The sequence below is a fragment of the Chryseobacterium taeanense genome, assembly GCF_900099685.1.
Taxonomy (GTDB): Bacteria; Bacteroidota; Bacteroidia; order Flavobacteriales; family Weeksellaceae; genus Chryseobacterium; species Chryseobacterium taeanense.
On the sequence record NZ_FNDW01000010.1, the window covers coordinates 57672 to 115342 of the forward strand.

Annotated in this window: 43 protein-coding genes and 2 tRNA genes (1 of these 45 only partly in view); 22 read left to right on the forward strand and 23 right to left on the reverse strand. The window is 36.4% G+C overall.

Annotated features, from left to right (window positions below; all coding sequences use genetic code 11):
- The 5 genes from BLR30_RS18070 to BLR30_RS13460 all read left to right on the forward strand — a co-directional run bounded on the left by BLR30_RS18070 (position 1) and on the right by BLR30_RS13460 (position 3237).
- Entirely contained in the window at positions 1 to 519 is a 519-nt protein-coding gene (locus BLR30_RS18070; RefSeq protein ID WP_089859831.1) for an STM3941 family protein, read from the forward strand.
- Positions 516 to 1082 (forward strand): YdeI/OmpD-associated family protein, encoded by a 567-nt coding sequence (locus BLR30_RS13440; protein ID WP_089859835.1) that lies wholly within the window; start codon positions 516 to 518, stop codon positions 1080 to 1082. The genes BLR30_RS18070 and BLR30_RS13440 overlap by 4 nt, the downstream gene beginning before the upstream one ends.
- 403 nt (positions 1083 to 1485) lie before the next feature.
- A complete protein-coding gene (locus tag BLR30_RS13450) occupies positions 1486 to 2235 on the forward strand; it encodes a DUF6000 family protein (RefSeq protein WP_089859840.1) in 750 nt (249 codons plus the stop codon).
- 42 nt (positions 2236 to 2277) lie between these two features.
- A complete protein-coding gene (locus BLR30_RS13455; RefSeq protein WP_089859843.1) occupies positions 2278 to 2676 on the forward strand; it encodes an immunity 22 family protein in 399 nt (132 codons plus the stop codon).
- 6 nt (positions 2677 to 2682) lie between these two features.
- Complete coding sequence (locus BLR30_RS13460; RefSeq protein ID WP_089859847.1) at positions 2683 to 3237, forward strand: hypothetical protein; 555 nt, start codon at positions 2683 to 2685, stop codon at positions 3235 to 3237.
- A gap of 104 nt (positions 3238 to 3341) precedes the next feature.
- Here BLR30_RS13460 and polA read toward each other — a convergent pair whose 3' ends face one another.
- Entirely contained in the window at positions 3342 to 6185 is a 2844-nt protein-coding gene (polA, locus tag BLR30_RS13465; protein ID WP_089860079.1) for a DNA polymerase I, read from the reverse strand.
- An 889-nt stretch (positions 6186 to 7074) separates the two neighbouring features.
- Here polA and BLR30_RS13470 point away from each other — a divergent pair.
- Positions 7075 to 9939, forward strand: coding sequence for a M16 family metallopeptidase (locus BLR30_RS13470; RefSeq protein ID WP_089860082.1), 2865 nt, complete (start codon positions 7075 to 7077; stop codon positions 9937 to 9939).
- Between the two features lie 81 nt (positions 9940 to 10020).
- Here BLR30_RS13470 and BLR30_RS13475 read toward each other — a convergent pair whose 3' ends face one another.
- From BLR30_RS13475 to ligA, 4 genes are all read right to left on the reverse strand, one after another.
- Positions 10021 to 12159, reverse strand: coding sequence for a S46 family peptidase (locus BLR30_RS13475; protein WP_089859850.1), 2139 nt, complete (start codon positions 12157 to 12159; stop codon positions 10021 to 10023).
- A 187-nt stretch (positions 12160 to 12346) separates the two neighbouring features.
- Positions 12347 to 12991, reverse strand: coding sequence for an MgtC/SapB family protein (locus BLR30_RS13480; protein ID WP_089859853.1), 645 nt, complete (start codon positions 12989 to 12991; stop codon positions 12347 to 12349).
- 121 nt (positions 12992 to 13112) lie between these two features.
- A complete protein-coding gene (locus tag BLR30_RS13485; protein ID WP_089859856.1) occupies positions 13113 to 15713 on the reverse strand; it encodes a T9SS type A sorting domain-containing protein in 2601 nt (866 codons plus the stop codon).
- A gap of 85 nt (positions 15714 to 15798) precedes the next feature.
- The gene (gene ligA, locus BLR30_RS13490) at positions 15799 to 17814 is read right to left on the reverse strand and encodes an NAD-dependent DNA ligase LigA (protein ID WP_089859858.1); all 2016 of its coding nucleotides are present in this window, start codon (positions 17812 to 17814) and stop codon (positions 15799 to 15801) included.
- A gap of 197 nt (positions 17815 to 18011) precedes the next feature.
- Here ligA and BLR30_RS13495 point away from each other — a divergent pair, with 197 nt between their 5' ends.
- From BLR30_RS13495 to prmA, 6 genes are all read left to right on the forward strand, one after another.
- Complete coding sequence (locus BLR30_RS13495) at positions 18012 to 18758, forward strand: glycerophosphodiester phosphodiesterase family protein (protein ID WP_089859861.1); 747 nt, start codon at positions 18012 to 18014, stop codon at positions 18756 to 18758.
- Between the two features lie 329 nt (positions 18759 to 19087).
- Positions 19088 to 22069, forward strand: coding sequence for a SusC/RagA family TonB-linked outer membrane protein (locus tag BLR30_RS13500; RefSeq protein WP_089859864.1), 2982 nt, complete (start codon positions 19088 to 19090; stop codon positions 22067 to 22069).
- A gap of 10 nt (positions 22070 to 22079) precedes the next feature.
- Positions 22080 to 23531 (forward strand): SusD/RagB family nutrient-binding outer membrane lipoprotein, encoded by a 1452-nt coding sequence (locus BLR30_RS13505; protein WP_089859867.1) that lies wholly within the window; start codon positions 22080 to 22082, stop codon positions 23529 to 23531.
- A 138-nt stretch (positions 23532 to 23669) separates the two neighbouring features.
- Positions 23670 to 25253: a calcineurin-like phosphoesterase C-terminal domain-containing protein gene (locus tag BLR30_RS13510; RefSeq protein WP_089859870.1), complete on the forward strand. Its 1584-nt coding sequence runs from the start codon at positions 23670 to 23672 to the stop codon at positions 25251 to 25253.
- A gap of 163 nt (positions 25254 to 25416) precedes the next feature.
- A complete protein-coding gene (locus BLR30_RS13515) occupies positions 25417 to 26130 on the forward strand; it encodes a 3-ketoacyl-ACP reductase (RefSeq protein ID WP_089859873.1) in 714 nt (237 codons plus the stop codon).
- Positions 26131 to 26494: 364 nt separating this feature from the next.
- A complete protein-coding gene (prmA, locus tag BLR30_RS13520) occupies positions 26495 to 27322 on the forward strand; it encodes a 50S ribosomal protein L11 methyltransferase (RefSeq protein ID WP_089859876.1) in 828 nt (275 codons plus the stop codon).
- Between the two features lie 98 nt (positions 27323 to 27420).
- Here prmA and BLR30_RS13525 read toward each other — a convergent pair whose 3' ends face one another.
- From BLR30_RS13525 to BLR30_RS13545, 6 genes are all read right to left on the reverse strand, one after another.
- Entirely contained in the window at positions 27421 to 27618 is a 198-nt protein-coding gene (locus tag BLR30_RS13525; protein WP_089859879.1) for a hypothetical protein, read from the reverse strand.
- Between the two features lie 85 nt (positions 27619 to 27703).
- Complete coding sequence (locus tag BLR30_RS13530; RefSeq protein ID WP_089859882.1) at positions 27704 to 27997, reverse strand: nucleotidyltransferase family protein; 294 nt, start codon at positions 27995 to 27997, stop codon at positions 27704 to 27706.
- Between the two features lie 23 nt (positions 27998 to 28020).
- Positions 28021 to 28143, reverse strand: a complete 123-nt coding sequence (locus tag BLR30_RS18010; RefSeq protein ID WP_262484112.1) for a hypothetical protein — start codon at positions 28141 to 28143, stop codon at positions 28021 to 28023.
- 62 nt (positions 28144 to 28205) lie between these two features.
- The gene (locus BLR30_RS13535; protein WP_089859885.1) at positions 28206 to 28547 is read right to left on the reverse strand and encodes a hypothetical protein; all 342 of its coding nucleotides are present in this window, start codon (positions 28545 to 28547) and stop codon (positions 28206 to 28208) included.
- Positions 28548 to 28602: 55 nt separating this feature from the next.
- A tRNA-Arg gene (locus BLR30_RS13540) sits at positions 28603 to 28676 on the reverse strand.
- Between the two features lie 21 nt (positions 28677 to 28697).
- Positions 28698 to 28772 (reverse strand) — tRNA-Pro (locus BLR30_RS13545).
- A 268-nt stretch (positions 28773 to 29040) separates the two neighbouring features.
- Here BLR30_RS13545 and BLR30_RS13550 point away from each other — a divergent pair.
- Complete coding sequence (locus BLR30_RS13550; protein WP_089859888.1) at positions 29041 to 29598, forward strand: hypothetical protein; 558 nt, start codon at positions 29041 to 29043, stop codon at positions 29596 to 29598.
- Positions 29599 to 30369: 771 nt separating this feature from the next.
- Here BLR30_RS13550 and BLR30_RS13555 read toward each other — a convergent pair.
- The 6 genes from BLR30_RS13555 to BLR30_RS13580 form a co-directional block, all read right to left on the reverse strand.
- Positions 30370 to 31242: an RNA-binding protein gene (locus BLR30_RS13555; protein WP_089859891.1), complete on the reverse strand. Its 873-nt coding sequence runs from the start codon at positions 31240 to 31242 to the stop codon at positions 30370 to 30372.
- A complete protein-coding gene (locus tag BLR30_RS13560) occupies positions 31229 to 32770 on the reverse strand; it encodes an AAA family ATPase (RefSeq protein WP_089859894.1) in 1542 nt (513 codons plus the stop codon). Before BLR30_RS13560 ends, BLR30_RS13555 begins: the two co-directional genes overlap by 14 nt.
- Entirely contained in the window at positions 32767 to 34470 is a 1704-nt protein-coding gene (locus BLR30_RS13565) for a restriction endonuclease subunit S (RefSeq protein WP_228400771.1), read from the reverse strand. Before BLR30_RS13565 ends, BLR30_RS13560 begins: the two co-directional genes overlap by 4 nt.
- Positions 34470 to 35606: an HsdM family class I SAM-dependent methyltransferase gene (locus tag BLR30_RS13570; protein WP_228400772.1), complete on the reverse strand. Its 1137-nt coding sequence runs from the start codon at positions 35604 to 35606 to the stop codon at positions 34470 to 34472. Before BLR30_RS13570 ends, BLR30_RS13565 begins: the two co-directional genes overlap by 1 nt.
- Positions 35607 to 36047: 441 nt before the next feature.
- Positions 36048 to 36242, reverse strand: coding sequence for a cold-shock protein (locus tag BLR30_RS13575; RefSeq protein WP_089859900.1), 195 nt, complete (start codon positions 36240 to 36242; stop codon positions 36048 to 36050).
- An 89-nt stretch (positions 36243 to 36331) separates the two neighbouring features.
- Entirely contained in the window at positions 36332 to 37459 is a 1128-nt protein-coding gene (locus BLR30_RS13580) for a DEAD/DEAH box helicase (protein ID WP_089859903.1), read from the reverse strand.
- Between the two features lie 544 nt (positions 37460 to 38003).
- Here BLR30_RS13580 and BLR30_RS13585 point away from each other — a divergent pair.
- From BLR30_RS13585 to BLR30_RS13600, 4 genes are all read left to right on the forward strand, one after another.
- A complete protein-coding gene (locus BLR30_RS13585) occupies positions 38004 to 38936 on the forward strand; it encodes a beta-1,6-N-acetylglucosaminyltransferase (RefSeq protein WP_089859906.1) in 933 nt (310 codons plus the stop codon).
- A gap of 444 nt (positions 38937 to 39380) precedes the next feature.
- On the forward strand, positions 39381 to 39923 hold the full coding sequence (locus tag BLR30_RS13590) for a hypothetical protein (RefSeq protein ID WP_139164633.1): 543 nt from the start codon (positions 39381 to 39383) through the stop codon (positions 39921 to 39923).
- Between the two features lie 195 nt (positions 39924 to 40118).
- Positions 40119 to 42227: a hypothetical protein gene (locus BLR30_RS13595; protein WP_089859913.1), complete on the forward strand. Its 2109-nt coding sequence runs from the start codon at positions 40119 to 40121 to the stop codon at positions 42225 to 42227.
- A 137-nt stretch (positions 42228 to 42364) separates the two neighbouring features.
- Positions 42365 to 43099, forward strand: a complete 735-nt coding sequence (locus BLR30_RS13600; protein ID WP_089859916.1) for a DNA-binding domain-containing protein — start codon at positions 42365 to 42367, stop codon at positions 43097 to 43099.
- Between the two features lie 1124 nt (positions 43100 to 44223).
- Here the strand turns inward: BLR30_RS13600 and BLR30_RS13605 are convergent.
- The 3 genes from BLR30_RS13605 to BLR30_RS17800 form a co-directional block, all read right to left on the reverse strand.
- Positions 44224 to 44547, reverse strand: a complete 324-nt coding sequence (locus BLR30_RS13605; RefSeq protein WP_089859918.1) for a transposase — start codon at positions 44545 to 44547, stop codon at positions 44224 to 44226.
- On the reverse strand, positions 44528 to 44752 hold the full coding sequence (locus BLR30_RS13610; protein ID WP_089859921.1) for a hypothetical protein: 225 nt from the start codon (positions 44750 to 44752) through the stop codon (positions 44528 to 44530). Before BLR30_RS13610 ends, BLR30_RS13605 begins: the two co-directional genes overlap by 20 nt.
- A 473-nt stretch (positions 44753 to 45225) precedes the next feature.
- Positions 45226 to 45363 carry a hypothetical protein gene (locus BLR30_RS17800; protein WP_175443669.1) on the reverse strand — a complete coding sequence of 46 codons (138 nt, stop codon included), beginning with the start codon at positions 45361 to 45363 and terminating at the stop codon, positions 45226 to 45228.
- A 408-nt stretch (positions 45364 to 45771) separates the two neighbouring features.
- Between BLR30_RS17800 and BLR30_RS13615 the strand changes: the two genes are divergently transcribed.
- Positions 45772 to 48732 (forward strand): sensor histidine kinase, encoded by a 2961-nt coding sequence (locus tag BLR30_RS13615; RefSeq protein WP_089859924.1) that lies wholly within the window; start codon positions 45772 to 45774, stop codon positions 48730 to 48732.
- Here the strand turns inward: BLR30_RS13615 and BLR30_RS13620 are convergent.
- Both BLR30_RS13620 and BLR30_RS13625 read right to left on the reverse strand, forming a co-directional pair.
- Positions 48725 to 49360: a response regulator gene (locus BLR30_RS13620; RefSeq protein WP_089859927.1), complete on the reverse strand. Its 636-nt coding sequence runs from the start codon at positions 49358 to 49360 to the stop codon at positions 48725 to 48727. The two genes, BLR30_RS13615 and BLR30_RS13620, sit on opposite strands and share 8 nt — an antisense overlap.
- A 122-nt stretch (positions 49361 to 49482) precedes the next feature.
- Complete coding sequence (locus BLR30_RS13625) at positions 49483 to 49953, reverse strand: Lrp/AsnC family transcriptional regulator (protein WP_089860089.1); 471 nt, start codon at positions 49951 to 49953, stop codon at positions 49483 to 49485.
- A gap of 143 nt (positions 49954 to 50096) precedes the next feature.
- Here BLR30_RS13625 and BLR30_RS13630 point away from each other — a divergent pair, with 143 nt between their 5' ends.
- The gene (locus BLR30_RS13630; RefSeq protein ID WP_089859930.1) at positions 50097 to 51482 is read left to right on the forward strand and encodes an MFS transporter; all 1386 of its coding nucleotides are present in this window, start codon (positions 50097 to 50099) and stop codon (positions 51480 to 51482) included.
- A gap of 135 nt (positions 51483 to 51617) precedes the next feature.
- Here the strand turns inward: BLR30_RS13630 and BLR30_RS13635 are convergent, their stop codons facing one another.
- Positions 51618 to 53882: a glycoside hydrolase family 3 C-terminal domain-containing protein gene (locus BLR30_RS13635; RefSeq protein ID WP_089859933.1), complete on the reverse strand. Its 2265-nt coding sequence runs from the start codon at positions 53880 to 53882 to the stop codon at positions 51618 to 51620.
- Between the two features lie 293 nt (positions 53883 to 54175).
- Here BLR30_RS13635 and BLR30_RS13640 point away from each other — a divergent pair, with 293 nt between their 5' ends.
- The 3 genes from BLR30_RS13640 to BLR30_RS13650 all read left to right on the forward strand — a co-directional run.
- Positions 54176 to 54472, forward strand: coding sequence for a GNAT family N-acetyltransferase (locus tag BLR30_RS13640; RefSeq protein ID WP_089859936.1), 297 nt, complete (start codon positions 54176 to 54178; stop codon positions 54470 to 54472).
- Between the two features lie 96 nt (positions 54473 to 54568).
- Positions 54569 to 56179 carry a Na+/H+ antiporter gene (locus BLR30_RS13645; protein ID WP_089859938.1) on the forward strand — a complete coding sequence of 537 codons (1611 nt, stop codon included), beginning with the start codon at positions 54569 to 54571 and terminating at the stop codon, positions 56177 to 56179.
- 487 nt (positions 56180 to 56666) lie between these two features.
- A protein-coding gene (locus BLR30_RS13650) for a type IA DNA topoisomerase (protein ID WP_089859941.1) crosses the window boundary here: on the forward strand, positions 56667 to 57671 show its start. Its footprint extends 1113 nt past the window's final position; 1005 of the gene's 2118 nt are visible here — the first part of the coding sequence; the start codon lies at positions 56667 to 56669; its stop codon lies off the right edge, out of view.

The window sequence follows — 57671 nt, forward strand, 5'->3', positions numbered from 1 at the left end:
ATGAATGAAATCCATTTCTATTCAAGCAAAATAAAAAGTATAATTCTACTCATTATATCTTTTGGTTTTGTTTACTTTTTTATTTACTCCTATGAAGAACTTACATATAAAAGTTATTTCATAATAATGATGAGTCATTTTGTATTTATACTTTTTTGTTTTGGGATCATATATTCTATGATCCTGATATTTCGTAGAAAACCATTGCTTACTATTAATGAAAATGAAATTATTATTTTCTATCCACTCAGAAAAAAAGTATTGATACCTTTTGAAGATATAGGTGGCTTCTTTATAAGTTCAAGTTCTTACAGAGGAATTAAAACTTCACATCAAATAAATATTGTGATGAAAAACGTAAAGCTGAAAAAAAATAAAATTGTTAAAACTATTTTCCCACAATTTGAAAATATGCAATATGCAATACAATCTGATCTATTAAATGTTAAAACTAAAAAATTAATCATAATCCTAAATTCATATTTGAAAAATAGTAATACTAATATTGTAGAAAAATGAAACCAACTTTCTTCCCAACACCGCAGGAATTCCGCCAATGGCTTGAGAAAAACCATCAGACAGAAAAAGAACTGCTGGTAGGATTTTACAAAGTCGGATCCGGAAAACCGTCGATGACCTGGCCGGAATCGGTAGATCAGGCTTTATGTTTCGGTTGGATTGACGGTGTGCGAAGGTCGATTGATGAAGAAAGTTACAGTATCCGGTTTACTCCCAGAAAGCCTACGAGCATTTGGAGCGCTGTCAATATCAAAAAAATGGAAGAACTGATAAATGCCGGACTTATGACTGAAGCCGGTCAGCAAGCTTTTGAACTCAGAAAAGAGCATAAATCGGCAATCTATTCCCATGAAAATGAAACCGCTGCATTGAGTCCGGAATTTAAAAAACAATTTAAAGCTAATAAAAAAGCCTGGGAATTTTTCAACAGTCAGGCTCCATCATACAAAAAAATAATGTTACACTGGATCATGAGTGCAAAACAGGAAAAGACAAGAATTTCAAGATTGGAGAAGACAATTATGGAAAGTGAAGAAAGAAACAGAATTTCATTTTATGGTTGAATTGATAGTTTTTACCTTAGTTTTACTGGGAATCTCAAATTTTCATTATTTTTTATTCTTCAGGAGAGAAAGAAAACAATTGAAGTTAAAGATATATTTAACCATAATTTTTGCTGTTTCGATTGTATTAAGTCTTTACATTATTATAATAACTCCCGGTTTCTTCTACGATGAAGTATTACAGAACTGTTTCTTTTTAATATTGATGAATTTTTTAATTCCGGGATATTTTTTAATGCTTTTCGGAATTAATTCCGTTTTAGAAAATATTCCGATTATTCGCGGATATTTTACCTTTAACATAATATTCTGTACTTTATTTCTCAGTGCTTCGATGCTGTATTATTTTTTAAGCATATTTATTTTATCATTTAGATTATATTAAAAACGATATTATTTTAACATGAACAACGATTTTCAGGAAGAATTAAATTTACATTCTGCGGGAGCAATAATAAGACATACTTCTGTTTTTGATCATATGGAAAGTTATAAGAATAATTTTCAGTTAAGTAAGGAGTTTACCGATAAATGGGTTCTTCCTTTGTATATGAAAATAAGAAATACACATGACCTTTCTTGGGCAGATTATCTTCTGGAATTGAAAAATGAATTAACCGAAGATGTAACTTTAACGCTCTTAGGAGATTTTAACTGGAGAACCAGAACAGTTGGAGCTTATCTGTCTGTATTAAAAAATTACGAAAATCAAATACCTATCATTGGTGTTCATTTACTTAAAAGTGAAGTGTGTTATGCGGGAGATTTATATGCTCTGATTCTTGCTTATTATAATACTCCTGAAACGATAGAATATCTTCATAAATATTTAGAATATTATTTGCAAAAACCTGAACTTGACTTTGATCAGGAAGCCGTATTAGAAGCTGTAGCTTATCTTGACATGATCAATAAAACAGATAACTTGTCTAAGTATTTAAAGCTGTGGAACAAGATGTTGGAAGAACGAAACGAAATTTCCAAAGTAAGAAATATTCGGATTGCCAAAATAATTGAAAAACAAGAGGGTAAAGAAAGCTCTGAAAAATATTTAAAAAACTTAGATCAGGTTATCATAAATCCTGAATTGAGCATTAAGCACATTACCGAACAAATCAAATTTTTACAAGAATTGAGATCTTATTTTGACTAAATATGTCCTAACTTTGTCGCTTTAAATTAAGAAAAGCTAGCAATGAATACAGATACATTAGATTTTTGGGTAGGAAATTTCAACAGTGAAGAAGATTTTTATGATTTTGTGGAGGAAGATGAAAACTATTATCTCCTTGAAGAATCTGATGATATTCATATTTCAAAATTCGCGGAATCACAGAATACCGTCTGGCTCGATCACGATTTCGTAGAATACGGTTTTGAAGAGGGAAACAGAACGATCTATGAAAAATTTGCGGAATATTCTTTTGCCGAGCAATGGCTGCCGATCCTGGTCAACAGACTCAATGAGATCAATTTGAAATTTGAAGTTAATGCCATCATTTTCCTGAACAAAGGTCAGGTTCCGAAACCGGTTTCCGTAGAAAATGACTTTTTCTCGCTGACATATGTGGGAGGGATTGAATTTAGTGCTTGATATCTCATGGGCGAGACAATAAAAAACTACGAAAATCTGCTAAAAGTTTTTGCTGAGCTTAGAAAATTCGGAATTATTACCAATACCGATATTACAGATTGGGCAGATGAAATTCTAGCTTCAGAAAATCTGTCTGATTATGAGTTTATTGAAATTTCTACCACCAAAAATAGTCATGATCTAATTGTGATTTTAGAGAAGAATTCTCAATATCCCAATTTGGAAATAGTTTGCCGGGCAATGCTTGGCATCCTTTACCATTCGTTAACAGCGTCTCTGGAATTTAAAAAAGCTCTTAAAGTGATCCACGAAATTTCTTATGAAGAGAAACTGACGAATGATGAGCAGTTTCTGCTGTATGGATTTTCAGAAATTTCAATGTATGATCTTAGAGGTAATTACGAAGGTTTTCGCCTTTTTAAAGAAGATCTTATGGAATTTTTAAAAATTTACAAAGATTTTACTTTGACAAATTATAAAGAATGGAATTTGATTAATGAAATTCTATTACCTGCTCTTACCGAAAAGCTGGAAAAAATCAATCATAACTATCCTTACTGATAATACTGGGAAGAAAAAATGAATAGAGAAATCGATAATTTGAAAAAGATAAATATCAAAAAACTTCCACAAATCGTGGAAGTTTTTATATTTTAAATTTATAATCAATGCGCTTCCAGCCAGTTATTGCCAACACCGACCTCAACCAATAACGGAACCTGCGTTTCAATGGCATTTTCCATTTCCATTTTAATAATGTTAGTGGCAACTTCAATTTCGTCAATCGGCGATTCAAAAACCAATTCGTCATGTACCTGCAACAGCATTCTGGTCTGTAGTTTTTCCTTTTCCAGTTCTTTCTGAATTTTAATCATTGCCATTTTTACCACATCGGCAGCACTTCCCTGAATCGGGGCATTCACGGCATTTCTTTCAGCGTGACCACGAACGACAAAATTATTGGAATTAATATCCTTTAAATGACGTTTTCTTCCCAAAATGGTTTCCACATAACCGATTTCTCTGGCTCTTTTCACCTGCTCTGCCATATATTCCTTCAATTTCGGATAGGTAGCATAATAGGCGTCGATCATTTGTTTAGCCTCACTTCTTGATAATCCGGTTTGCTCTGCAAGGGCAAATGCTCCCTGTCCGTATAAAATTCCGAAGTTTACGGTTTTAGCCTGACTTCTCTGGATTTTTGAAACCTCTTCAAGTGGGATATCAAATAATCTTGCAGCCGTAGAAGCGTGGATATCTTCTCCGTTCTGGAAAGCTTTAATCATATTATCTTCCCCGGAAATTTCAGCGATAAGGCGCAGTTCGATCTGTGAATAATCGGCAGAAATGATCTTTTTTCCTTCTCCGGAAACAAATGCTCCCCGGATCTGCTGACCTCTCAGCGTCCTGATCGGAATATTCTGGAGGTTCGGGTTTACACTTGCCAGACGGCCGGTTGCGGCAGTAGTCTGTGAGAAATTCGTATGAACACGATTGTCCGTTTTTTCAATCTGTGAAGGCAATGCATCCACATAGGTTGATTTTAATTTCTGATACGTTCTGTATTCAAGAATATGCTGAATGATCTCATGTTTGGAAGCCAGCTTTTGAAGGATATCCTCCGAAGTGGCGTACTGTCCGGTTTTGGTTTTCTTGGCTTTCGGATCGAGCTGAAGTTTTTCAAAAAGAATATCTCCAAGCTGCTTCGGAGAATTGACGTTGAATTCTTCTCCCGAAAGTTCAAAAATTTTCGATTCAAGTTGCCTCAAATCATTTTCAAGGTCGATGCTTTCCTGGGCAAGCCATTTTTCATCAAGAGAAATTCCGGCAAGCTCCATTTTAGCCAAAACTTCCATGAGAGGCATTTCTATATTGAAGAAAAGGTCTTCTAAGTTTTCTTTTTTTAATTGCGGAGCGAAAAGCTCATACAGCTGAAAGGTCACGTCTGCATCTTCCGCGGCATAATCAGTTTGAGTTCTGAGATCAGCATCTCTGAAATTACCTTGATTTTTGCCCTTTTTTCCAATAATGGTTTCGATGGAAACAGGTTTGTAGCCCAGATACATTTCAGAAAGATAATCCATGCCGTGTCTTCCGTCAGGATTTAGAAGGTAATGAGCGATCATGGTGTCGAACATCGCGCCTTTTACCGTAATATTATATCTTCGGAGGATTTTATAATCAAACTTTAAATTGTGTGCAATTTTGATAAGGTCTTCTTTTTCAAATAAAGGTCTGAAAATTTCCAATGTCTGAAGCACTTCACCCTGATCTTCGGATAGCGGGATATAGTAAGCTAATCCTTTTTTATAGCTGAAACTCATTCCCACCAGCTCGGCTTCAAGCTCGTTCAGGGAAGTGGTTTCGGTATCGAAGCAAACCGCTTTTTGTTTCAACAGATTATCAACAAGAATCTTCTGTGCTTTAGGATTATCGATAAACTGATACAAGTGATCGTTTTGCTCGATGGTAGATTTCGTGGAAGTGGCCTGATCCAATTCTTCATAGGTTGCAAAGAGATCGAGCTGCCCGACTGCCTGTGCTACTTTTTGCTGAGGTGTTTGTGTTTCAGTAACGGTAATGTCTACTTCGGCTACTACTGTTGTTCCTGTAGTTGCCGGAGCAAATGCCCTGTAAAGATTTTCATACAGTCTGCGGAACTCTATTTCATCAAAAACTTCTTTTACTTTTTCAAAATCAGGAGTTTCCAGATCATACTGTTCCTGGTGGAATTCCACAGGTGCGTCACAGATAATGGTGGCCAGCTTTTTAGATAAAATTCCGCGCTCCGCCGAAGCTTCCACTTTTTCTTTCAGTTTACCTTTCAGTTTGTCTGTGTTGGCTAAAAGCGTTTCGATATTTCCGAATTCTTTCAGAAATTTCATGGCTGTTTTTTCACCCACCCCTTCAAGTCCGGGAATATTGTCCACAGAATCACCCATCATGGCCAGGAAATCAATGACCTGCTTAGGATCTTCAATCTCGTATTTGGCCTTAACTTCTTCTACGCCTAAAATCTCAATATCTCCGCCTTTTAAACCTGGTTTATAAATCTTGATTTTATCCGTAACAAGCTGTGCAAAATCTTTATCGGGAGTTACCATAAATGTTGTGTAACCTTCTTTTTCAGCTTTGCAGGCAATCGTTCCGATAACGTCATCCGCTTCATATCCCGGAACGCCCAGAATCGGGATGTGCATAGCCTGTAAAATTCTGTGAATATATGGGATCGCATTCTTAATCGCTTCCGGCGTTTCACTTCTGTTGGCTTTATATTCTGAAAAATCTCCCGTTCGTATACTGGCTTCACCCACATCGAAAACCACCGCAAGATGGGTCGGCTTTTCCCTTCTGATTAACTCAATTAAAGAATTGGTAAATCCGAAAATGGCAGAGGTGTCCAGCCCCTTACTGGTAAGTCGGGGATTTCTGATCAGAGCGTAATATCCTCTGAAAATCATTGCATAAGCATCGATGAGAAATAATCTTTTATCCTGTGTTGCGTCCATATTATCCATAAGGAACAAATATAAGAAAAAGTGTTCTTTCTTCTCTTGAAATATGGGAATGATTAACCAGAGATATTAGTGAATGTAATTAGATGTTTCAATAGTTAAAAACCACCCTTTTTGCTTCAATTTCCACCCTTTTAGGTTCGTCGTTGAATGTTTTTACCTCGTTGTTGAGTCTTTTAGACTGGTTTTTGAATCTTTTTGATTCGTCGGTGAATGTTTTTGCCTCATTGTTGAGTCTTTTTTACTCAACATCCACTCTTTTTGCCTGGTTGTTGAGTCTTTTAAGACTCATTCTTGAATCTTTTTGATTCGATGATGAAATAAAAAGGCTCAGGGTTAAACACTATTTACTTTAATTTTAAATACATAATGAAATGCTCCTTCTGTGCTTTAAAATGTTTTCAAAGTTTTAACCTAAAATCTAATGAGACTTATGTGTTAGAATTAAGTCACAGATTTACGCAGATTTTCACAGATGATGGTTTCGCTTGAACTCCGCTCAGCCAACAAAAAACCAAGGATATAAATACATCTACAGAAATTCAACACCCTGTTTGTCATTCCCGAAGGAAATCTTGACATCGTATTAGAGATGCGTATGGAAATATTCACGTCCGGAATCCCTGCGGAAATGATAAGTATGTTGCATATTTTAAGTATTGCTATGAAAATCTTTGATTTTCTTCTTCTATGGTCTGAAATATTTGCAAAGTTTTAACTTAAAATCTAATGTGACTGATGTGTCAGAAAAGCTTTTGTTACTTTTGTGGTTATAAAAAGCTAAACAGACTCAACCTCAGCGAATCTTCACAAAACGCATAGAGTTCTTTTTGTATTGCTTACATTTGTACGGCATTCTGGATTTAGAATGAAAATGATTTATATGGCAGATAAAAAATACAGCGAAAGAATTCATAAAGATAAAAATTACGAATACATTACCGTCTCTAATGACGAAAACGGGGTGAGAATCTACACTTTGAAAAACGGTTTAAAAGTTTTTCTTGCCCAGAATTTTGATGCTCCGAAAATCCAGACCTACATTCCGGTAAGAACAGGAAGCAATAATGATCCGGCTGATAATACAGGGTTGGCACATTACCTGGAACACATGATGTTTAAAGGAACTTCAAAGCTAGGAACCCGCGACTGGGATAAGGAAAGCGCATTATTGAACCAAATTTCGGATCTTTACGAAGAGCATAAAGCAGAAAACGATTCGGAAAAAAAGAAAACCATTTATCGTAAAATAGATGAACTTTCTCAGGAAGCCAGTCAATATGCCATTGCTAACGAATACGACAAAGCAATTTCTTCATTGGGAGCTACAGGAACCAATGCCCATACATGGTTTGATGAAACGGTTTACAAAAATAATATCCCAAGCAATGAACTGGAAAAATGGCTGAAGATTGAAAAAGAAAGATTTTCAAAACTGGTTTTAAGGTTGTTTCATACCGAGCTGGAATCGGTGTATGAAGAATTCAACAGGGCGCAGGATAATGATGCGAGACTGGTACAATATGAGCTGATGGACGCTCTTTTTCCGACCCATCCCAACGGTCAGCAGACGACACTGGGAAATGCGGAACATCTTAAAAACCCTTCTATGAAGGCTATTCATAAATATTTTGATGAATATTATGTGCCTAATAATTATGCAATGGTTCTTGTCGGAGATCTTGATTTTGATGAAACGATAAGGCTCATAGATCAATATTTCGGAACAATCCCATACAGGGAATTACCGAAGAAAACTCCCGTTATCGAACAGCCGATCACAGGAATTGTTGAAAGAACCGTAAAAAGTCCGACAACTCCAAGAGTTCAGTTGGCTTGGCGAACGGATAGCTACGGAACAAAAGAAGTGATGCTTGCAGATATTGTAGCCAATATTTTGAGCAACAGGGGAGAAGCGGGATTATTAGATTTGAATATCAACCAGACCCAGAAACTGCTTTGGGCACAGGCGTATTCAATAGGGTTGAAACAATACGGCTATTTTTCTATTGTGGCTGTTCCTAAAGAAACACAGACACTGGAGGAAGCGAAGAATCTTGTTCTTGAGCAGATCGAGCTGGTAAAAAAAGGTGAGTTCCCGGACTGGATGCTGACGGCGATCATCAATGATTTCAAAGTGCAGAGAATGAAAGCCCTGGAAACGGCTGATGGACTGGCGACCAATCTGTATGACACGTACATCAAAGGCAGAACATGGGAACAGGAGCTTAATGAGATGGATGAATACGCAAAATTTACAAAGGAAGATGTTATCAGCTTTGCCAACGAATTCTTCAAAGAGAATTATGTGATTGTAAATAAAGAGAAAGGGATTAATGATAAATTGATCCGCGTTGAAAATCCCGGAATTACCCCGGTGAAAATCAACCGAGAGGCACAATCTGAATTTCTCCTGGAAATTTTAGCAGAGAAAACAGAAGATATTAAACCTGAATTTATTGATTATGATAAAGAAATTCTCACTGATTTCGTTAAAGGTAAAAAGCTTAGCTTCGTTAAAAACAAATATAATGATATAGCTCAGGTATATTTTATTTTTCCGCTTGGCAGCGATCACGACCGCGATCTGGGAGTTTCTACGCAGATTCTTCAGTATTTGGGAACGGAAAAATTTTCAGCGGATGATCTTAAAAAAGAGTTTTTCAAAATCGGAGTCACCAATGATTTCAAAACCACTAACGACCAGCTTACAATTTCACTAAACGGTCTTGAAGAAAATATCCCTAAAGGCATTGAACTTTTGCAGCACTGGATGCAGGAAGTAAAACCGGATCAGGAGGTCTATAATCAGTTTGTACAAACATTGCTTGAAAACCGTGCGGCGATAAAAAAAGATAAAGCCCGCATCATGACGGCGCTTACAAACTATACCAAACTCGGGGAATTTTCCAGATTTACAGACATCATTTCAAAAGAAGAGCTTGAAAGCAGTAACGTTGAAGTATTCACAGAAAGAATGAAAACGTTGTTCAGATTTCCTTATCAGATCTTCTTTTATGGAAGAGATTTTAATGTTTTTAAAGATTATATAGAAAAATATATTGAACCTGAAAGTTGGCCTGTTCCTCAACCTAAGAAATATCCTGAACCCGAAACTGTTGGAAATGTCTATTTTACAAATTACGATATGGTGCAGATGGAAATGAGCAGAATAGGAAAGGGAGCAACGGTAAATACGGCAAACTTCGGAAAGATCAATGTTTTTAATGAATATTTTGGGAGAGGGCTGTCGTCTATCGTTTTTCAGGAGATTCGTGAGAGTAAAAGCCTTGCGTATTCTGCCTATGTTTCTTATGCTGCCAACGCAGAGCTGGATCATCCGGATTATATCACAACCTATATCGGAACTCAGCCGGATAAATTACAGATTGCTGTCGATACTATGACGGAACTGATGGCAGAGCTTCCGGAAGTGCAGGCACAGTTTGAGAATGCCAGAAATTCTGCATTGAAGCAGATTGCTTCTGCAAGAATTACCCGCACGAATATTTTCTTTAATACCTTAAGGCTTAAAAAACTGAATATTTATCATGATTTCAGAAGAGATATTTATCAGCAGATCGAAAGCCTGACCTTTGAAGATGTAAAAGAATTTTACAATAATTACATTAAATCAATCCATTTTAATACTGCCATTATCGGTAAGAAAGAAAACCTGAATATGGAAGCTGTTGATAAAATGGGAGCATTCAGAGAAGTAACTTTAAAAGATATTTTCGGTCATTAAAATTATAATATAAGCAACTCTGAAGAGTAAAAAATAACCCCGAAAGAAAACTTTCGGGGTTCATTTTTGTATTTAATTAAACTATTTCACGATTTTCATTTCATTAATAAGCCATTTAGAATCGGCAAATTTATCAATGATGAAAAGGATATATTTGGTATCCACCATAATGTTTCGGCTGAAACGCGGGTCGTAATTGATGTCACTCATCGTTCCTTCCCATTGTCTGTCGAAGTTTAAGCCGACAAGATTTCCGTAGGCATCCAGCGCAGGACTTCCGGAGTTTCCTCCTGTCGTATGGTTGGTTGCGGTAAATCCTACCGGAACGTCACCGGTTTTGTCTTTGTAATTTCCGAAATCTTTCTTGCTGTAAAGATCGATCAGTTTTTTAGGAACATCAAATTCATAGTCTCCCGGAATATACTTTTCCATTACGCCAGCGAGGTGCGTCTGATAGTTGTAGGAAACCGCATCTCTCGGCGAAGAACCTTTTACTTTTCCATAGGTTACACGCATCGTAGAGTTGGCATCCGGGAAGAATTTTCTGTCTTTATCGGTAGCCATCTGTTGAGCCATATAAGTCTTTTGCAATGCGTCAATTTTCGTCTGAAGAGAAGTAAACTGAGGATCTGCTTTCGTCATATACGTATCTCTCATAGCCATGTAAATCTGGAAAACAGGATCTTTCTTTAACGTTTTGATTAATTTATCCTGATTAGAGAAAGCTTTTTCAATGTCTTTGCTTAAAGAAGCGCCATTTACTTCACTTCTTCCTGTAATGATCGAATTTTTAGAAGCATCTTCAATCACCTGAATATTTTGAGCTTCATTTTTGAACTTTTCAAATCCGGCAGGAAGGAATTGAGCATCTGTTTTATTAGCGTATAAAGCCAGTAGCTTTGCAGTCACTTTTGCATCAAGCTCTGCGTTGTAGTCTTTATAGAAAGAGGTTAGTCTGTTTTTGAAAGAAGTGGTGTTTTTCTCATCCATTCTTCCAGCTTCTACCGCTGTGATATAATTATAATAAAGATTGGCAAGCATCAGTGTTTCCGCATTTCTGAGGGTTTCAGAATAATAAGCATTGTTTAACGCAAACGGAGCCTGATCGTTATACAATTTGTTTAACTGATCTAAAGTTGTTTTAATTTCAGGATTTTTAGACACAAGAGAACCTTCATACATTACTTTTTTCTCTACGGCATTGGATTTTTTCAAGCCTTCCACTTCGCCGATCCATTTTTTCCAGTAATTGGCTACTGATGCATATTTTGAAGCATACTGAATACGTGTTGCATCATCGGTACGCATTTTTTCGTCCAGTGTTTTCAAAGCAACATCCCTCACGGCGATTCTTGCCGGATCGATCTCCTTCATGATCTTTTCAACCGCTATGGCAGGAAGATATTCCGTAGTTCTTCCAGGGAAACCGAAAACGAATGTAAAATCATTTTCATTTTTATCTTTAATGGAAACCGGAAGGTAATGCTTCGGAACGTAAGGAACATTGTCTTTAGAGTATTCAGCAGGTTTATTGTTTTTATCTGCATAAATTCTGAACATGGAAAAATCTCCGGTATGTCTTGGCCAAACCCAGTTGTCGGTGTCGGAACCGAATTTTCCGATGCTTTGTGGCGGTGCTCCTACCAAACGGATATCTTTATACGTCTCGATGGTATAAGCATAAAATTTATTTCCGTAGTACATTGATTTTACGGAAATCGACTGGTAAGGCTCTGTTTTCTGTGAGTTTTTATAAATCTCAATATTTTTGGCAATCTGCTTAGAAAGCTTAGGCTCCGTAAGATTATCCGTTCCCTGAAGAATCTGATTGGTCACTTCTTTTATGTCAACAATAAAATCAACCGTTACGCCTGGATTCGGAAGTTCGCCTTCTGTATTTTTAGCCCAGAAACCATTGGATAAAAGATCATTCTGAACGGTTGAATGTGCCTGAATCTGCCCGTAACCACAGTGATGATTGGTCAGTAAAAGACCTTTTGGAGAAATGATTTCCGCAGTACATCCGCCGTTGAACTGCACGACTGCATCTTTTATACTTGCTTTCTGAGGATTGAAGATGTCTTTGGCAGAGATTTTCATTCCCAGATCTTTCATTTCCTTTTCATTCAGCTCTGTCGGTATCCACATTCCTCCGTATTGCTGTGCAAATGTCATTACAGCCGGCAAAAGAAATACGGATAAAAGTATCTTTTTTGTCATAATCAAAATTTTGCTCCAATTTACGAAGAAATTGTGAGTTTGGCATTTTTGAGAGATGACTTTAATTTGGTTTTGAGGATGAGCTGTTTATGATTTGTTTGTTTTCTGTAGTGTGATCCGTTTTATGTTTTTTAAGTTAAAATTTTTCACTAAAAATTTAAATTCAAGAAAAAATAATTTCATATATCTAAAACTGATAGGCAATAATTCGTTCGTCTTCCATAAGACTTTTCATTAAAGCTTCATGATTGATATTCCTTCCGGTGATAATCCATGATGTGGAGAGATTTCCCTGAGTATATTGCTGTTTTGAGATGGCATACCTAAGATGATTTTTTCTGAAAAGTTCTTCGCAATAAGGAATGTCCAGGTGGTTGATAACGGCAATTTTATATTCCCTGATTTTATGTTCTCTGTCGATAAACTTTTCAAAATGATTCAGAGAGCCAAGGATTAAAAGCACTAAAACGGCACCCGTGACAGCAAGATATACGTATCCGGAGCCTACCGCCATACCGATGGATGCCGCGGCCCATATGGTGGTTGCGGTTGTGATTCCGTCTATTTTGTTATCACCTTTAAAGATTACTCCGGCTCCCAAAAAGCCGATTCCGGTAATAATATTGGCAGCAATACGGTCAGGATTATTTATTCCGATTTTTATGGAAAGTATCGTGAAGAGACACGAACCGAAGCATATCAGGATGAAAGTTCTTAACCCAGCCGATTTGTTGCGATATTCGCGTTCTGCGCCAATCAGCAATCCCAAGATAACCGATATGAAAATCAGCAGCAATTCATTTTGAATAGAGTGATCTTTTAAAAATTCCATTTTTTTATACTTTAAAGCATAATAAAGTTACAATAAAAAAGAAATGATAATTATGATCTCGGTGATAGTCATAAAAAAAGACTGCCAGGAAGACAGTCTTGCTTATTTATTTCTAATTTAATTAATTTTTGATGAATTTCTGAGTGAAGGTTTTATCTTTTGTAAATAATTTGATAATATAATTTCCTTTTACAAGCTCGGAAACATTGATTGAATTTCCTTTTACATGAGTTGAAATTAAAATTCTTCCGGCTGCATCAAAGATTTCTGCTTTCGTAATTTCATTTTTAGACTTAATATTTAAAACTTCTTGTACAGGGTTCGGATAGATTGAAATCGTCTTGTTTTCTTTGTTGATTTCCGAAGCAGCTAAAGTATTCTGGACGGTTGTCATAAAGTTATTGGTGATAATCGGAGCATTATAATCAAAGTAGATTCCCGCTTTGTTGCTAAAACTGTCGCCAACGTTCAGGGTAGATTTTGTTTTAATTTTAAATGAAACATATCCATCATTATTGGCATCATCAAAAGGAAGCTGAATATTTTCAAAGATAAATTCTACGGTGTTTCCTGTGATTCTTGTCACGAAATCGTGGCTGCCGGTCAGAGATGCTAAACTTGACAGGTCATATTTGGAAGCGTCTATATCATCTTTTACGACAATATTCTGTGCATTTGCCGTTCCTGTATTTTCAAAACGAATAAGGTAATGAACATAATCTCCCACTTTTGCCTGGGTAATTGTTGTTCCCTCTAAACATGTTTTATCATTCGGGTCGAAAGAGTTTACGACAGTTTGGTTTAAAGTAAATGTATTATCTAGAGGGGTTTCATCTGTTCCGGCATTTACCTGAGCTGTATAATGAAGTACATCGCCGCCGTTCAAAGCCGGAGTCTGTGTAGGAGTGTTTAATTTTAAAGTTACGGTAATTTCTCTTGTTTCAAAAGGAAGAAGATTTGTAAAATTCCAGTTTAATAATCCTGTTGATTGCGAGTTTGGCGCAACTGTAGAGCTTAAATAATCCATCACATTATCGTTATAATTAAATGAAAGTGTCCCTGATTGTGTTCCCGTACCTTTATTTTTATAAACGATTTTATATTTTGCGTTAAAACCAGGTGTAGCTTGAGTTATCGGAATGATAAAAGTTTCAAGATCGTTGTGTGTTCCGTTTGCTGAAATACAAAAATTTTGAGCTAGTGGACTTGTTTGAGTTGGGAAATTAGCTGTCAGGTTTGTAGGCGAAATGTTAAAATATGTAGGATTTTCAAGAATCGGAGTTATTGTATGAGAACCTGCTCCTACAGCGATTGAATAATTTCCTGAATTATTTGCAATTAAACTTCCTGAAACTGTTCCGTTGGTAACGTTGAATTTCTGAAAAGCTTTATTGGCATCATTAATGTCACAGCCATTATTGTTGCTGTCATATTTTGTATTTCCCTGAATGGTATAGAATATTCCGCCAGGTGTGAATGAACAATAGGAATTGGTAACAACATTACTGTAACCATAGGCGTTCAATGTAGATAAAACATCGTTTAACTTATTATCGTCAATGCAGATAAACTTTAATTGAGGAAGATTGTTTATTGAGATACCATATGGAAAATTTTGACTTCCACTTTTTAAATTTATATTTTGTAGATTATTATTAAAACCACAACTAATTGTATAAAGAAGAGGATTATGGCTGAGATCTAATGATTGCAAAAGATTTTTAGTACATTCTAGATTTACCAGCGCAGTATTCTGATTTAGATCTAATGACGGAAAATAGTTTTCATCACATCTCAATAATTGTAAGGTAGCTAAAGAAGATATATCAATCGAGCTAAACTTATTTTTAAAAATATCCAAAATCAAAATGCTTGGAAGGTTGTTTACATTGAGATTTGTAAGATTATTATTGTAATTTAAAACCAGCCTTTCAAGAGCTGCACAATTTGTAGCGCTTACCGTATTTAAAGTTCCATTACTGTTACATTCAAGTTTCCAAAGCTGTGGAAGGTTGGCAACACTTACATTGGAAACTCCACAACTGGATATTGAAATAGAATAAAGTTTATTAGATCCTTGAAAATTGATATTTTGAAGTTGATAATTACTTAAAAGATCAACAGTTTTAAGGTTGGGAAAATTTGATAAATTAAGAGTGGAAATTTTTGTAGCCTGTAGAGATAGTCCTACAAGTGCAGGGCAGCCTGTGACATCAAGCTGATTTAGGTTTCCACTGAAAACACTTATATTTTTTATAGATGATGAGACAGGATTTAAAGAAGTTAAAGCAGAACAGCTAATTATTTTTAAATTCTCAAGATTTGTACAATTGGCAATATCAATTGATGTTAAATTATCCAATGCCTGAATTGTAAGATAATTAAGATTACTGAGACCACTTACATTAATGCTTGTTGCACCAAAACCAAATAAAGACAGTGAACGGAGATTAGAAAAGCTCTGAATGCCCGTAATATCATTGATTGCATTTACTGAAACGGTAAGAAAAGCCACATTTGCAGCCTCGGAAACTTCAATTTCCCCGTTGCTGTTAGCATCAATTTTTATAGCTTGTCCGTTAATGTTGCTTGCAATTTGATTATTTGTTGTTACGTCAGCAGACAGTAATCTAGCCTTAAAAGCCGGATCAGGAATATTCACAATCTGTGCCTGAAACACAGCAAACATAATCAGAGAGACAACTAGGTAAATTTTTCTCATGGTTATTATCAATTTTAAATTTCGGGCAAAAATAAGCCATTAAGAAACAATCTCAATGGCTTATTATGTTAAATATTTTAGAGTATCATTGCTTTTCTATCAAATCCAGAAACTGCTGTTCATCAAGGATCGCGATCGTTCCGATATCCTGAGCTTTTTTTAGTTTGCTTCCGGCTTTCTCACCAACAACGAGGTAATTTAAATTCTTGGAAACGGCTGAAATGTTTTTGCCGCCATGCTTTTCTACCATTTCCTCAGCAGCTTCTCTCGTAAACAACGACAGTTTTCCCGTGAAAAGAAAAGTTTTTCCTGCTAAAACGTTCGATAAAACTTCGTTGGTGTTTTCTCCTTTTTCCAACTGAACGCCGTAAGATTTTAGTCTTTCCAGCATCAGAACATTTTCCGGATTGGCAAAGAAGTCTACGATACTCACTGCGATTTTCGTTCCGATGTCCTCTACTTGGCAAAGTTCTTCTGCCGTAGCATTTTTAAGTTCTTCTATGGTTGGGAAATTTTTGACTAATTTCTTGGCAACCGTTTCTCCAACGTGCTTTATACCAATTCCGTACAATACTTTTTCAAACGGAATTTCTTTTGATTTTTCAATACCCGAAATGATATTCTGGGCGGATTTCTCCGCCATTCTTTCCAAAGGAAGAAGCTGTTCTTTGGTTAAAACATAAAAGTCTGCGGGATTTTCAATTAATTTTTCTCTATAAAGTTGCTCAATGGTTTCGCTTCCCAGATTATCAATATTTAAAGCTTTTCTCGAAACATAATGAATCATTCTTCCGACAACCTGTGGAGGACAGTGCAAATCATTCGGACAAAAATGAATCGCCTGATCTTCAATTTTTACAAGCTCGGTTCCGCATTCCGGACAATTTTTAATATATTCAATTTCTTTACTTTCGGAAGTTCTTTTTTCTGTATTTACGCCGACGATTTTGGGAATAATTTCGCCGCCTTTTTCTACATAGACAAAATCATGTTCGTGGAGATCAAGCTTTTTAATAATATCTTCATTGTGCAGAGAAGCTCTTTTAACAATAGTTCCAGCCAGTAAAACAGGTTTTAAATTGGCTACCGGCGTGATTGCTCCTGTTCTTCCTACCTGATAAGAAACACTTTGTAATTCAGTTTCAACTTTTTCAGCTTTAAATTTGTAAGCCATTGCCCAACGTGGAGATTTTGCAGTATAGCCAAGCTGTCGTTGCTGTTTTAATGAGTTGACTTTTAAAACGATTCCGTCTATTTCAAAAGGCAAATTGTGTCTTTCGATGTCCCAATAGTTGATAAATTCTTTTACCTCATCCAAAGTTTTGCAGAGTTTAGCCTGCTGTGATGTTTTGAAACCCCAGGATTTTGCTTTTTCCAGCAGTTCCCAATGGGATTCGGCAGGGATTTCTTCGGAAATAAACTGATATAGAACCGATGACAATCCACGTTTTCTTACTTCACCACTGTCCTGCATTTTCAGGCTTCCGCTTGCAGTATTTCTGGGATTCATGAACGGGTCGAGACCATCTTCTTCACGCTGTCTATTGATTTTATCGAAATTTTTCCGGGTTAAATAAATTTCACCACGCATGAAAAAGTGTTCAGGAAAATCGCCTTTTAGCTTTAAAGGAATATCGGAAATCGTACGAACATTGGATGTGATTTCGTCACCCTGAAAACCGTCGCCACGGGTCACTGCCTGCACAAGTTTTCCGTTTTCATAGAAAATGGAAATAGAAGCACCGTCGTATTTTAATTCAGCAACAAATTCTACAGGATCATCGATGGTTTTAATGATTCTTTTTTCCCAGTCTTCAAGATCATCAAAATCGTAGGAATTATCCAGAGAATACATTCTGAATTTATGCTGAACGGTAGGGAAAACCTTTGTGATTCCGCCGCCGACTCTCATTGTTGGAGAGTTTTCATCGTAGAATTCGGGATGTTTTGCTTCCAGGTCCTGAAGCTCTTCCAAGAGCATATCAAAATCATAATCTGAGATCGTTGGAGTATCCAGAAGATAATAATTTTCGTTATGCTGATGAAGTTCCTTACGAAGATCTTCTATTTTCTGCTGTATGTTTTCGATATTGTCGGGCATTTTACTTCTGTCTTTTCAGCAAAAATAGTAAGTATTAAGGAGATTTTGATGATTAGATTTAACAATAAATTAAACAATTTTTATATTCAGTGTAAAGCATTATCGGAAATGTCTTTCTAAATTTGTCTATTATTTTATGTGAATTCTTCGCACAGAATGGTTTTGGCGATATTCAATAAAAAATTATTATCTGTATTATGAAAAAAATTATCTTAGGGTTAGCAGTTGTAAGCACACTAGTAATGAAGGCACAAACCCAGATCATTGCCCACAGAGGGTATTGGCAAACCCAGCCACCGACAACGGAAAATTCTTTAAAGTCGTTGGAAAATGCTCAGCATTTAAAAATTTACGGCTCCGAATTCGATGTAAGAATGACGAAAGATGGCATTTTGGTCGTAAATCATGACGAGCATCATGCAAAAATGGAAATCTCTGAAACCGATTTTAAAGAACTCGAAAAAGTAAAATTATCCAACGGTGAAAATTTTCCTACCCTGAAAGATTATTTAAAACAAGGAAAAAAAGATAAAGCTCTCAAGCTTATTGTAGAAATAAAGCCTGATAAAACGAAAGAAAAAGAAGATGAGCTAACGGCAAAAACCATCAAAATGATTAAAGATATGAAGCTGGGATCTCAATGTGAGTTTATTTCTTTCAGTTTGAATATCTGTAAGGAAATTAAAAGACTTGAACCCTCCTTCAAAGTACAATATCTGAAAGGTGAGCTTTCTCCGCAGCAGATCAAAGATGAAGGTTTAGATGGTCTTGATTATCATTACAGTGTTTTCCAGAAAAATCCGACCTGGATTGCTGATGCCAAAGCGTTGGGATTAATAACGAATGCCTGGACGGTGAATGATATTGCCATTTCAGACGAATTGAAAAAACAGGGAATCGGATTTATTACGACCAACATTCCCGACCAGTTGAAAGATAAATAATCTTCTAAAAAAATAAAATCTAAGTCTGTCTTTTCCGAGGCAGACTTTTTTATTTTCTTCCTATACCGATAATTTGTTAATGTTTTACACTTAGTGGTACATGTGTGGTATTTATCGTTTTTGACCGAAAAGACAATAAATGTAGGTAAATAAAACCTCGTATTTATATTAAAATTTCTTAATTATTTTAAAGTGTTGCCATTCAAAGGTGTATGAGATATTGTTAAAAATAAATTAATATAGTGTTTAATAATTCTTTAATAAATGTTAAAACGATGTTAAAATCATAACCATAATCTAAGATTAATTTTGCGCAAACAAATAAGGATATGCGTAAAGAAACACAAAAATTACTAATATTATCATTATTAGGATTAGTCAGTGTGAATTTGGCGGCTCAGCAGAAAATAAAAAGAGACACCATTAAAAACATTGATGAAGTTGTAGTAACGGCTCTGGGAATCAAAAGGCAAAATAAAGCTCTTGGGTATTCTACAGAAACAATCAATTCAGAACAGCTTTTAAGAACACAGAATAATCACTGGACAAGCGCTCTGGAAGGAAAAGTGGCGGGCCTTAAAATTCAGACTGCCGGTGCAGGACCTTTGGCAACACCAAGGATTACTTTAAGAGGTGATGTTTCTATGAGCAGTATGGGCGATAATCAGGCGCTTATTGTTTTGGATGGCGTTCCTTTGAATTCTAGAACGGTAGGAACTGGAACTCCAGCCTACGGAGCCGGCGCAGGAGGTGACGTGCCGATTGATTATGGTAACGACCTCAGCAGCATCAATCCAGACGATATCGAAAGCATTACTGTTTTGAAAGGGCCGAGTGCATCTGCCTTATACGGATCAAGAGGTGCTTTAGGAGCTATTATGATTACTACGAAATCAGGAAAAACCAAAAATGGTAAAATTCAGGTTTCTTTAAATTCTTATACAAGTTTTGATTCTGTTCTGAAATGGCCGGATTATCAGTATGAATATGGCCAGGGAACGATGCAGAAAGATAAAAATGGAAACTATTATTATTCATACGGGGTATCACCCGACGGAGTAAACACGGGATCTACCAGCAGTGCATACGGACCCAAGTTCAACGGACAGTCTTTTTTTCAGTATGATCCTAATGAACAGGGACAAAGCAAAGAAAGACAGCTTTGGAGGCCTTATAAAAATAATATAAAGGATTTTTGGCAAGTAGGAACTACCTTTTCAAATAATCTTGCTTTAGAAAGTTCCAATGATAAGACCGCATTCAGAGCATCATTATCCTATCTGAAAAACGAATGGATGATGCCTAATACAGGCCTTGAAAAATGGGGAGCGGCTATATCTGTCGATCATAAAGTTAATGACAGGTTTAAAGCCAATATTAAATTATCTTTCAATCAGACCAAAAGTGATAACCTTCCTGCGACGGGATACAATAACCAGTCGATTTCATATTTCATGATTTTCCAGAATCCAAACGTTGATCTGGCATGGTACAAGCCGATCTGGAAAGAAGGAAAGGATCAGGTAGATCAGATACACCCGTTCAGTTCTTATATTGATAATCCTTATTTGATTGCGTATGAGATGACGAATAGTCTAGACAAAAAAAATATCGTTGGAAACGTAAGTTTAAGCTATCAGATCAATAAACATTTTGATGTTTTACTAAGATCAGGAATGGCAATAAATGACGAACTCCGTACACAAAAAAGACCCTGGAGTTCTGCAAATTTTGCTCAGGGGTATTACAGAGAGCAGTATGTAAACGGATTCAATTTTAATAATGATTTAATGGTTAATTATAAAAATACATTCGGTGCATTCAACTTCTCTGCTACAGCGGGTGGATCTACCCAGTATTTTGAACAACTTACCAAAGATTATTATGCTTTAGGGCTAAAAAAAGCAGGTGTGTATAGCCTTACCAATGCGGTAGCGCAACGTTTTGATCTTCCGCAGCCTTACGATAAAATGGTAAGCAGTATGTATGGGTTGGCATCATTAAGCTATAAAGATAAAGTCTTTTTAGACGTTACTGCCAGAAATGACTGGAGTAGTACCTTACCAAAGGCAAACCGTTCTTATTTCTATCCATCGGTTTCCTCTTCATTTATTCTTTCCGATATTTTCGGGTTGAAAAGCAGAAAATTTAATTTCTGGAAATTAAGAGCTTCATGGTCGCAGACCGGAAACGATACAGAACCTTACCAGTTGTTGAATTATTATAATCCGAGTCTTGCATTTCCGGGATCCGTTGAGGTATCCAACCGCTATCTTAATCCAAATTTAAGACCTGAAATGCTTACCAACATCGAAGGAGGGATGGATTTCAGCCTTTTCAATAGCAGGTTAACTTACAATATCACAGCTTATCAGAGTAATTCTGTAGATCAGATTATCAGAAACGTCCCTGTTTTATGGGAAACAGGATATACGCAAAGGGTAATCAATTCAGGAGAAATCAGGAACAGGGGGATTGAAATGATGATGAATGCCTATCCGATAAAGAGTAAAAATTTCTTATGGAATGTATCGGCAAACTGGTCTATGAACCGAAATAAAATCTTATCGCTTCCGGAAGAGTTTAATGGTGAGCCATATACGTATGCAAGTGTTGGCGGAGCGGTTTATTACAATGCAGTAGTAGGCGGATCATTAGGAGACCTTTACGGATATGGACTTGTGTATTCACCGGACGGGCAGGTAGTATTTGGAAGTGACGGACTGACGGCTAAACCTGCACAGATGAAAAAAATAGGGAATGCCTATCCAAAATGGAGAGCCGGAATCCAGAATGAGTTCAGATATAAAAACATTTCCATAAGCTTCTCGTTCGATGGACAGTATAAAGGAATGGCTTATTCTCAGTCTCATCACAAAATGACTGAGCAAGGGAAGCTTGTCCACACTCTTGAAGGAAGAGATAACCCCGGCGGTCTGATCGTTGGTCAAGGTGTTGTACAGAATGCCGATGGTTCTTATTCTCCTAATACAAAAGGAATTCCGGTATCTACCTATTATGGAGATTATTACAGAAGAGCCAACGTAGAGACAAATACTTTTGATACTTCATTTATTAAACTGAGAGATGCCAGAATTGCGTATTCTTTCCCAAAATCTGTTACAGCTCCTTTAAAAATCACAGACCTTACCCTTGCGCTTTTCGGAAAAAACCTCTGGATGTGGACGAAGTTCCCGTTGTTTGATCCTGAAGCAGCTACTTTGGATAATGCAACCATTACTCCCGGTATCGAAATGGGACAGCTGCCAACTTCAAGAACTATCGGTTTTCAGCTTAATGTTAAATTTTAAATCTTAAAACATGAAAAAAACAATATTTAAATATATTCTTCTTGCCGGACTTGCATTTACAGTGGCTTCCTGCGACAGAAGCTTCGATGAAATAAACGTAGACGACAGCAAAATCTACGAACCGGAAGTGTCTAGTTTTTTAGCACCCCTTCAATATAATCTTGCTTCTGTGGGATATTTAAGAGCTAATGATTTCACGTTTGATATCATGCAGGTTTCCCTGGATTTTCCGAATGAAGGAAACACCCTGAGCCGTTACAATATCACCGAAAATACAGGTGCCGGTTATTGGAACAACAGCTACAAATGGATTAAGCAGATCTATGAAATGAAAAAGGCAGCCATAAGCAGCAGCGATCAAAATTATGAAGCGATTGCACTCGTTTTGAATGCCTGGGCATATTCCAACCTTACCGATACTTATGGAGATGTACCCTTTACTGAAGCTTCAAAACTTGATGAAGGAATCAGTCAGCCGAAATTTGATCAGCAAAAAAACATTTATATTCAGATGCTGGATGATCTGAAAAGAGCAAATTCACTTTTTGTAACAACAAAAACATTGACTGGTACAGATCTTTTCTATAACGCAAATAATGATGTAAACGGAATAACCAACTGGAAAAAGTTCTGTAATTCTCTTTCGTTAAGACTTTTAACAAGAATTTTAAAAAGAAACGATGAGGTGAATGTCTATGAAAGAATTCAGGAAATTGTAAATAATCCTACTGTTTATCCGATTTTTCAAAGTAATTCGGAGACGGTAAAATTAAATGTTACAGGAGTTGCCCCTTTGATGCCTCCAATTGCGAGACCTCAGGATTTTACGACAGGACGTGCGGCGTCAGAGTTTTTCGTTGAAACCTTAAGAGGAAATAATGATCCAAGAATGTCTATGTTTTTTAGTCAGGCAAAAAATCTTTCAGGTACAAATATCGGTTACAAAGGAGCTCCGTCGGGTTATGCGTTTGGGACGGTGTTTGATTATCAGCCTTCCAATATGAATCAGAATCTTGCTAAAGCTCCTTTAAATATGCTGGTATATCCTTATGCAGAATTGCAGTTTATTCTGTCGGAGCTGGCATTTAAAGGAATTATTTCAGGAAACGCACAAACCTTCTACGAAAATGGAGTAAAAGCTACCATCGAACAATGGGGAGCAACATTTCCGGCAAATTATTTTTCGAATCCTAAAGTTGCTTACAACGGAACGCTGGAAAGAATTATGCTTCAAAAATATGTAGCCTTGTTTTTTGTAGATCAGCAACAATGGTTTGAAAAAAGAAGAACAGGTTTTCCTGTACTTCCCAATAACGGAGGTTTGCTGAATAACTCAGAAATGCCGTCAAGATTAATGTACCCGCCAAATCCAAGAGTATTAAATACCACAAACTATCAGGCAGCAGTTCAGGCAATGGGCGGTGACAACATCAACATAAAAATGTGGTGGAACAAACCATAATTAAAAGAATAACATCATCAATCCATTGCTGAATATTAACGCCTTTGCGAACGAAAAAATCAACGGTTTTTAAATAAAAATTCTTTGCGGACGTAGCGTTAAAATAAGCAGTCACAAACAAGCTAATTAAGATTAACAATGAACATAAAATTTTTAATGCCCTGCCTGATGATTTCAGCAATGGCATTCTCACAAGCTTCTGTTTCGGGATATGTGTACGAAGATCTCAACAAAAATCAGAAGAAAGAGAATAGGGAAAAAGGAATTGAAGGAGTAGCAGTTTCCAACGGAGCGCAGGTTATGGTAACGGATAAAAACGGAAGATACAGCCTGCCGATTATGGAAGGACAGTCGGTTTTTGTTATAAAACCTTCAGGATATATGACCCCGGTAAACGCAAATAATTTACCCCAGTATTATTATCAGTACAAACCGAAAGGTTCTCCCACAGATTTTAAATATAAAGGATCTGCACCAACAGGAGAGCTTCCGAAAGAAATTAATTTTGCTTTGAATAGACAAAATGAAAGTAAAAATTTTGATATCCTTGTTTTCGGAGATCCACAACCTTATACAGAAAAGGAACTGGATTATTTCAGAAGATCTATTGTGAACGAAGTAAAAAACACAAAGAAAAATGCAGTGTTGGGAATCAGTCTGGGAGATCTGGTAGGAAATGATCTCATACTTCAAAAGCCTTACGCAACAGTAATGAAAGAGATCGGATTGCCTTGGTACAATGTAATGGGGAACCACGATATGAATTACGAGGCAAAAGAAGATATGCTTTCCGATGAAACTTTTGAATCTAATTTCGGACCTGCCAATTATTCATTTAATTACGGGAATGTTCACTTTATCATTCTGGATGACATTTTATATCCGGATCCGAGAGATGGAAAAGGATATTGGGGAGGTTTCCGTGAAGATCAGCTGAAATTCGTTGAAAATGACCTGAAGCTGGTGGATAAAAATAAATTAATCGTTGTTTCTTTCCATATTCCGTTAGCACATAAGAATGAAGATAACTTCAGAAATTCAGACCGTCAGAAATTATTTGATTATTTAGCACCATTCAAAAATGCTTTGTTACTATCGGCACATACACATATTCAGCAACAGCTTTTCTACGGCAAAGAAGCGGGATGGAACGGTTCAAAAGACCTTCATGAATACAATGCCGGAACAACCTGCGGCGACTGGTGGTCGGGAACATCGGATGATCTGGGATTACCGACCTCAACTATGAGAGACGGTACAGCTAAAGGATATTCTTTTATCAGCTTTAATGATAATGAATATAAAATTAAATATAAAACAGCGGGTAAACCGGAAGATTATCAGATCAATTTATATGTGCCGAAAGTGATTCCTTTCCCTTCAAAAACTTCTGCAAAAGTCTTGGCTAATTTCTTTATGGGAAGCAAAAAAGACAAAGTAGAATACAGAATAGATGATGATAAATGGGAAGAAATGCAGTATGACGAAACTGTAGATCCGAGTTTTGCAATGTCAGTTTTTAAATGGGATACCACAAACAAACTTTTCCCGGGAAGAAGACCATCTAATCCTGAAACATCAAAACATATCTGGACGGGAGATTTTTCTAAAAAACTTTCTCTGGGAAAACATAAGGTTGAGGTAAGAGCAGTAGACATGTATGGAAACAAGTTTTCAGCATCGGAAGAATTTGAAGTTCAAAATCAGATCCTTATACCTTAATTTTTCATTTATTACTATACTTTCAAAGAAACCGGCTTCCAGTGAAGTCGGTTTTATTTATAAAAACGGTATCATTTTTACTGTCTATACTTATAATATCATCATTCATCAATGGTATGAAAATCATCTTTCGTAAATTTGCATTAGCAATAAAATAATTACAATGAACATAAACGGAAAAAATGCCATCATCACGGGTGGAGGAAGAGGTTTGGGCAAAGCTGTTGCCCTCGCATTGGCCAATGAAGGTGTGAATATCGGAATCACGGGAAGAAATGAAGAAAACCTGAAAATGACCGTTGATGAAATCCAGAAACTTGGCGTAAATGCAACATACGCCGTTTTCAGTGTTGATAATGAAATACACGTAAAAGCCGGAATTGAACATTTGGCAGAACAATTAGGAGGAATTGATATTCTTATCAATAATGCAGGAATCGGAGACTTCGGGTCTATCGAAGAAATGTCTTCCGAAACATGGGAGCAGGTGATTAAAACCAATCTTTTCGGAGTGTATTATGCTGCGAAAGCAGCTTATCCTTACATGAAGTCGAAAGGGGAGGGTGATATTATCAATGTGGCATCTACTGCAGGCTTAAAAGGAGGTCCGAATATGTCGGCGTACGCAGCTTCAAAAGCGGCTGTTGTTTCTCTTTCGCAATCTATGATGGCGGAATGGAGAAAGCAAAATATCCGTGTCATTACACTTACTCCAAGCACGATTGCATCAGATATGTCGATTCAGGGAGGTCTTACGGACGGAAATCCTGAAAAAGTTCTTCAGCCGGAAGATTTTGCAGAATGGGTGAGAGATATTCTCAAAATGAACCGAAGAGCATTGATTGCTAACGGATCAATTTTCTCTACAAATCCTTAATAGAGAAGTTAGAAACTAGATATTAGAAATTAGTTTTTTTAACTGTTATTTATATAAATGCGAACTTCGGTTCGCTTTTTTATATATTAAATTTGCCATTCTGAACGGGAAAGAAGTGAGAGTGAAGAAATCTCTAAATAAAAAAATAGATTCTTCCTTTGTCAGAATGATAAGCTTAATGTATAATCTTTGCTGATTATAAACTGAAGGTTTACGAACGTAGTTCAGTCTTAGCGAACGAAAAAAATTCTCAATAATTTCAAAAAGTCTTTGCGTTTTTTACGTTAGAAAACTTTCGCATTACCTCTATTACTAACCTCCAGATTCTGATGTTAATTCATTATTTTTGCAACAAATTATTCATATGCAAAATTATTTAGAATTCAATTTCAAGATTTCTCCGCTCCAGCCATGGAACGAGATACTAATGGCAGAGCTTATAGAGATCGGTTTCGACAGCTTTACAGAAGAAATTGACGGTATTTTAGGATATATTCAGAAAGATTTATTGAATGAAGAAGATTTAAAAACGCTTCCGCTTTTTCAAAATGAAGAGGTTAAAATTGATTATACTTTTCAGGAAATGCCGAATATCAACTGGAATGAAGAATGGGAGAAAAACTTTGAGCCGATCAACATCGATGATAAAGTGCTGATCCGTGCAGAATTCCACGAATCGGTTCCCGGAATGCATGAAATTGTTATTCAGCCAAAAATGTCTTTTGGAACGGGACATCACCCGACGACCCATCTTATGATCCAGCAGATGATGGATATTGATTTTAAAGGGAAAAAAGTCCTGGATATGGGCTGTGGAACTTCAGTACTCGCTATTTATGCAAAACAAATCGGAGCCGGAGACACAAAAGCCATTGATATCGACGAATGGTCGGTAGAAAATTCAAAAGAAAATGCAGCGAGAAACAACGTTGAATTGGATATCGAGCTGGGAACCGCAGAAAATCTTGGAAAAGAAAATTTTGATATCATTCTGGCTAATATCAACAGAAATATTCTTATTTCGGACATCCCAACATACGTTTCGGTATTGAATAATGGCGGACAATTACTGCTTTCGGGATTGTGTTTTTTTGATGTGGATGATATTCTGGAAGTTTGTAAAGAAAACGGTTTACAACTTAAAAAACAGCTTCAGCGGGAAGAATGGGTAAGCCTTCTGCTTGAAAAATAAGCGTTTTAGATCTTATTATTTTAGATAGATTCAATTAAAATATATATATTGAAAATTCATGAGGCTGTCCTGTTTTCGGGCAGCCTTATTTTTGACTCTCACTCAATTTTTGAAAGAACAGCATTGGGAAACCTCCATTGTGTTTCCTGAAATAAACGAATATCTTTTCTTTGGAAAGCTCCGTTATTCAAATCCATAATTAAAAGGCTATTGTAAAAGGCTATATTAAATGTTTTTACACCATTTTCTTCGTAGAGAATAAAATCCCATTGGTGTTTCATTAATTCTTTTTTCATTATTTTAAATATTTAACTGTATAATGTGTATTTCAATCTTATTATTTCCAACTCAATTTATTTGTGGGAAATAGTTCTGTGGTTTTCATGTTTCAATGAATTTTTCAGTGTGTTCTTTATTTAAAACCAAAAGATCGAGATGATAATCTCCTTCCACTAAAACGTGGGCATTTTTAACCTTGCATTTTGCCTGTACCAAAATATCCCAGTCTTTTCCTTGAAATTTATTCCATTGTTCCAAAGGGAGTCTTCCTCTGCTCCCGAAAAGAATAATCTTTTCTACGGCAGTAATGTCACTAATCTTTTCTTTAAGACGCGTGACGATATAAGGCAGTACTTTATCGTGCTGCCAGATAGCCTCAGGTTTTACCTGACTCATTTCTTAATTTTAAAATGATTAGATTATATCAGGAATTTACTTAGGGCAACTTTATTCAGATATTCGTCTTTTGGAATAATATTCCCATCCTTATCCAGGATTTTGTCAGAACTGGAGCTTCCATACATTGGAGATGTAAATTTCACATAAGATTCATCTAGGTTTATAGAGAATTTTAAATGGTCAAATTCATCTTCTCCACCTGGTTTTAAGGCAGTGCTTTTTCTACTTTTAATCCGATAGAATCTGCCTGAAGAATGGTAAGCGAAGTCGGAATTTTCTCTCTCCACGGTTCTCCTTCTTTCGTTGCTCTTGGCGAACGCATTTCATCTACAATTGAAAGGAATAAAGGATCGTCAATTACAGGAATTTCTCCGCCGTTCCAGATTTGTCCGGTTGCCAGGAAATGTCTCACTGCTTCTTCAAAGCCTGGTCTTACGGTTACGATTACTCTTGCCATTCCCGACTGCATAAAGGCTCTGAATACCGGATCGTTATCATCGAACTGATATAAATCTGCCCAGGATTTTCTTTCTCCCAATATTCCCAAAACCGAGTGATGATATTAAAAAAAAAAAGACTCACAATTTCTTGTGAGTCTCTCGTGAGCGCGAAAGGATTCGAACCTTTGACCGTCTGCTTAGAAGGCAGATGCTCTATCCAGCTGAGCTACGCACCCTAAATTTTTTTTTGAATAAAGTCGGGGCGGCAGGATTCGAACCTGCGACCTCCTGGTCCCAAACCAGGCGCGATGACCGGACTACGCTACGCCCCGAAAAGGTCATCTTTTTAACAAGAATTACCTTGTTTTTTGTGGGTGCAAATATAGGATGTTTTTCTTAATTATAAAAATAAAATTTATAAAAAATAAAATTATTCTGAAATAAAAAATATTGGCATAGTTAGCACGTTCACATTCAGTATTCTAAAATGCAGGGTAAATTTTTAAATAATTTGGATGTTGAATGAATTAAGTATATTTGATCCTATTATATCATATAGTTCATTATTATAATTTTAAATAAAATAATCTAATACCTACGATGAAAGCCAGAGGGAAATTATTCATTTCATTTATTATAGTAGTCTTTTTATCATTTAATGCAAATGCACAATTACAGGAAAGTAAAGGGGAAGCTAAAATCTCGTACATCCATAAAAAAGAGATGTCTGTGGAAGATTTTTTTCAGAAGAGAATGAAGCAGTCAAAGATGTATAAAGTTACAGGCAAAAAGCTTGAAATATTTTTTGAAAAAAATAATACTTTCTTTTTAGGAAGAAACCTTCTTTCGGGGAGTGATGGTAAAATGGTAAAAGTAGACACATTATATACAATTCCTAAAGAAAGTCTTGTAACTCATTTTCCTGATTACCATTTGGAAGGAGATGATGTAAGAGATGTTATTTATAAGTATTTGTATAAGAATATTCCGGGCTTCAGTGGAACCGTTAACAGTACATTTACCTATAAGCTTGATAAAAATATAATCGGCGTAGATTATAAGAATATTTCACGCAGATATATTATAAAGAAAAGTACTGGATATCATTTTAAAATCAGTACTGATGATTTGAAAATATTAGACTTTAAGAAATACTAAACTAATATTGAAACTATATATTAAAAAGACTAAAGTAAAATTTCCTTCTGGGTAAATAAACAAAAAACCTCACAACAAAAGTTATGAGGTTTCTGTGAACTTGGAAGGATTATCTTCGAACCGTCTGATACAAGATTTGAATTGGATTTTGAAATTAAATATTTGATTATGAGTTGTTTGTGTTGGTGTTCGGAGAGTTCGAATCCTTTTGCGATATGTTGACGGGAGCGATTTTTCGAACTTTTGTCCTAATATTTTGAGAAGTCTAATTTTCAATATTTTGGTTTTCAGTACTTTATGATTTGTAATTCAAGTTCGAATCCTCTTGCCATATTGATTTTATTTAGTTTTCGGACTTTTATAATAGCCAAAATACATATTTACAGATTGGAGTTGATGATAAATCAGCTCCAATTTTATTTATAAAAAAAGGCTGTATTTTTATATATTTTAATCATGATGTTTATTATATGTTTGATTATTTCTTTGTTTTTAGTAATTTCAGAGCTGTTTTTCTGACCGCTACAGTATTATTTTGCTAGATTCTGCAACAATCTTATTTTCCATGCCTCAAACTGCTTTATACCCAGTCTACTTGCAAAAAGATTCAGGCATTAAGGAAAAAAACGTGTTAAAAGCCTACGATTTTTGTCAACTGGGTCAGCCTATTGAATGTTATGATATATAATAACTGTTATAGTTTGTGGGATAAGGCTCATATAATCAGAATGTATCAGACTTGTTAAAGTATTCATTTTAAATAGGGTTAAATTAAAAATATTCCACCATCCATAAATAATCTGATTTAGCCATTTGAACGGCGCATCTTTTGGCACCAGCAAAAGGTGATTTATCACTAATAAGTGCTCGAATTCCTGCTATTGCTCTATCAAATAAATTTTTTTCTTGCCCGTCGCCAGCAAATCCTTTTTGCTCCCACAACTGATAAATGGCATCGGCGTTTTTGAGTGCTATTCTTACTTCTTCCATAGCACCAGCTCTGTTGAAAGCTAACTCCTGCTTATCTAAGTGGAATAACCATGTTGTCACTTTTAATCTTCTTTCTTCCTGTATCGTTGGGCTTCGCCTCCAGTTTTTAAATCCAGGTTTCCCGTCTGGTTCAAACCACATAAGTGCGACATCCGTTGGAGAACAAGGATCAAATGGTAAAATACTTTCGTTTATCAACCCTATCTGCGTCCCAGCAATTGCCCGTGGCCCGTCCACTGGAAAAAAATCCCATTTACCACCATTAGTCTTTTCGTCAACCCTTCTTTGATTTGCGTGCATACTCGATAATCGAAAGTTGTCAGAGTCAAAGGCTAACCACCAATAACCATCAGACACTTTTGTCGTTTTCACCAAGTTATCGACGTCAATTTCTGTTATCTTTCCTTTAGGGCGGAAGTGGTCAATATTGGGATCTGATCCAGTCAAATCAACTTCTGTATACCAACATTTATTACCAACAGGTCCCTTTAGTGCTGTTAATATTTCGGGGTGCCCCCAGGTTTCTGTTCTTTTTGAGTCAATAAATTTATTCCTTTGTGATTTGGATTTTTGAAGTAGTTCTTGGGTTAATTCTTTTACTCTTTCTTTCCAATCTTGAGGAATGATAATTTGATTAGGATTAATGTAAATCATAATTACTTTTAGATTGGTCGTATAGGAAGGAGGATAAATTTTCTATGGCTCTTAATTTTACCTCGCTCGCATCATCAGATTTTATAATTTTTTCAAGAGTTTGGCTATAAGCAATTTTTGCAATGTTTCTGTAAGGGTCTGGTGAAGAGTCAGTTGCGGAAAGTCCAGGTATGATTTTACGGAGACGTCTTAGATGTTCGGCTTTTTGCGGGTATTTTTCAAGTTGCGAAACTTCGTAGATTCTTTTCAAAACTTTCAAACTAAAATTATCCAGTTGGCTTTCTAAGCCATATAGTTCGCTAGTTAAAACCGCTGCAACTCCTATTCCGCGAGGGCTTTCCTCTGGCTCATTTGCGACAACTTTACCATCATGATTTCTATTAAGCACTCTGATTTCTTCTTTAACAAGTCCAGCAACCAATAAAGGGTCGTGCGTAGCTAAGATTGTATGGCTATCCTTGTTTATGCCACCTATATTTCTTAATCTTTCTAAATAATCCAGACCCCATGATGGATTTAGGTGGGTATCAGGTTCGTCAAGTACATATAGAGATTCAGAATCTTGAGTGAATCGCATTAATCCTAATACTGTTAATAACTGTTGCTCTCCCTCACTTAATTGCCGGGTATGAATAGCTTTATTGGTACCGCTTACTTTTACTCTGACCCTAAAATCTTCAACTAACTCGCTAAGCCGCATAGTATCTAATGCTTGAAAGAAAGCTTTAGGATCTTGTCCATATTCTTGGGCAAGATTATGTAGAGACTGTAGGTCTGGTAAATGTAAATAAATTACTTCAATAGTTTCGCGTCTACGAAAGTCTGTATTAACAGTAATTTTGCGACTGAAGGGAGCCATGCTATGTTTACGAATTGTCGAAAGAAGTGCTCCAACGGGCCCTTTTGCACCCCAGAAATCTTCAGGAGATGCTCCTTTTTTAGCCCAATCCGGTTTCCTTAAAACTATAGTAGCAGAATCAAACCCTTTAATTCGAGGGAATTCCTCTAGAAATTTTACAATATCTTTATCGAAGGAAATATAGAAAGAGAGTAATGCAAATAGTCCGTGTATGGGTCGCGCATTAATAAACTTTCTAAACGCTAGTTTTTCACCGGGAGTGACAGAATGTAATGTATCTTTGAGCGCGATGTAATCATGTGCTTTAAACAGCTCGTCAAAACGATCGCTTGCGCCAGAGTAATATCCTATAATATATCTGGGTGTCCAATTAGATTTGAGCTGACTAAATGTAATAGGGAGGTTATTAACTTTCGCTTTTGCAACCTTATTTTTTATCCCTTCAACCTCAATTATATGGCCTTGCATTTCGTACCTTATTGAGTATGAAAAGGGTGAAACATTTTTTAGATCAATATCTCTAAATATTATAATTAAAGTTTCCAATAAATTACTTTTAGCAGAACCATTTCTACCCAACAATACTGTAATATCTATATTACTAAATGTAATTTGAAATCCCTCAAGATTTTTCCATGCACTATTTATTGTCAAATCTAGTATTCTCATTTCAATAATTTTATTGCTCCATTTTCTCCAATAGGTACTTCTATTAACTTCTTGTTTCTTGCCTCCCTTAGAAGGTCATAAAAAATATCAATCTCATTTTCTAGACGACAAGCAATTAAAAGTTCTTCTGGATTTGCCACACCACCTAAATTTTCTAATCGAGCTATTAATTCGGAAGATTTTTCGATAGGCTTAGCTTTCATAAATTTATTAATTTTTTTGGGATTTTTTAATTTATTCTCGTGGTCTATATCTTTTGTAGAATCTTTTTTATGATGCTCGTTCAATTTATTTAGAATATTACTATTTTGGTTTAGTTTAGATCTTGCTTTATTAATTCTGGAAGATACATTCACTTTATCAATATATACTAAAGCGTCGTTGTGGGTTGAAATATGAGAAGAGAAAAAGCCGGAAAATGCCTTCTTATAGATCAAACTCTCGGTTCTTTTAATTAATTCTAATGCCTTACTGTATTTAGCAATTATATTGTCTAAATTCTGGATTGCCGTGTTAACAATACTAACAATTGAATTTTGTTCCGCAATAGGGGGGATCGGTATAGGAATATTTGATAATGATGTTAAGTTAATTGACGCTAGATTAACTGTTTGACTCGCATTTGAGAAGAAATAATCTTTAGCATCATCGGACTTCGTATATATGCTAATATACTCAGGGTTTATATACTGAGAAAATACCCTTGCACGAAAAATATGATTTTGATGAATGCAGTCGTTAATTTCATTTTTCCACACCGTTCCTCTACCAAGCTTATCGCGATCTCCACCTTCTGTAAAAAGTATGTCTCCATACAGAAGTTTATATTTATCGAGGTCCGAACTCAAAACCTCAATATATTTAATTTCGTTAAGATCTAAAAAACCGTCTTGAACATTGGCAACGCGTAAATACGGTAATTGAATTGTCTCGCGCCCATCAAGTTTTCTGCCTTTTGTCACCCCTCCAATTACCTCTGCAACATTAATTAATCTACTCCAGACCCAGTTTTTTGGCACTGTTATCTCTGTATTTTCCACAAAATCAAATGCATCAGTACTAAGTTTTACTTTGGAATTTGCTTCGATTCTTTGATTAAAATAGTCTGTTAAAAGATCTATTAATTCTGTGTTATCTTTTAGTCCTTGGTTTGTATTAGTTAAATATCCTCGGGCGGCATCATTAATAATTTTCCGTTTAAGCTTAAAAACTGTTTTCGGAATAGCTTCCAATTTTGGTAAATAATTATTGATGGTAGATAAAGCAGTTCCCACTTTTTTTACAATAATTGTTTGTTCAGCGATAGAAGGAATTGGGACCTTTAGTGTTCGGAGATTTTGTATCGTAATTTGCGGTTGTGCAGAACCTGTGATGATTATGCTTTTGTCAACTGATTTAATTGCAATTTCCAAAAAATCATCAGTTATTTCAGGTATTAATGACTCAATTATAATTGAATTAGAAGTTACATACGAATTAGGAACAGTTCTATGTAACTGACCAATAGTACCACGACTTGCTATAATAAGTTTAGAATCACTAAACATAAAGTCTTGATAGAATCCTATTACGCCATTTGCGCCATACACGGAGTAACCCTCTTTAGACATTTCTTTTGTTGAAAGCCCCTTACCGTAGGACAGACTACAAAAATCTCCCAAGGGCACCATCTTCCAATGCTTCGGTAACGTATCACTCATTATTTTTTTTCTAATAAATTTGATAATTCTTTTAAACTATCAATAATTGATTCTAATTCTGAAATAGTATCATTTGTTATATCTTCAATTTCGAAATAGTTATCTTCAATACTTTCATTCTCAATGAGCCAGCTAATATCCAAATTATAATTTCTAGCTCTTATCTGATCAATACCAAATTTTCTAAATCGACCATCGTCTCCACCATCGATTCTTTGAGCATCACCGTCTGGTCTTTCACCATAATTTTCGATAAAATCAAAAAAATGATTATCTGTTAATGGCCTTCCTTTTTTTGTAACACTAGGTATGTTTGTACGGGCATCATAAAACCAAATGTGCTTAGTAGGAGAGCCCTTTTGAATAAAAACGACGACAGCTTTTACATTTGCATAAGGAAGAAATGTTCCATTAGGTAACTTTAATATAGTATGAACGTTGTACTCCGGCATAGTTATCTTCCATAACTCTAAGGCCTTTTCATCTGATAGTACATTATCAGGAAGAACAATTGCTGTTCTACCATTGTCTTGTAAACTATTTAGAACATGTTGAACAAAGTTTAATTGTTTGTTACTGGTTTTAATTCTAAAATCTTTTCTATCTGGAATTTGGTTTAAACCTTTATTTCCAAAAGGCGGATTTGTGAGGATACATGAAAAAAGGTTTTTATCAAAAGGATCATAAATTGTGTCACCTAATTTGATATTTGGTTCTATTCCGTGCAGAAAAAGATTCATTTGGGCCATTCTCCTAGGTCTTGTAACCAATTCTTGTCCAAAATATGTTTTATTAAACAGCTTTATCTTGTCTTCGGCTGACAGTAGTTTAGTGCTCTGCTGCCTTTTAAACCATTCATAGCTTGAAATTATGAAGCCACCCGTACCGCAAGCTACGTCAGAAAGCGTAAAATTTTGTGATTCAAATGGATTGGGTTTCATAACTTGAACAATAGTATTTATCAATGGTCTAGGGGTGAAATACTGTCCTGCACCTTTTTTACTTTCATTTGCAGCTTTTTCAAGCAGACCTTCGAACATAGAGCCTAAAACATCTTCATCATAGGAGGACCAATTTACTTGGTCAATTAATGTCAATAGTCTTTTTAAGCTGCTAGAACTGCGTATTTTTGCCATTGGCTGACTAAAAATACTTCCTAAAATACTTTTTTCAGTGCTTAGTTCATTTAAAACCTCATTGTATTTTATTAGGAGATCTTCTTTATCGTGAATAATAAGGTCATTCCAAGAACAACCTATTGGAATATTGATATCCCTTTCTTCTGCAATTTTAAGAAATATAAGATATGTTAATTCTTCTATATAGTCGCTGTAATCTACTCCTTCAAAAACATCACCTGAAAAATATCCAAACGGGAAAGTATTTCAACATTAGCAGTAATACCATGAGGAGCTGGAAAAAAAGTTTACTGTTGAATTTAAAAATCAGTTACCGGAATCGTAGAATTAATAACTATTATGGAGAAATAAGTGAAGTTTGAACTGAAGCAAAATAAAAAAGCCTGCACAAAAAGGCAGGCTCTGTTCATTACAGCCGTATCGTACGGGGTGTAAATCTTATGCTAATTTTACATTAACTGCGTTCAATCCTTTTTTTCCCTGCTCTACATCATAGGTTACCATATCGTTTTCACGGATGTTTGTGTTGTTTAAACCTGTAGAGTGTACGAAAATGTCTCCTCCTCCGTTTGCAGGAGAAATAAATCCGAAGCCTTTTGCTTCATTGTAAAATTTTACTGTGCCTTGTTGCATTGTAATTGTATTAAAAATTGTTATTATATTGGCAGACAGCCGGCTGAAGAAATATTCTACAGTAAATGTCTGTACTTTTTATATTGATGTTACTGAAATACACGGTGCTGTGCCATCACGGGTACCGTAAATCCTATAAGTTTCTGTATATTTTTCAGGTCAGAACGTTCTTCCTGATCGCAGAACGAAACAGCTTTGCCTTCGGCTCCTGCTCTTCCGGTTCTTCCGATACGGTGTACATATGTTTCAGGGACATTGGGAAGTTCATAGTTCACGACATACGACAGCTCATCTATGTCAATTCCCCGTGCGGCAATATCTGTGGCGATCAGTACCCGTATTTTACTGTTTCTGAAATCCTCCAGGGCTTTTTGTCTTGCATTCTGAGACTTGTTTCCATGGATGGCAGCAGCAAAAATTCCGGTCTGTGCCAGTTGTTTTACTAATCTGTCTGCGCCATGCTTCGTTCGGGTAAAAACCAGAGAACGAAGGATAGACGGATCTTTCAGCAGGCTGATAAGCAATCCTGTTTTATGATTCTTTTCAACAAAATATACCGACTGTTCTATCGTTTTTGCAGTTGATGAAACAGGATTTACAGTGATTTCAATAGGATTGTTGAGGATGGTATCTGCAAATTTACGGATAGTGTGAGGCATGGTGGCCGAGAAAAACAACGTCTGTCTTTTCTGATTAACCAGCTTCAGCACTTTTTTTACATCATTCACAAAGCCCATATCCAGCATACGGTCTGCTTCATCCAGTACCAGTATTTCAATTTTAGAAAGATTGATATGGCCTTGGCTGCACAGATCCAGGAGTCTTCCCGGAGTTGCTATAAGGATATCCACCCTTTTTCTTAATGAGGAGATCTGGTTGCCCTGAGACACACCACCAAAAATTGAAAGCTGCGATAAAGGCAGGTATTTGCTGTACAGTTTAAAGTTTTCCTCGATCTGTAGAGCAAGTTCCCGGGTAGGGGTGAGAATCAGGGTGCGGATCATCTGATGATCGGGGCTGTGCTTTTTTAAAAGCTGAAGAACCGGCATGGCAAATGCTGCTGTTTTTCCTGTTCCGGTCTGTGCACAGCCGATAATATCTCTGCCTTCCAGAATATGCGGTATCGCTTTGCTCTGGATTTCGGTAGGTTTAGAATATCCCGCTTCTGTTACGGCGCGGATGATAGGGTTTATTAAATTAAGATTTTTGAAATTCATTGTTTTGATTGCCTCTGAGGCTTTAGTGAGTCAGGATTTGTCTGAAATTCTGAAAAAATGACTGTCAGAATATGTTTTCTATAAGCATTTCTTTACGGTCATGTATGATAACGAAGTTCCTTTAAGCGGGGAAAACCTGTTATTGAGTGTCTGCTTTATCTTTTTTAAGTAAATCTTTACCAGACTGTGTAGCCAGTATATGATTTCTTCTGATTATAAAAAAAGAAATATTTTCCTTATCTGAGTGAGTTCTGTTTTCTGTTGCTCCGATGGTTCAGCTGGCCTGTATAAATATTCATCTGTAAAAGATTTAAGGTTAAAAAATGGCGGCTGAAAAAGCAGAAACTGTAAAAGAAAAAAATGGTATTCTAAACTGTGACAGAAAGCAAAGGCAGAGGCCTGTTTGTTGATCTTGGTGCAAACATACAACAAATTTTTGGAATAAAAGTGAATATAATTAATTGATTATCAAAAATATAATCGTAGCTTACGCCCACTGAAACAAATTGTTTGCATAGTGCGGATGATTTTTAGTCTCCAAAAAATGCAAACATATATCCCCGAAACCCAGGTTCAGACGGAATCCCTGGCAATGACTTCCGGATTGCCGGTAAAGATTGCTTACTTTATTATGGTGCATCATCAGCCGGAGAAGTTCAAAAGCCTTTTTCAGAAGATCTATACGCGGGATCAGGTTTATCTTATTCATATCGACCGGAAGGCAAAATCTTTATTTACCGAAGAAATTCAGCAGTTTCTCATCCGGTTTCCCAATGCGTATATCTTAGAAAGTATGAATATCAATCCGGGAGGATTCAGCATTATTCAGACAGAGATCAATGCCATGGAGTTTCTTTTAAATGTAAATGAAGGTTGGGATTTTTTCATCAACCTCAGCGGAGAAGACCAGCCTCTCAAATCACAGAAAATCATTCGTAAATTCCTCGGACAGAACAGAAATAAGAACTATCTCTTTTATTACGATCAGAAATTTTACAGACCCGATACACTACAGAGAATCCATAATCACTTCACCGAACTCGCTTACAAAATTTCCTCTCTCATATACAAAAGAGAATTTATGAAAGGCGTGGTACCCTATATCGGTGGCAAATGGGTGATTTTTACCCGTGAAACCTGCCGGTTCTTCAGTGCGAATGATAAAGTAATGCTTTTTGAAGACTTTTACCTGCATACTTTTCTTCCCGGAGATTCCTATTTTCAGACTGTTCTCATGAATACGGTTTTCAGTGAGATTATTGTAAATGATGATAAACGAGCGGTATCTGTTTCCGGGCGTAACTCCGGAGAACAGATTGAAGATCTTAAAAATAACAATCAGCTTTTTATCAGAAAGCTCGACCCGGAAGAAGATGAAGAAATCTTAAAATACATTGATGAAAGCTATAATTCGGCACTTCCTGAAATCAGTGATGTGGAAAGGGAACTTAAAATAAACCGCCATCAGGAGAACTGATCCTGCATTTCGGGTAAGATTGATACTATATCCAGTGAGGAAATAGTATTGATTGTCGTTGAAAAATCTCACCATCATTTAAAGAAGATTATTGTGTTCTTGTGTCTCTACAGGAAAACAGCAGATTATCTGCTTGATATCAAAAAGAATAATTCTCACACTCATGCTCTAAAACTCTACTATTCCCGAAATCAAGCCTATTCTCAGGTCAAAATGTAGTATAAGTTTTATAGCTTGTAGTTTTAATTGAACCCTAACGTCGTAATAATTGTACAATTTTATTTTAACAATTAAAATATCTTTATCACATGGTAATGACATATGCATTTTTGGTACCTAGTTATACTAATAATTGATAATGTAGGGATTGGAATAATTGTAAAATCACCATAACAACACCCGGAAGGGTAAAGAATCAAACTGAGCCATAAACAATATATTGACATGAAAGTTAAAACATTAGTACTGAGCAGGCATACCTTTCGCAATCTAACGAGGGTGCTTTTGCTTATACTATGGTTTAGCAGTTTAATGGTTAAAGCACAGATATTTTCGGAAGAACGGTTTAACATATATGTCAGTGACGGCGCTTTTATTTACTCTGCTGAACTGTCCGAGAATGCTGGGCTAAAACAAGCTTCTGTTTCAGATAAGCATAAAGAGAGTAGCAGCCATTTCAGGAAAAAGAAAGTGAAAGAACAGGCCTGTCACTTTAGAAAGGGTAACTCTAAAACTTTGGCTTATAGCTACCGATCCAACCACCCGAAAAGGCATACCTGGGGTATTTCCGGCAGTAACCGTTGGATGGGTATATTATGCCACAACAAGATTTCAGGGTATGGGATTCTTGTTGCTCCGTTTTTTTATGATCTGTTGCTCCTGCTGGCAATGATGCTTTTTCTATGGTCTTTCTACAACAGCTTATCTTTAAATAAAATCTGCATATTCTTTTGTTGTCGTCCGCCACCCGGTAAATACATTGTTTAATATTAGAGCGGGGATAGTAATCCATAAAAATATATTACATAAAACCTGCTTACGAATAACAGATTCATTTGAATGAATTTCATTAAGGACGTTCTTTTTGTAGAAGTCTTTATTGTATTTTGAATATATGCTAAAAACTGATATCATTTATCAAGAAGTGATAAATGCTTACATTAAACCAACTAATTTTTAAACATGAAAAATATACTTACAATCGTGGTTATGCTAATAAGTATGACTATATATGCTCAAGTGGGGATTAATAACACTTCCCCGAAATCAACCCTCGACATTACTGCCAAAACCAGCGATGGCAGCAAACCCGAAGGATTGATTATCCCAAAATTATCCGGTGATAATATCCATACTGCAACAGCCAACGCCGTCTATGGAGCGGCACAGAAAGGACTTATTGTTTATGCCTCTTCAGCTGATACCAATCCTACCGGGGCAACGGCTAATATTACCGCTGCTGGATATTATTATTTTGATGGCGGTGCATGGCAAAGAATATTGGAAACTTCTTCAGGAGATAGCACCAATGATGCCTGGGTAAATGATACGACTAACTCAATGGTAAAACTTGGAGCAAAAGCGGATGGTACAACAAGAGCTGTAGGAACCGATTTTGTAGTAAAAGACGATGGAAAGGTAGGTATCGGAACAAATACACCTACAACTAATTTAGACGTAATAGGTTCTGAAATTCGTCTTCGGGGTGGCGATAATCCTGTGTTGCGTATACACTCAGCAGCTAACGAAGTGAATAAAGGGGGAAGCATAGAATTTAATGAAAACGGTACCAATTGGGGAATGCGGATACGACATTCCACTGGATCAGACACCAGTACTACTGAAGGAATGATTATAGAGAGTAAAATTTCCGGTGTTTATTCTCCTATTCTCACTTTGGATGAGACGAGTAAATATGTCGGAATAGGAACAACAACTCCCAAAGCTGCTTTACATCTGCTGAACTCTGCCCGTTTCGAATTGCCACATCGAATGAAAGACAGAGTTTTAAAAACCAGCTCTGATAATGGTGACTTGTATTGGGCCCCTTCAAATACCAATTATGGTGCAGGAGCATCAACGACTATTACTAGTCTTGCGAATGGAGCGAGTGCAACCTATACGTTTGCAAATACAAAAGGAATGGTTAGGATCGCCACGGCTATTAGTTTTTGTGGAAGATACTGGCAAAAAGACTTTGATTTTGATACAACTAATAGTACCATAGCGTTTATTACAGGTTCCGGCGTAGGAAATCCCGATGGCGGCGGTTCTGAAACAATGACTTCTAATTCATCCTATAATCTTACCGGGTCTATGATTCTTTGTGCAGATAGCAGTTATCCCGGGCTACCTGCTACCATTACTATATCAGGAAATACATTAACTATAACAAATAATTCAAATGTGGCAAGGAATTATTATATAACTGAATTTCCCTATTTATCCCCGATGATAAATCTGTACACGGAAAACGGAAGTTTGAGTTCCAACAGAACGGTGAATTTGGCAGCCAATACACTTGCATTTAATAGTTCTGCAACTACAGGAACCAGCCATTTTTCGGTGGATGGTAGTACTTTTTCGGTAGATGCGGTGAATAATAGGGTGGGTATAGGAACCATAGCGACAGTTCCAAAAGCTAATCTTCATGTATCATCACCCGCCGGACAATCGACTCCAATTGCTGCTTTTTCTATCGTCAATTGTGGTTCGGGATGTAGTCAGGGTACAGCAAAAAATATTGTCCTTAATAATATACATACTAACAATAGCCTCTTTGCCTCTATTGATTTTGTTCCAGGGGGAGATCCAACAGATCCGTCCGGTGCTTCGATACAAGGAATTGACAGAGACTTTACCAACAACTATGCAGGACTTTCATTCTTTACAAGAAATGCAACAGATTATGATTCCAGAATGGTGATAAAGTCTTCCGGTAATGTGGGGATTGGAACTTCTGCCCCTGCTACGACTTTAACCGTAAACGGTATTATCTCTAGTGGGGTGCAAAATATTTCAACAGCAGGAACAGCCGTAAATAGAACAGTTGTTTCAGCAACCACAAATTTTGTACTCCCTTCAGCAGTTACCAATCCCGGAGCAATAATATTTACCAGGAATATTAATACATCCGGTTCAATTACTGTAACCACTGCAGGAGGAAATATTTTTAATGGGGGTAGTACGGTAGCCGCTACCAGTTATACTATGAATGCGACCGATCAGACAAAAACGATCTTATGGATTAGTGATGGTATAAACTGGACAGCCATGACGAGTAATTTTTAACTAAGTATCCCCCGCTGGCAAGACGCTCGCGTCAGCAATCGGACAACAACTAAATTAATGAATCCTAATCCTCATAGGTTTCTAAAACCTATGAGGATTTAATAACAAATTTAAAAATCATTTAAAAACCACTAATAATGTCAAACATCTTACACAAAATCAAAGCATATCTCTACGATAACGTTTTAACCAAAGACAATCTCAATGATTTCACGGCACGCACGGTGAGCGAGCGAAGTCTTAATGTCCGGCAGATTTGTAAGGCTTCGGTATCCCGTGGCGGTGCAGATATCTCTGCTTCTGCGATGGAACACGCCACCGAACTCTTTCTTAAAGAAATGGCCTATCAGCTTTGCGATGGCTTTTCTATTAATACAGGCTACTTTACCGCAAGCACCACTATTCGCGGGGTATTCGATAGTCCCTCCGAGATTTTTAATAAAGACAAGCACAGCATTATTTTCAAGTTCAATCAGGGAGAAAAGTTGAGAGCAGAGATTCCCAATATTGAGGTAGAAATCCTGGGTGTAGCAGAATCCTCCGCAGTGATCTTGCAGGTAACGGATATGAAGAGTGGTTCCGTGAATGACCTTCTTACGCCCGGCAGGAACCTGAAGATTATGGGGCATAAGATCAAAGTTGCAGGAGATGATCCTTCGGCAGGGATCTATTTTGTAGATGTTGCGACACAGAGCAGGACTAAAGTAGAGCAAAGTGATATTGTGACCAATAATCCTTCGGAGGTTATCGTGTTGATTCCCGAATTACCCGCAGGAACTTATAACATAGAAGTGGTGACGCAATACAGCAGCGGGGCTTTATTAAAAGACCCCAGAGCCGCTATTCTCGATAAAATACTGACGGTAGCATAGATTTTAAGACTCTATTTTCCGAGAGGTGCTTTCGTCGCCCGACAAAAGGGGCTCTCATCGGGCGAGATAAGAAGGTTATCTCGAGCGTGATAAGGTGTTCTCATCGGTCGATGAGAACATCTCTCGGAAATTTATAGCCTTTTAACAGGATAATTTTAATATAAGAACCCTCCGGCTTTGTGAGTAAAGTAATCGTTTCATGGTATTATCGATCTCTTTACAGAACAGGCCGGAGTTTTGGCTTCGGCTTCGGTCAGCTAACTTTTTTGGGAGAGTGTTTTAGAGAGAGTTCGAGTGTTGAAAACGGTACAAATATTCCCCTCGATGGAGGGGTGGCGAAAATTCAGAATGAATTTTTGACGGGGTGGTTCTAATAAGATTTTTATAACATACCACCGTTATAACCACTCCGATTGTCATCCTGTAGGGATCTAAGCACGGATCTTTCCATGCTGACTCTAAGAGCTTTGCCGAGATTCCTACAGAATGACAAAGTGAGTGATGAGGGTTTGATGGTTTTAGAGTGTGAGCGCTGGAGAGTTGAATACGTCACAAAAATTCCCTTCCGTGGAAGGTGGCAAAATTCAGAATGAATTTTTGACGGGGTGGTTCTAATAAGATTTTTATAACATACCACCGTTATAACCACTCCGATTGTCATCCCGTAGGGATCTAAGCACGAATCTTTCCATGCTGACTTTATGAGCTTTGCCGAGATTCCTACGACAAAATGAGTGGTGAGGGTTTGATGGTTTTAGAGTGTGAGCGCTGGAGAGTTGAATACGTCACAAAAGTTCTTCTTGGTGGAGGGTGGCGAAAATTCAGAATGAATTTTTGATGGGGTGGTTGAAGAAGGCTTCCTGTACAATTAGATTTATAATTAAGAGAAATCAGCCTTTCTAGAATAGCAGGGAAATTAAAAACTATCAACCAAAACTAATCCTGAATAAAATATACAACTGATATTTTATATTCTACTGTCACATAAGTACACCGCTGAAACTAATGATGGGGTTTAAAAAAAGCTGTCGGACGGGGTAGAATCTATTCTAAAAAAGGCTGTTGTGAGGAGAAACTGCTTACAGTACTCCCCTAAAATTATTGGATAGTGTAAGCTGCATAAGTTAGTATGAAAATGTTTTGCGCCATCTGCTCACCGTGTTTCTGCTGAGGCTGAAATCTTTTGATACCTGTACATTGCTAAGCTTATTCTTTTTCTGATATTCAAGAATTTTAATAATAGAATTCTGATCGTAGTTTTTGTGCCTGCGGTTATTGATTTCGGTTTCAGTATTTGTTCCGAAAATGATCTCATTAAGCTTTAGAACATCAATGGCCGTAATTTCACTTTTGTTGAGAAGATAAGAGCATGCTTCATATTTGTCAGGATATTTTCTGTTGATGATATCCTCATAGATTTTTTTGTAGTTAGGTATTGATCTTTCCATAATGTTTTTTTATATTAATTCCGGTTACCACGCCTTCTGTAAAATACAGGATCAGGGTTGTCTTTCTGAAAAAAAATGTAATGGCAATTTCGTAATACCAGATGTCAGAGGGGTAATAATTATACTCAAGCCCCAGCTCTCCGGAAATTTCCTTTTTGGTTTTTCCCAGAAGAAACTTATAACGAAGCTTTAGTTTCTTACTCATTACGATATCTGATTTTTTATTATTTATTACTTTTTCAGATTTTAGTATGCCATAATATGATCTGTTTTGTTTATTTTGTTTTTTGCATTACCGGCTTTTTAAAGTATTGCAGAGAATATTTTCTGCAATATGTTTTATACACTTCTCCCTATAAAAACTTGGTTTTGAGTTGCGGAAAGGAGCTTTCATAGATGATAGGAAGCCGCCGCTCCGCAATTAAATGTATTTCACTAATCTTAATGCATATAAAGCTGTCGAAAATTACATACTCAAAACCCTTGTAGTAAAAACACTTTTGGTGTAAAGGGGTATTTATCGAAACTCATTTTTATCATATTTGTGTCAGGTCTTATGATTGAATTTGTGTTCTCATTTTGGTTCAGAACTGCAGAGAGAAAATCTCTGCAATGTCTGAATCCTACTAATCATTATGTGTTTTTAGAATTTTTGTCGCCCCTTATTTGTATATCTTCTCATGAATTTCCTGTCTTAGGTTTGCAGATCGTTTTATTTGCGCCTGGTTGAATTTCCTTATGTTGTTTATTGGTAGTTTGCAGTAAGGAAATGGTAAACATCATGCAGTTGCTTTTCAGATCATATAATACTTTCATTATATTAAGGATTTTAGCGGTTCTGCTCCGGGATTAGTTATTTTTGTATTACTACAGATCTTTTTATTATTTTTTGATGATCTGCTTCTCATTCTGTTTTTCCGGATTTAGGATTTATTTTTTTCTCATGATTTGTTTGTTTTTCAGGTTCTAGTTTTATTTTATATCTGTTAAAAGAAAATCGATATCATACTGATATTTTTAATTATCAAGTACAATGGTATCGTAAAAAGACGTATTTTTGAGTAAGTTTTAAGGTAATCATTGGTTAAGTTTTATCGTAAGACTACAGGCACAAAGTTATTTCTATGAAAGTTTACATGATGTAATACTATTTTAAAATTTAATTAGTATTTATACTACACCATGTAGTACTAGTACTACAGAATTTAATTATATAAACACAATATGAAAAACCTTTGGATACTGTTTTTTGTTCTGCTATTCACTATATTCTCTGCACAGGATGATAATTACTATGAAAAATGGTATAATGCTGACGACAGCAAGCTTCCACAGAATACTGTAAAATCTATTGTAAAAGACAAATACGGTTTTCTCTGGCTTTCTACAGAAAACGGTATTGTGCGTTTTGACGGGAAAAATTTTATTACCTACGATATACAGCTTCCAAGCATCGAAAACAGAACACTACTGATTGACGGTTGTGTCGAAGATGACTGGCTTTTTACATTCTACTTCTACAACCCGGGGACGATTCCCGCTATGATCCATAAAAGGAGTTTCTCCATTGTCGATAAAAAAGATAACACTAATTTACAGGAGCTTAAAAATTACGGAGATGAAAATGCTTATAAACTGGTAAGAGATAGCTCTGCGAGTGTAATAAAAGGAAAATTTCATTATTTTCTTAATAAGAACGAAAATTATAGCCTGGATAATCATCGTCTTTTCTACAATAAAGGTAAAAAATCACAGTTCATAAAAGTCTTGAAAGGTCATTTTTATGGCAGTTTTTTTATCTTGGGCGATCAGCTTTTTTATTTCAGAAACAGTTCTGTCGTTGAAAAAATTGATAGAAATGGCTTAATAAAAGAATATAAAACCGGTATCGGTGCCAAAGCAAAAGATTTTGATTACTTCATCAATTACCCAAACAAACAACTACTAATAAGAAATAATGGCCGAATATATCTTGTAGAATACATCAACGGTTCTGTAACATGTAACCTGATCTGTGGCAGTGAAACGCTTAAAGGGCTCTCGGTGACTTGTATGTATTATGATAAGCCTACTAAAACCCTCTTTGTGGGTACTTTCTCTAAAGGGATGCTGATGCTCAGGAAAAAATTTATTAAAGCATATAATACTTCTGCCGGAAAAACAATTTTTCATGCCCTCACAGACTACAACGACCGTGAAGTGATAACGGCGGATGGAGATATATTCGGTGCTGATGGTTATGAAGGAAGCTTACCTTTTATTAACAATAATACGTATGGTATTGTCAGGCTTGAGAATCCTGGTGAATTTGTCCTTAAAAGTGAACATCGGATTGATCTCTGGTCTCGGAATAAAAATATTATTCTAAAAAACTTCGGAATTCAATCTTCAGTGTATGCCATTAGCGGTTTACCGGGTAATAAGGTATGGCTTTCTCTTGATCTTAAAGGAGAAAAACTGATTGGCTATATCATCATCAGAGACAGTAAGATCATAAAAGAGAAATTCTACAATATTAAAGTTTCAGTGAAAGGTATTTCTGAGGTCAGCGATCAGAAAATTCTGCTGGCAACGGAAAAAGGACTTTATCTTTTTGATGAGAATAAAAGAGTCCGGAAAATGATAATGCCCAATGTGAATTTCAGAAGTATCAATAATAACGGAGATGATCTTTTCTGGGTACAGACTTACGGTAAAGGACTTTATCTTTATAACAACGGGAGGTTATATAGTATGCGTCAGAAAAATCCTCTGTTGGCATCGGTTCACAGTGTGATTGATGATGGTTTAGGATATTACTGGCTTTCTTCCAATTCTGGACTTTTTCAGGTAAAAAAACAAACGCTTATAGATGCTTATCTAAAGGGTACTCCTGATATTTATATTTATAAATACAGCTTGAAAGATGGGCTTCTCACCTCTGAATTCAACGGAGGTGCCAATATTAACGGCATCAGAAAGAATGGCTTTGTCGTATTTCCTTCCATGAATGGCCTTATTTATATTAATACTGTACAGGCTCTCCCTATTGTTTCAGGCGAAGATTTCTACATTGACCGGGTAAGTATCAACGAAAAGGAAAAAAATATCCGTGATGTTTTAAATCTTGAAAGGAATTTTGGATATGTAAAAATTTTTGTGGATTATATCGACTTCGGAAACCCCGGGAATGATTATATCGACTATAAAATAGATGATGATAAATGGTTGCCACTTCCTGAAAATAGTATTATTAATATCAATTCTCTTACGAATGGCAGACATGAGATTCATGTCAGGAAACTGAATAGCTTTTCATCTGCTTATACATATAAAACTTTAGAAATAGACGTTCGGCCTGCATTCTGGGAAACGGAAATGTTCAGATTGTTTGTAGTAATTATTATGCTACTTATTTTTTATGTCATTTATAAAATGAGAATGGCAAGGATACAAAGAGAGTCAGTCGTTCTTAACATGAGAATCGAAAAGCGTACACAAGAGCTTAAAGATACTATAAAATCTCTTTCTAAAACCAGAGAAGAACTTTATGCTCAGCTTTACAGACAAAAGAAGCTTGTAGCGGCTATAAGTCACGATATCAAAAGTCCGTTGAAGTTTATTAATATCAGTGCGGGAATTCTTCTGGAAAATATACAGGACGATTCTCACGAAAAAAAAACAATACATTCTATCAATGAATCTTCATCTCAGATATTGGAATTTATAGAGTCTACTATTAATTATAATAAAATTTTCATTTATGATAATTATCACACGAGAGAAAATATTAAACTTCGCGACTTTATAAATCAGAGGTCAGCAATATTCAAAAATACGGCAGCCTTTAAATCTCTTCAAATCCAGAATAACATAGGAGAGAAAGATAAAGTGGTGAGTAATACGGATGTTTTGAGTATCATCATACATAATATTCTGGATAATGCCATTAAATATACGGACGAGGGCGCTGTCTATATTTACACCGGTTATAAAGAAAACAAACGCACACTGGTGATTGAAGATACAGGCAGAGGTATGTCGCAGGAGGAAGTAGAAAAAATCAATGATTCTGAATATTCTCGAGACTCAAGAATGGGTATGAAGATCATTAGAGAAATGCTTCCGCTTATAGATGTTTCTATCGAAGTAAGAAGTGTAATGGGTAAAGGGACAAAAGTAATTCTTACTTTTACGACTAATTGAGACTGAAAAAATTCAGCAGGGCAGGAATATTTGTGATTCCGAGCTTTTCAAAAATCCTTGTTTTGTAAGTGCTTACGGTAGATTTGTGAATATAAAGTTTGGATGCGATCTCATTGTTGGATAATCCCGCCGCCAACAATCTTGCGATTTCGAGCTCACGGAGAGACAGAAGCTCAATCGGTGTGATGTTGTTTTTTCTTATTATATTGTCGAGCAGTTTTTCCTTAAGATTTTCGCTCATATATTTTCCGGATTCGAAGAACTTACTAAATGCTTTTATAATATCTTCGGGCTCAGATAGCTTGCTTAGAAAACCGCTGGCTCCGGCTTTAATGAATTTGAAAGCATAGATGCCTTCATCCAATGCGGAAAACATAAGGATTTTGATGTCTCCATCATATTCTAAGGAAAGGTTTTCGACAAAATTCAGGCTGTTGCCTTCAGGGAAATTAATGTCAAGGATGATAAAATTTATATTTTCTCTTTTAATGATAGTTCTGCCCTCATTTAATGTAGACGCTTCAAAAATGGAGATCTCGGGAAAATGTTTTTTAAGGAGCAAATATATGCCCTGTCTTACAATGCTGTGATCATCAATAACAATTACATTTTTTTTATCGATTTCCATTATATAATTTTCATCAATTTTTATATAATTCAAATATATTAATATTTTTTTTGAAAATAAGTGCCGAATCCTTATATTTTTCTATAAATGAATGGTTTTCTAATAATAATTTTGGATCAGTGTTAAAGGATCTGCACGCTCTCTTTAATACTGTTCATTACAAAAATGCTTTTCGTCTGTCCTATTCCTTCGATTTCGGATAATTTATTCACAAAAAATTTATGAAATTCATCCATATTTGGAGCCAATATTTTCAGCATAAAATCAAAATCTCCGCTGATGTTATAAAATTCTATGACTTCTCTCAGCTTTCCGACTTCTTCAATAAATTTACCGGCAGTTTTTTTGTTGTGAACATTGAGAGCAATCATACAGATCACCATCATTCCTTTATTTACTTTTTTACGATCCACGACGGCCGTATATTCCTTTATGATTCCCAGTCTTTCCATTCTTTTAATGCGTTCATGAGTTGGCGTAGGACTCAGGTTGATTCTGTTAGCAATATCTCTTACACTAAGTTTGGCATCTTTCTGTAAAATTCTTAAAATTGAAAGATCTTTTTCATCCGGAGAATAGTTTTCTGTTGTCATTTGTTCTGTTTTATTTAATAAGTTAATTAATGAAAGGTTATTTGTTCTTTTATTTATTTGATAATTTAAATAATGTTCCAAATTTAATACTTAATTTTTATTTATGTTCTGTTAATGTTAATTTTGCAGCATAAATGAACTATATGGATAGAAGAAATATTATTTTAATTTTGGCATCAGCAGGAACATTTGTAGAGGCCCTAGATATTGCGATTATCAATCTCACTATTCCTTCTATTCAGAAACAGTTCAGTATTGGGACAGATACCGTACAATGGCTTCAGACGCTTTATGTATTATTCTTTGGCGGCTTTCTTATCATAGGAGGTAAACTTTCAGATCAGATCGGGCGTAAGAAAATTTTTCTTTCAGGAGCACTTGTTTTTATGCTGACATCTTTGGGGGCAGGATTATCTTCAGATTTTGGAACACTGGCGATATTCCGTGCGTTGCAGGGTTTGGGAGCAGCATTCATTATGCCTTCAGCGATGTCAATTGTTACTAATACTTTTACGGGCGATCAGGAAAGAAACCGTGCTGTAGGGATTTTCAGTTCATTTGCAGCAATCGGATCAGGAAGCGGGCTTTCTTTGGGCGGAATTATCAGTACATACCTGAGCTGGCACTGGGTTTTTCTTATTAATGTTCCAATTCTTGTTTTGACTTTAATTTTGGCTTATTATTATCTTCCTAAAGATGAAAGCTCAGAAAAATCTCAAAAGACAGACCTTCTGTCAGGAATTTTACTGGTTTCAGGATTGCTGAGTCTTACGTATGGAACACATGAATTAATTCATATAAAAGAACATCCTCTGATAATTACATCTTCTCTCATCATGGCGGTTTTATTCTTAACAACTTTATTTTATCGTTTAAAATCCGCAACACAACCATTAATTGATCTGTCATTGCTGAAACGCACCTCATTAAAGATTTCCAGTATTGCTTTTGTTGCTTTGGGGGCATTTTTTATTGGTTTTCTCTTTCTTATTTCATTGATGTTACAGAAAGACATGGGTCATAGTGCCGCTGAAGCAGGATTGATGCTGGTTCCGTTCAGTGTGATGTCAGCATTGGTAGCAAAATTTGTTTTGCCCCATATTTCAAAAAGATTGAATTCTGCTCAGATGGCTATTTTTGGATGGTCTTTTATGTTGAGTGGTGCTTTGGCTTTACTGATTTCTATTTATTTCGGTCATCCTTTGGCAGTGGTTTTATTGGGTGCAGCGTGCATTTCAGGTATCGGGATGACATTCTGTTTTACGGCATTGTCGGTTTTAGGAATTCAGGATGTAAAATCTTCAGAATATGGAGTTGCAGCAAGTCTTGGCTCTACAAGCTATTTTTTAGGAGCAGGGATAGGATTATCTTTTATGACATTAATGAGTCAGCTTTATCCTTCAGAACTGGCGGTCGGAAATTTGAGTTTACTTATTTTGATTGCTTATTCACTATCAGCGTTGGGTATATTGGCTTATTTTATTATTAAAAATTTGAAGATGAAAAATGTGAAAGTAATTATTGAGTAGTATATTCAACTCAAATATTTAGTAATGTTTTCAAGATATTAGTTATCGCACGTAATTGCTTCTGAAAATATCTATTAATAAAAAATGCCCGAATTAAAAATTCAGGCATTCGCGTTTTAGAAATATATAAGCAGCTTACTTAAGTGTAAACTTTACTTTCGTTTTGATAGCATCTGAAGAATTTCCTATTAAAGCTTCGAAGTCTCCAGGTTCTGCTACCCATTCGTGCTTATCGGCATCAAAAAAGCTTAAAGCAGTTTTATCAATGGTAAATGTTACTTCTTTCTCCTCTCCCGGCTTCAGGAATACTTTTTCAAAACCTTTCAGTTCTTTTGTAGGTCGCTGAACGGATGATTTCAGGTCGCTGATATACAATTGTGCCACTTCCGCACCGGCTCTTTTACCTGTATTTTTTACAGAAACGGTGAATGTAATTTTGTCATCTTGAGACATCGTTGTTTTATCAGCTTTAGCCTTTTCAAATTCGAAAGTCGTATAGCTTAAACCATGTCCGAAGCTGAATAAAGGTTTGATTTTTTTCGTGTCATGCCATCTGTAGCCTACTAAAATACCTTCATTATATTTGATATTGATAGGGTTTTGTTGGTCTTTACCCTTTCCTGCAGCCAGTTCTTCTTTGTTTCCGGGATATTCTCCCATCTGATGCGCTGCATTATCTTCAAGTTTCACAGGAAACGTAAAAGGAAGTTTTCCTGACGGATTTGCATCACCTGCCAGAACTGCAGCAATAGAATTCCCGGCTTCAGACCCTAGATACCAGGCTTGTACAATCGTCGGAACTTCTTTTACCCAAGGCATTGCCACTGCATTTCCGGAGACAAGAACCACGGCAAGATTTTTATTGGCTTTTGCCAACGCTGAGATTACATTGTCCTGATTATACGGCAGTCCGTAGCTTTTTCTGTCATTACCTTCACTGTCCTGAAAATCTGCTTTATTCAGCCCGCCTACGAAAATTACATAATCTGAAGACTTTGCCAGTGCGACAGCTTCATTCAGAAGAGCTTCAGGCGAACGTTCTTCCTTCAGATTCTGACCGGATTTTACGCCGTTATATTCACCGCCGATATCTCCTACATAACCTCTCGCATATTGTACATCAGCCTGTTTTCCGAATCTTGCTTTAATTCCGTCTAAAGGAAGAGTCTCATATTTAACCTTTAAAGAAGATGAGCCCCCGCCCACCGTCATGATTTTAATGGCATTTTCTCCAATGACAGCGATTTTTTTGGCTTTGCTGATATCAATCGGAAGTACATTGCCCTGATTTTTTAATAGTACAATTCCTTCTTCACCGATTTCCCGGGCTACTGCTTTATGCTCTTCAGATGCGATATTTCCGAAAGGCTTATTCCTGTTCATCGTGGTTTTATAGGCAAGACGTAACAGTCTGGTTACCTTGTCATCAAGCTCTTTTGTCCCAACTTTTCCTTCTTTAATTAATTTTAAATAAGGCTGTGCCAGATAATAACTGTCATATGCATTGGAATGTCCTTCAGATAAGCCGTTGGTCCAGCTTCCGAACTCAAGGTCAAGCCCATTGTGGATGGCCTGCTCCGTATTGTTGACAGCTCCCCAGTCCGAAAGCACAACACCTTTATAACTCCATTCTTTTTTCAGGATATCGTTAAGAAGATATTGGTTTTGGCTGGCATACTGTCCTTTGTACATATCGTATGCGCCCATAATAGTCCATGAATCTCCTTCAGTTACAGCTGCTTTGAATGGCGGAAGATAAATTTCATATAAAGCCCTGTCATCAATGATTACATTACTGGTATGACGGAACATTTCCTGATTGTTTAAGGCATAATGCTTGACAGAAGTTGCAACACCATTAGACTGAACTCCTTTGATATAAGGCACCACCATCTTCGATGTTAAAAAAGGATCTTCTCCCATATATTCAAAATTTCTTCCGTTAAGCGGAGTCCTGTAAATATTGACTCCGGGTCCCAGAAGAATATCTTTTTTTCGGTATCGGGCTTCTTCTCCCAAAGCTTTACCGTAATTCCATGACATATTTTTGTTCCATGTCGCAGAAAGAGCTGTCAGTGCCGGATACGCAATGATAGAATCGTTGGTCCATCCTGCCTGATCCCATTCGTCCCATTTCACTTCAGAACGTACGCCGTGAGGTCCATCGGTCGTCCAGAATTCAGGAATTCCAAGTCGCGGTACACCGGGAGAACTGAATTTCGACTGTGCGTGAAGCATTGCGATTTTTTCCTCAAGTGTCATTTTAGACAGAGCGTCCTGAACACGCTGTTCAACAGGTTTTGATTCATCTAAATAGACGGGTATTACTGTGGTATTTTGAGCCATATAAGAAGCGGAAATAAGAGTAAATAAACTTACAATGGCGGTTTTCTTTAACATAAAAAAGCCTTTTTTGATTAAAAACAAAAATAGGAATTTTTTTTATTATCTCAAATTGAGAAAATGTAATTTGAATAAATTGATTATTTATCACCAATTATGATATAGAATAAAGTGAAATTTTAAAAATTTGCACAAGTTATCATAGATCATTATATACTTTGTACAAACGTCTTAATTTAGCAATAGGCAATAGGCAATAGGCAATAGGCAATAGGCAATAGGCAATAGGCAATAGGCAATAGGCAATAGGCAATAGGCAATAGGCAATAGGCAATAAAAATTTATATATTATGGAAACAACGAAAGTAGTTTTAGGAAATGTAAGAGGTGAAATACTGCTCTTCTCAGACGACAACAAGGCCGGAAAAATGGATATTTCGGTAATGGGAAATAAATTAACTGTTTATCACACCGAGGTCAGCGAAGAACATGCAGGAAAAGGATTTGCGAAAATATTATTAGATAAACTGGTTTCATATGCAAGGGAAAACGACCTTAAAATAGTACCGCTGTGCCCATATGTTCATGCGCAGTTCAAAAGAAATCCTGAACAATACAATGATGTATGGTTAAAAGAAGAAAATTAAACTGAAACGAAAGCTATTGGATAAAGTATATATTTAGAGAGAAATTTTTTTTTTGAACCAAAAGGAATTGCAACCACAGATAATAAATAAAAAACGATGCACGAAAAACTCCTTCTTATACTAGGCCTCCTTCTTATCGTCATGCTGCTTGTCATGCTGGCACAAAGAATTAAAATAGCCTATCCAATATTTTTGGTGCTGGCCGGATTGGGAATCAGTTTTATTCCCGGAGTTCCGGTCTTAAAGCTTGATCCGGAAATCGTATTCCTGATTTTCCTGCCACCGATTTTATATGAAGCGGCATGGTACACCTCATGGAATGATTTCTGGAAATGGAAAAGAACCATCGGGCTTCTAGCATTCGGACTGGTTTTCCTGACATCACTGGTCGTGGCATTTGCTTCACAGGCTTTAATTCCAGGGTTTACGCTCGCATTAGGATTTTTACTGGGCGGAATTGTATCACCTCCGGATGCTGTTGCGGCAACAACGGTTTTAAAAGGATTAAAAGTTCCCAAACGTACGCTGGCTATACTTGAAGGCGAAAGCCTTATTAATGATGCTTCATCGCTTATCGTTTTCAGATTTGCTCTAGCGGCGGTAATGACAGGCGTATTTTCCATGCAGGAAGCCACCGGACAGTTTTTTCTTGTCGCAGGAATGGGCGTTGTTGTGGGAGTTGCCGGGGCGCATATTTTTTATGCCATTCACAGATTCCTGCCGACAACCCCTGCAATTGATGCAGCGCTTACAGTGATTACACCCTATATTTTATTTCTTTCTGCGGAGCATTTTCACTATTCCGGAGTAATGGCAGTAGTGAGCGGCGGATTATTCATGTCATTCCGTTCCCATGAGATCTTTAAAACAGGAACAACAAGAGTTAATATGCTCGGTGTCTGGAACACCCTGATCTTTGTGATGAATGCATTGGTGTTTGTACTCATAGGCCTTGAACTTCCTGATATCATCAACGGACTGGGAAAAACTTCTTTAATAGAAGGGATCAAGTACGGGCTGATTATCAGCTTTATCGTCATCATCGTAAGAATGTTGTGGATATATCCGGTAGCTCATATTCCGAGATGGCTTAGTAAAAATGTGCGTAAAGACCCCACACCGGGATGGAAAAATCCTTTAATTATCGGCTGGGCAGGAATGAGAGGTGTTGTTTCTCTGGCGACAGCGCTTTCGATTCCGGTTATGATGAATGAACAGTCGGAGTTTCCAATGAGGAATTTAATCATTTTCATAACATTTGTAGTAATTTTTGTAACCCTTATTTTTCAGGGACTTACGCTTCCGTTGATTATAAAACTGATTAAAATTGGTGAAATTGATCCCATACAGCCTTCACATGAGCAACAGGCAGGAATTCAGCTGAGGCTCGATAAACTGGCGCTGAACAGGCTTCATCAAAAATACCAATCGAATATCAATACCAACAGCCTCGTAGAGAACTTTAAAAATACCATTGAAAATGATATCAATCTTCATAAAAACCATTTAAGCTCCATTGAAATGTGTACCAACAGGCAGCATGATCTCAGTGAATATCATCAGATCATGCTTGATATTTTTGCCCTACAGCGTAAAGAACTCTTTAAAATGAAAAGAGAAAAACAATTTAGTGATGATGAAATCCGAAAAGCAGAGTCTCAACTTGATCTCAATGAATTAAAAATTACAGGAAGCAAGCATTTGTAAAATTATTATTTATAAAAAACAAAAAAACAAATAGCCTTTGGGAGAATGAGCTGATTTATGAGTTGGAATGTTGAAAATCTTCAATTCTAACAACTCCGGCGATATTTTTAGTAACCTTGGATAACATTCTTACATCCGCAAGTTACATTTTTACGATTCCGGGTTACATTCTTACGACTTCGGGTTACATTCTTGCATAAGTAAACAACATTTTTGCAAGTACAGATATAATTTTAACGCCTGCGAGTTACATTCTTGCGACTTCATGTTACATTTTTGCGACTCCAAATAACTTTCTTGTGATGTAATTTGTATTTGGAACGATGTAAACTGTATTTCTTTCATGGTAAAATCAGGATATTGCTTGTAAGCTATCATTCACGCCCTCAACGATCAATCAAAAACGATCAACCATCAGCCTACAACAAATTAGCAGAATCCAAAAAAAATCCCGATTTTTGTCCCTCTTCAAAATCCCCGAACATTCATGAAACTTTGTATTGCAGAAAAGCCAAGTGTTGCCAGAGATATCGCCAAAGTACTGGGTGCTACCACTCCCAAACAAGGTTATATGGAAGGAAACGGCTATTGTGTGACATGGACTTTCGGGCATCTCTGCACCCTCAAAGAACCTCACGACTACGGTCCGCAGTACAAATCCTGGAATTTGTTTCTGCTACCGATAATCCCCAATAATTTCGGAATTAAATTAATCCCCAATAAAGGCGTTGAAAACCAGTTCAAAGTCATTGAAAGATTAGTTGCCGAATGTGATGAGGTCATCAACTGCGGGGATGCCGGGCAGGAAGGAGAACTCATTCAGCGATGGGTGTTGCAGAAAGCAAAATGCAATAAACCTATTCAGCGCCTCTGGATTTCATCCCTTACGGAAGAAGCAATTAAAGAAGGCTTTGCCAGCTTAAAACCTGCCGAAGACTATAAAAATCTCTATCTTGCGGGCAATGCCAGAGCTGTGGGCGACTGGCTTTTAGGCATCAATGCGACAAGACTTTTTACTAAAAAGTTCGGAGGAAATAAAGCTGTTCTTTCTATTGGAAGGGTGCAGACTCCGACATTGGCAATGCTTGTGCAACGTCAGAAAGAGATTGACGCTTTTACCACAGAAGAATACTGGGAGCTCAAAACGAAATATAGAGATGTAATCTTCAACGCAGCCATCGATCGTTTAAAAACTCTGGAACGTGCCGAAAAAGGTCTTGAATATCTGAAGGAAAATATTTTTGAGATCGTTTCTTTTGAAATTAAAGAAGGAAGAGAAAAAAATCCAAGGCTGTTTGATTTGACCGGCCTGCAGGTGGAAGCGAACAAAAAGTATGGCTACTCCGCAGAGAATACATTAAAGTATATCCAAAGCCTGTACGAGAAAAAACACGTTACCTACCCGCGTGTAGATACGACGTATTTATCAGAAAGTTTATATCCGAAAATTGAAGGCATCCTCAGGAAAATGTCATTCTATCAGGATCTTATT

Bases quoted from the DNA above. Each gene is read 5' to 3' on its own strand.
- BLR30_RS18070 (WP_089859831.1), top strand. From the start codon at position 1: ATGAATGAAATCCATTTCTATTCAAGCAAAATAAAAAGTATAATTCTA.
- BLR30_RS13440 (WP_089859835.1), top strand. From the start codon at position 516: ATGAAACCAACTTTCTTCCCAACACCGCAGGAATTCCGCCAATGGCTT.
- BLR30_RS13450 (WP_089859840.1), top strand. From the start codon at position 1,486: ATGAACAACGATTTTCAGGAAGAATTAAATTTACATTCTGCGGGAGCA.
- BLR30_RS13455 (WP_089859843.1), top strand. From the start codon at position 2,278: ATGAATACAGATACATTAGATTTTTGGGTAGGAAATTTCAACAGTGAA.
- BLR30_RS13460 (WP_089859847.1), top strand. From the start codon at position 2,683: ATGGGCGAGACAATAAAAAACTACGAAAATCTGCTAAAAGTTTTTGCT.
- polA (WP_089860079.1), bottom strand. From the start codon at position 6,185: ATGGACGCAACACAGGATAAAAGATTATTTCTCATCGATGCTTATGCA.
- BLR30_RS13470 (WP_089860082.1), top strand. From the start codon at position 7,075: ATGGCAGATAAAAAATACAGCGAAAGAATTCATAAAGATAAAAATTAC.
- BLR30_RS13475 (WP_089859850.1), bottom strand. From the start codon at position 12,159: ATGACAAAAAAGATACTTTTATCCGTATTTCTTTTGCCGGCTGTAATG.
- BLR30_RS13480 (WP_089859853.1), bottom strand. From the start codon at position 12,991: ATGGAATTTTTAAAAGATCACTCTATTCAAAATGAATTGCTGCTGATT.
- BLR30_RS13485 (WP_089859856.1), bottom strand. From the start codon at position 15,713: ATGAGAAAAATTTACCTAGTTGTCTCTCTGATTATGTTTGCTGTGTTT.
- ligA (WP_089859858.1), bottom strand. From the start codon at position 17,814: ATGCCCGACAATATCGAAAACATACAGCAGAAAATAGAAGATCTTCGT.
- BLR30_RS13495 (WP_089859861.1), top strand. From the start codon at position 18,012: ATGAAAAAAATTATCTTAGGGTTAGCAGTTGTAAGCACACTAGTAATG.
- BLR30_RS13500 (WP_089859864.1), top strand. From the start codon at position 19,088: ATGCGTAAAGAAACACAAAAATTACTAATATTATCATTATTAGGATTA.
- BLR30_RS13505 (WP_089859867.1), top strand. From the start codon at position 22,080: ATGAAAAAAACAATATTTAAATATATTCTTCTTGCCGGACTTGCATTT.
- BLR30_RS13510 (WP_089859870.1), top strand. From the start codon at position 23,670: ATGAACATAAAATTTTTAATGCCCTGCCTGATGATTTCAGCAATGGCA.
- BLR30_RS13515 (WP_089859873.1), top strand. From the start codon at position 25,417: ATGAACATAAACGGAAAAAATGCCATCATCACGGGTGGAGGAAGAGGT.
- prmA (WP_089859876.1), top strand. From the start codon at position 26,495: ATGCAAAATTATTTAGAATTCAATTTCAAGATTTCTCCGCTCCAGCCA.
- BLR30_RS13525 (WP_089859879.1), bottom strand. From the start codon at position 27,618: ATGAAAAAAGAATTAATGAAACACCAATGGGATTTTATTCTCTACGAA.
- BLR30_RS13530 (WP_089859882.1), bottom strand. From the start codon at position 27,997: ATGAGTCAGGTAAAACCTGAGGCTATCTGGCAGCACGATAAAGTACTG.
- BLR30_RS13550 (WP_089859888.1), top strand. From the start codon at position 29,041: ATGAAAGCCAGAGGGAAATTATTCATTTCATTTATTATAGTAGTCTTT.
- BLR30_RS13555 (WP_089859891.1), bottom strand. From the start codon at position 31,242: ATGATTTACATTAATCCTAATCAAATTATCATTCCTCAAGATTGGAAA.
- BLR30_RS13560 (WP_089859894.1), bottom strand. From the start codon at position 32,770: ATGAGAATACTAGATTTGACAATAAATAGTGCATGGAAAAATCTTGAG.
- BLR30_RS13565 (WP_228400771.1), bottom strand. From the start codon at position 34,470: ATGAGTGATACGTTACCGAAGCATTGGAAGATGGTGCCCTTGGGAGAT.
- BLR30_RS13570 (WP_228400772.1), bottom strand. From the start codon at position 35,606: ATGGCAAAAATACGCAGTTCTAGCAGCTTAAAAAGACTATTGACATTA.
- BLR30_RS13575 (WP_089859900.1), bottom strand. From the start codon at position 36,242: ATGCAACAAGGCACAGTAAAATTTTACAATGAAGCAAAAGGCTTCGGA.
- BLR30_RS13580 (WP_089859903.1), bottom strand. From the start codon at position 37,459: ATGAATTTCAAAAATCTTAATTTAATAAACCCTATCATCCGCGCCGTA.
- BLR30_RS13585 (WP_089859906.1), top strand. From the start codon at position 38,004: ATGCAAACATATATCCCCGAAACCCAGGTTCAGACGGAATCCCTGGCA.
- BLR30_RS13590 (WP_139164633.1), top strand. From the start codon at position 39,381: ATGAAAGTTAAAACATTAGTACTGAGCAGGCATACCTTTCGCAATCTA.
- BLR30_RS13595 (WP_089859913.1), top strand. From the start codon at position 40,119: ATGAAAAATATACTTACAATCGTGGTTATGCTAATAAGTATGACTATA.
- BLR30_RS13600 (WP_089859916.1), top strand. From the start codon at position 42,365: ATGTCAAACATCTTACACAAAATCAAAGCATATCTCTACGATAACGTT.
- BLR30_RS13605 (WP_089859918.1), bottom strand. From the start codon at position 44,547: ATGGAAAGATCAATACCTAACTACAAAAAAATCTATGAGGATATCATC.
- BLR30_RS13610 (WP_089859921.1), bottom strand. From the start codon at position 44,752: ATGAGTAAGAAACTAAAGCTTCGTTATAAGTTTCTTCTGGGAAAAACC.
- BLR30_RS17800 (WP_175443669.1), bottom strand. From the start codon at position 45,363: ATGAAAGTATTATATGATCTGAAAAGCAACTGCATGATGTTTACCATT.
- BLR30_RS13615 (WP_089859924.1), top strand. From the start codon at position 45,772: ATGAAAAACCTTTGGATACTGTTTTTTGTTCTGCTATTCACTATATTC.
- BLR30_RS13620 (WP_089859927.1), bottom strand. From the start codon at position 49,360: ATGGAAATCGATAAAAAAAATGTAATTGTTATTGATGATCACAGCATT.
- BLR30_RS13625 (WP_089860089.1), bottom strand. From the start codon at position 49,953: ATGACAACAGAAAACTATTCTCCGGATGAAAAAGATCTTTCAATTTTA.
- BLR30_RS13630 (WP_089859930.1), top strand. From the start codon at position 50,097: ATGGATAGAAGAAATATTATTTTAATTTTGGCATCAGCAGGAACATTT.
- BLR30_RS13635 (WP_089859933.1), bottom strand. From the start codon at position 53,882: ATGTTAAAGAAAACCGCCATTGTAAGTTTATTTACTCTTATTTCCGCT.
- BLR30_RS13640 (WP_089859936.1), top strand. From the start codon at position 54,176: ATGGAAACAACGAAAGTAGTTTTAGGAAATGTAAGAGGTGAAATACTG.
- BLR30_RS13645 (WP_089859938.1), top strand. From the start codon at position 54,569: ATGCACGAAAAACTCCTTCTTATACTAGGCCTCCTTCTTATCGTCATG.